At 60.3% G+C, this 56736-nt stretch carries 55 protein-coding genes, 1 tRNA gene and 1 pseudogene (2 of these 57 cut by a window edge); 36 read left to right on the top strand and 21 right to left on the bottom strand.

Features of this window, described 5'->3' with window-relative positions; all coding sequences use genetic code 11:
- From GTP58_RS30095 to GTP58_RS30075, 5 genes and pseudogenes are all read left to right on the top strand, one after another.
- A protein-coding gene (locus GTP58_RS30095; protein WP_161080599.1) for a cobalamin-binding protein crosses the window boundary here: on the top strand, nt 1-528 show its 3' portion. It extends 345 nt beyond the left edge of the window; 528 of the gene's 873 nt are visible here — the last part of the coding sequence; the start codon falls outside the window, past its left edge; its stop codon occupies nt 526-528.
- An 84-nt stretch (nt 529-612) separates the two neighbouring features.
- Entirely contained in the window at nt 613-1269 is a 657-nt protein-coding gene (locus GTP58_RS30090) for a thiol:disulfide interchange protein DsbA/DsbL (RefSeq protein WP_161080598.1), read from the top strand.
- Nucleotides 1270-1291: 22 nt separating this feature from the next.
- Nucleotides 1292-1624, top strand: coding sequence for a hypothetical protein (locus GTP58_RS30085; RefSeq protein WP_072787169.1), 333 nt, complete (start codon nt 1292-1294; stop codon nt 1622-1624).
- The gene (locus tag GTP58_RS30080) at nt 1621-2367 is read left to right on the top strand and encodes an SDR family oxidoreductase (protein ID WP_161080597.1); all 747 of its coding nucleotides are present in this window, start codon (nt 1621-1623) and stop codon (nt 2365-2367) included. The genes GTP58_RS30085 and GTP58_RS30080 overlap by 4 nt, the downstream gene beginning before the upstream one ends.
- A gap of 100 nt (nt 2368-2467) precedes the next feature.
- Nucleotides 2468-2918, top strand: a pseudogene (locus tag GTP58_RS30075) (ester cyclase).
- Here GTP58_RS30075 and GTP58_RS30070 read toward each other — a convergent pair.
- From GTP58_RS30070 to GTP58_RS30040, 7 genes are all read right to left on the bottom strand, one after another.
- Nucleotides 2911-3840, bottom strand: a complete 930-nt coding sequence (locus GTP58_RS30070; RefSeq protein WP_229215805.1) for a LysR family transcriptional regulator — start codon at nt 3838-3840, stop codon at nt 2911-2913. The pseudogene GTP58_RS30075 and the gene GTP58_RS30070 sit on opposite strands and share 8 nt — an antisense overlap.
- 8 nt (nt 3841-3848) lie before the next feature.
- Nucleotides 3849-4709, bottom strand: a complete 861-nt coding sequence (locus GTP58_RS30065; protein WP_161080596.1) for an efflux RND transporter periplasmic adaptor subunit — start codon at nt 4707-4709, stop codon at nt 3849-3851.
- 24 nt (nt 4710-4733) lie between these two features.
- Nucleotides 4734-4934 carry a DUF1656 domain-containing protein gene (locus GTP58_RS30060; protein ID WP_161080595.1) on the bottom strand — a complete coding sequence of 67 codons (201 nt, stop codon included), beginning with the start codon at nt 4932-4934 and terminating at the stop codon, nt 4734-4736.
- A complete protein-coding gene (locus tag GTP58_RS30055) occupies nt 4924-7053 on the bottom strand; it encodes an FUSC family protein (protein WP_161080594.1) in 2130 nt (709 codons plus the stop codon). The genes GTP58_RS30060 and GTP58_RS30055 overlap by 11 nt, the downstream gene beginning before the upstream one ends.
- 10 nt (nt 7054-7063) lie before the next feature.
- Nucleotides 7064-7447 carry a MarR family winged helix-turn-helix transcriptional regulator gene (locus tag GTP58_RS30050; protein ID WP_371851471.1) on the bottom strand — a complete coding sequence of 128 codons (384 nt, stop codon included), beginning with the start codon at nt 7445-7447 and terminating at the stop codon, nt 7064-7066.
- A 163-nt stretch (nt 7448-7610) separates the two neighbouring features.
- The gene (locus GTP58_RS30045) at nt 7611-9041 is read right to left on the bottom strand and encodes an efflux transporter outer membrane subunit (protein ID WP_373924799.1); all 1431 of its coding nucleotides are present in this window, start codon (nt 9039-9041) and stop codon (nt 7611-7613) included.
- A gap of 8 nt (nt 9042-9049) precedes the next feature.
- The gene (locus GTP58_RS30040; RefSeq protein ID WP_161080593.1) at nt 9050-9343 is read right to left on the bottom strand and encodes a DUF4148 domain-containing protein; all 294 of its coding nucleotides are present in this window, start codon (nt 9341-9343) and stop codon (nt 9050-9052) included.
- Nucleotides 9344-9504: 161 nt separating this feature from the next.
- Here GTP58_RS30040 and GTP58_RS30035 point away from each other — a divergent pair, with 161 nt between their 5' ends.
- Entirely contained in the window at nt 9505-9861 is a 357-nt protein-coding gene (locus GTP58_RS30035; protein ID WP_072787159.1) for a hypothetical protein, read from the top strand.
- Here the strand turns inward: GTP58_RS30035 and GTP58_RS30030 are convergent.
- Nucleotides 9858-10760, bottom strand: coding sequence for a LysR family transcriptional regulator (locus tag GTP58_RS30030; RefSeq protein WP_161080684.1), 903 nt, complete (start codon nt 10758-10760; stop codon nt 9858-9860). The genes GTP58_RS30035 and GTP58_RS30030 overlap by 4 nt on opposite strands.
- Before the next feature lie 31 nt (nt 10761-10791).
- A complete protein-coding gene (gene mgrA / locus GTP58_RS30025; protein ID WP_072787157.1) occupies nt 10792-11832 on the bottom strand; it encodes an L-glyceraldehyde 3-phosphate reductase in 1041 nt (346 codons plus the stop codon).
- 71 nt (nt 11833-11903) lie between these two features.
- Here mgrA and GTP58_RS30020 point away from each other — a divergent pair, with 71 nt between their 5' ends.
- Entirely contained in the window at nt 11904-12653 is a 750-nt protein-coding gene (locus tag GTP58_RS30020; protein ID WP_161080592.1) for a hypothetical protein, read from the top strand.
- Between the two features lie 74 nt (nt 12654-12727).
- Here GTP58_RS30020 and sodB read toward each other — a convergent pair whose 3' ends face one another.
- Complete coding sequence (gene sodB / locus GTP58_RS30015) at nt 12728-13306, bottom strand: superoxide dismutase [Fe] (protein ID WP_072787155.1); 579 nt, start codon at nt 13304-13306, stop codon at nt 12728-12730.
- 110 nt (nt 13307-13416) lie between these two features.
- On the bottom strand, nt 13417-14397 hold the full coding sequence (locus GTP58_RS30010; RefSeq protein ID WP_072787154.1) for a LacI family DNA-binding transcriptional regulator: 981 nt from the start codon (nt 14395-14397) through the stop codon (nt 13417-13419).
- A 260-nt stretch (nt 14398-14657) separates the two neighbouring features.
- Between GTP58_RS30010 and glk the strand changes: the two genes are divergently transcribed.
- Nucleotides 14658-15650 (top strand): glucokinase, encoded by a 993-nt coding sequence (gene glk / locus GTP58_RS30005; protein ID WP_072787153.1) that lies wholly within the window; start codon nt 14658-14660, stop codon nt 15648-15650.
- Here the strand turns inward: glk and GTP58_RS30000 are convergent.
- Together GTP58_RS30000 and xseA are read right to left on the bottom strand one after the other, a co-directional pair.
- The gene (locus GTP58_RS30000) at nt 15647-16546 is read right to left on the bottom strand and encodes a hypothetical protein (RefSeq protein WP_161080591.1); all 900 of its coding nucleotides are present in this window, start codon (nt 16544-16546) and stop codon (nt 15647-15649) included. The genes glk and GTP58_RS30000 overlap by 4 nt on opposite strands.
- A 4-nt stretch (nt 16547-16550) precedes the next feature.
- Nucleotides 16551-17909 carry an exodeoxyribonuclease VII large subunit gene (gene xseA, locus GTP58_RS29995; RefSeq protein ID WP_161080590.1) on the bottom strand — a complete coding sequence of 453 codons (1359 nt, stop codon included), beginning with the start codon at nt 17907-17909 and terminating at the stop codon, nt 16551-16553.
- Nucleotides 17910-19007: 1098 nt separating this feature from the next.
- Between xseA and GTP58_RS29990 the strand changes: the two genes are divergently transcribed.
- The 9 genes from GTP58_RS29990 (at nt 19008) to GTP58_RS29950 (ending at nt 26746) form a co-directional block, all read left to right on the top strand.
- Nucleotides 19008-19613: a MotA/TolQ/ExbB proton channel family protein gene (locus GTP58_RS29990; RefSeq protein WP_072787150.1), complete on the top strand. Its 606-nt coding sequence runs from the start codon at nt 19008-19010 to the stop codon at nt 19611-19613.
- A 9-nt stretch (nt 19614-19622) separates the two neighbouring features.
- The gene (locus tag GTP58_RS29985) at nt 19623-20057 is read left to right on the top strand and encodes a biopolymer transporter ExbD (RefSeq protein WP_161080589.1); all 435 of its coding nucleotides are present in this window, start codon (nt 19623-19625) and stop codon (nt 20055-20057) included.
- Nucleotides 20044-21144, top strand: coding sequence for a tetraacyldisaccharide 4'-kinase (gene lpxK, locus GTP58_RS29980; protein WP_161080588.1), 1101 nt, complete (start codon nt 20044-20046; stop codon nt 21142-21144). Before GTP58_RS29985 ends, lpxK begins: the two co-directional genes overlap by 14 nt.
- Nucleotides 21125-21301 (top strand): Trm112 family protein, encoded by a 177-nt coding sequence (locus GTP58_RS29975; RefSeq protein WP_008446346.1) that lies wholly within the window; start codon nt 21125-21127, stop codon nt 21299-21301. Before lpxK ends, GTP58_RS29975 begins: the two co-directional genes overlap by 20 nt.
- A gap of 3 nt (nt 21302-21304) precedes the next feature.
- Nucleotides 21305-22051: a 3-deoxy-manno-octulosonate cytidylyltransferase gene (kdsB, locus tag GTP58_RS29970; RefSeq protein WP_161080587.1), complete on the top strand. Its 747-nt coding sequence runs from the start codon at nt 21305-21307 to the stop codon at nt 22049-22051.
- A gap of 188 nt (nt 22052-22239) precedes the next feature.
- Entirely contained in the window at nt 22240-22896 is a 657-nt protein-coding gene (gene adk / locus GTP58_RS29965) for an adenylate kinase (RefSeq protein ID WP_161080586.1), read from the top strand.
- Between the two features lie 155 nt (nt 22897-23051).
- On the top strand, nt 23052-25100 hold the full coding sequence (locus tag GTP58_RS29960; protein WP_161080585.1) for a sodium-translocating pyrophosphatase: 2049 nt from the start codon (nt 23052-23054) through the stop codon (nt 25098-25100).
- A 158-nt stretch (nt 25101-25258) separates the two neighbouring features.
- Nucleotides 25259-26236, top strand: coding sequence for a hypothetical protein (locus GTP58_RS29955; RefSeq protein WP_202413915.1), 978 nt, complete (start codon nt 25259-25261; stop codon nt 26234-26236).
- 72 nt (nt 26237-26308) lie between these two features.
- On the top strand, nt 26309-26746 hold the full coding sequence (locus tag GTP58_RS29950) for a hypothetical protein (protein ID WP_161080584.1): 438 nt from the start codon (nt 26309-26311) through the stop codon (nt 26744-26746).
- A 7-nt stretch (nt 26747-26753) separates the two neighbouring features.
- On the opposite strand, the gene GTP58_RS29945 is transcribed toward GTP58_RS29950, so the two are convergent.
- Nucleotides 26754-27203 carry an OsmC family protein gene (locus GTP58_RS29945; protein ID WP_161080583.1) on the bottom strand — a complete coding sequence of 150 codons (450 nt, stop codon included), beginning with the start codon at nt 27201-27203 and terminating at the stop codon, nt 26754-26756.
- A gap of 65 nt (nt 27204-27268) precedes the next feature.
- Between GTP58_RS29945 and GTP58_RS29940 the strand changes: the two genes are divergently transcribed.
- From GTP58_RS29940 to GTP58_RS29865, 16 genes are all read left to right on the top strand, one after another.
- Entirely contained in the window at nt 27269-27889 is a 621-nt protein-coding gene (locus GTP58_RS29940) for a GntR family transcriptional regulator (RefSeq protein WP_161080582.1), read from the top strand.
- An 11-nt stretch (nt 27890-27900) separates the two neighbouring features.
- Entirely contained in the window at nt 27901-28587 is a 687-nt protein-coding gene (locus GTP58_RS29935) for a YjjG family noncanonical pyrimidine nucleotidase (RefSeq protein ID WP_161080581.1), read from the top strand.
- Nucleotides 28588-28630: 43 nt separating this feature from the next.
- Nucleotides 28631-29389 (top strand): 3-hydroxyacyl-CoA dehydrogenase, encoded by a 759-nt coding sequence (locus tag GTP58_RS29930; RefSeq protein ID WP_161080580.1) that lies wholly within the window; start codon nt 28631-28633, stop codon nt 29387-29389.
- Nucleotides 29390-29481: 92 nt separating this feature from the next.
- Entirely contained in the window at nt 29482-31260 is a 1779-nt protein-coding gene (ggt, locus tag GTP58_RS29925) for a gamma-glutamyltransferase (protein ID WP_161080579.1), read from the top strand.
- 51 nt (nt 31261-31311) lie between these two features.
- Nucleotides 31312-32487: a patatin-like phospholipase family protein gene (locus GTP58_RS29920; protein ID WP_161080578.1), complete on the top strand. Its 1176-nt coding sequence runs from the start codon at nt 31312-31314 to the stop codon at nt 32485-32487.
- Between the two features lie 3 nt (nt 32488-32490).
- Nucleotides 32491-37419, top strand: coding sequence for a two-component regulator propeller domain-containing protein (locus GTP58_RS29915; RefSeq protein ID WP_161080577.1), 4929 nt, complete (start codon nt 32491-32493; stop codon nt 37417-37419).
- A 113-nt stretch (nt 37420-37532) separates the two neighbouring features.
- Complete coding sequence (locus GTP58_RS29910; RefSeq protein WP_161080576.1) at nt 37533-38246, top strand: response regulator; 714 nt, start codon at nt 37533-37535, stop codon at nt 38244-38246.
- Nucleotides 38247-38328: 82 nt separating this feature from the next.
- Nucleotides 38329-39945, top strand: coding sequence for an AMP-binding protein (locus GTP58_RS29905; protein ID WP_161080575.1), 1617 nt, complete (start codon nt 38329-38331; stop codon nt 39943-39945).
- A 1-nt stretch (nt 39946) separates the two neighbouring features.
- Nucleotides 39947-42253, top strand: a complete 2307-nt coding sequence (locus GTP58_RS29900; RefSeq protein ID WP_161080574.1) for a bifunctional salicylyl-CoA 5-hydroxylase/oxidoreductase — start codon at nt 39947-39949, stop codon at nt 42251-42253.
- Nucleotides 42253-42735 (top strand): MarR family winged helix-turn-helix transcriptional regulator, encoded by a 483-nt coding sequence (locus GTP58_RS29895; RefSeq protein WP_161080573.1) that lies wholly within the window; start codon nt 42253-42255, stop codon nt 42733-42735. The genes GTP58_RS29900 and GTP58_RS29895 overlap by 1 nt, the downstream gene beginning before the upstream one ends.
- The gene (locus tag GTP58_RS29890) at nt 42732-43586 is read left to right on the top strand and encodes an enoyl-CoA hydratase family protein (RefSeq protein ID WP_161080572.1); all 855 of its coding nucleotides are present in this window, start codon (nt 42732-42734) and stop codon (nt 43584-43586) included. Before GTP58_RS29895 ends, GTP58_RS29890 begins: the two co-directional genes overlap by 4 nt.
- Nucleotides 43586-44722: an acyl-CoA dehydrogenase family protein gene (locus GTP58_RS29885; protein ID WP_161080571.1), complete on the top strand. Its 1137-nt coding sequence runs from the start codon at nt 43586-43588 to the stop codon at nt 44720-44722. The genes GTP58_RS29890 and GTP58_RS29885 overlap by 1 nt, the downstream gene beginning before the upstream one ends.
- The gene (locus GTP58_RS29880; RefSeq protein ID WP_161080682.1) at nt 44722-45114 is read left to right on the top strand and encodes a RidA family protein; all 393 of its coding nucleotides are present in this window, start codon (nt 44722-44724) and stop codon (nt 45112-45114) included. Before GTP58_RS29885 ends, GTP58_RS29880 begins: the two co-directional genes overlap by 1 nt.
- A 145-nt stretch (nt 45115-45259) precedes the next feature.
- On the top strand, nt 45260-46669 hold the full coding sequence (locus GTP58_RS29875) for an MBOAT family protein (protein ID WP_229215804.1): 1410 nt from the start codon (nt 45260-45262) through the stop codon (nt 46667-46669).
- A gap of 5 nt (nt 46670-46674) precedes the next feature.
- A complete protein-coding gene (locus tag GTP58_RS29870) occupies nt 46675-47694 on the top strand; it encodes a hypothetical protein (protein ID WP_161080569.1) in 1020 nt (339 codons plus the stop codon).
- Between the two features lie 150 nt (nt 47695-47844).
- Nucleotides 47845-48720, top strand: coding sequence for a bifunctional 2-polyprenyl-6-hydroxyphenol methylase/3-demethylubiquinol 3-O-methyltransferase UbiG (locus GTP58_RS29865; protein WP_161080568.1), 876 nt, complete (start codon nt 47845-47847; stop codon nt 48718-48720).
- Nucleotides 48721-48839: 119 nt separating this feature from the next.
- On the opposite strand, the gene GTP58_RS29860 is transcribed toward GTP58_RS29865, so the two are convergent.
- The gene (locus GTP58_RS29860) at nt 48840-50294 is read right to left on the bottom strand and encodes a hypothetical protein (protein WP_161080567.1); all 1455 of its coding nucleotides are present in this window, start codon (nt 50292-50294) and stop codon (nt 48840-48842) included.
- A gap of 576 nt (nt 50295-50870) precedes the next feature.
- Between GTP58_RS29860 and GTP58_RS29855 the strand changes: the two genes are divergently transcribed.
- Both GTP58_RS29855 and GTP58_RS31990 read left to right on the top strand, forming a co-directional pair.
- On the top strand, nt 50871-51770 hold the full coding sequence (locus GTP58_RS29855) for an ATP-binding protein (protein WP_161080566.1): 900 nt from the start codon (nt 50871-50873) through the stop codon (nt 51768-51770).
- Nucleotides 51761-52057, top strand: a complete 297-nt coding sequence (locus tag GTP58_RS31990; protein ID WP_161080565.1) for an STAS-like domain-containing protein — start codon at nt 51761-51763, stop codon at nt 52055-52057. The genes GTP58_RS29855 and GTP58_RS31990 overlap by 10 nt, the downstream gene beginning before the upstream one ends.
- A 49-nt stretch (nt 52058-52106) precedes the next feature.
- Here GTP58_RS31990 and GTP58_RS29845 read toward each other — a convergent pair whose 3' ends face one another.
- Both GTP58_RS29845 and GTP58_RS29840 read right to left on the bottom strand, forming a co-directional pair.
- Complete coding sequence (locus GTP58_RS29845; RefSeq protein WP_161080564.1) at nt 52107-52367, bottom strand: hypothetical protein; 261 nt, start codon at nt 52365-52367, stop codon at nt 52107-52109.
- Nucleotides 52364-52777: a hypothetical protein gene (locus GTP58_RS29840; protein WP_229215803.1), complete on the bottom strand. Its 414-nt coding sequence runs from the start codon at nt 52775-52777 to the stop codon at nt 52364-52366. The genes GTP58_RS29845 and GTP58_RS29840 overlap by 4 nt, the downstream gene beginning before the upstream one ends.
- Before the next feature lie 157 nt (nt 52778-52934).
- Between GTP58_RS29840 and GTP58_RS29835 the strand changes: the two genes are divergently transcribed.
- Nucleotides 52935-53690 (top strand): hypothetical protein, encoded by a 756-nt coding sequence (locus tag GTP58_RS29835; protein ID WP_161080563.1) that lies wholly within the window; start codon nt 52935-52937, stop codon nt 53688-53690.
- A 229-nt stretch (nt 53691-53919) separates the two neighbouring features.
- Here GTP58_RS29835 and GTP58_RS29830 read toward each other — a convergent pair whose 3' ends face one another.
- From GTP58_RS29830 to GTP58_RS29815, 4 genes are all read right to left on the bottom strand, one after another.
- Nucleotides 53920-54684, bottom strand: a complete 765-nt coding sequence (locus tag GTP58_RS29830; RefSeq protein WP_161080562.1) for a hypothetical protein — start codon at nt 54682-54684, stop codon at nt 53920-53922.
- Between the two features lie 49 nt (nt 54685-54733).
- Complete coding sequence (locus GTP58_RS29825; RefSeq protein WP_161080561.1) at nt 54734-55735, bottom strand: site-specific integrase; 1002 nt, start codon at nt 55733-55735, stop codon at nt 54734-54736.
- A 167-nt stretch (nt 55736-55902) separates the two neighbouring features.
- Nucleotides 55903-55977 (bottom strand) — tRNA-Arg (locus GTP58_RS29820).
- 91 nt (nt 55978-56068) lie between these two features.
- Nucleotides 56069-56736, bottom strand: partial view of a hypothetical protein gene (locus GTP58_RS29815; protein WP_161080560.1) — the end only. It continues 916 nt past the right edge of the window; the window shows 668 of its 1584 coding nt (coding positions 917-1584); its start codon lies beyond the right edge, outside the window; its stop codon occupies nt 56069-56071.

The following is a 56736-nucleotide window of genomic DNA, read 5'->3' as shown; positions in this document are numbered from 1 at the left end:
GGCATCCCCATCTTTTACAGCGAGCCGAAAAAGCTGGAGGACGTGGCCACCAGCCTGACGCGCCTGGGCCAGCTGCTGGGTACCGACGCCACCGCGCAAGCGGCGGCAAGCGACTACCGCCAGAAGATCGGCAAGCTGACCGCAACCTATGCCCAGCGTTCGCCGGTCAAGGTGTTCTATCAGATATGGGAAAAGCCGCTGTTCACGCTCAACGGTGAACACGTCGTCAGCGACGCGCTGCGCGTGTGCGGCGGCCGCAACATCTTCGCCAGCCTGAAAGTGACAGCGCCCTCGGTCAGCACCGAGGCCGTGTTGCAGGAAAACCCGGAAGTCATCCTGGGTGGCGAGCAGCACGACAACCAGGCCGGCATCAATATCTGGAAGCCGTACAAAGGCCTGCTCGCGGTGCAGCGCAACAATCTGTTCATGCTGGACAGCGAACAGCTGGTGCGCGCCACGCCGCGCATCGCCGACGGCATCGCCGTGCTGTGTGAAAAACTGGAGACAGCCCGGCGGCATCGGCCTTAAGTTGGGCTTAACACCTAGGCCCTAAGGTGAAAATAGTGGTAATCTCCCCGCGTTTGCCACTTTCACCTCACTTGAAGGATAGATATGCGTCTCCTGAGCTTCCTGCGCCCACTGATTGCCACCGTTGCCTTTATGGCTGCCGCTGCTGGCGCCGCCGACTTCAAGGATGGCCTGGACTACAACACCGTCAACGCGCCGCGTCCGGACACCGGCAAAAAGGTCGAGGTGCTGGAATTCTTCATGTATCACTGCCCGCACTGCAATGCGCTGGACCCGTCGCTGTCCGACTGGGTGAAAAAGAATAGCGACAAGATCGTCTTCAAGCGCATGCACATGGGCGACGACCCGCAGGCCAAGGCGTTCTACACGCTGGAAGCGATGAACCTGATGAACAGCGCCATGCATGAAAAAATCTTCCATGCGATTCACAAGGAACGCAACCGCCTGAATACCGACCAGGCCTTGCTGGACTTCCTGGTGAAAAATGGCGTGGACAAGGCCAAGTACCTGGAGGCGTTCAACTCGTTTGGCGTGCAGACCAAGCTGAAACGCGCGCAGCAAGTGGCCGCGCAGTATAAACTGGATAGTGTGCCTGCTCTGGTGATCGATGGTCACTACACGACGTCACCGGCGGTGGCAGGCCATGGCCTGACCGACCCGGACGCTGCCCATGTCGCCATGTTCAAAGTGGTGGACAGCCTGGTGGCGAAGTCGCTGCAGGAACGCGCCGGCAAGAAGTAATCAAGGAAGGACGGGTAAGCTAATGAAATTCCCACGAAATGAACGGGAAGAGGCCGAAGGCCAGGTGATGAAGATTTACAAGGAATCTTCGCCTGCGCTGGAGACCCTGTTTGAATGGGCCTATGTTAATCACGTGGCGTGGAGCCTGGTGATTGTGTTCATGGGCCTGATTTTCTGGCTGTGCGTGGCGCTGGTGAATGCTGAAAACCAGCGTAATGCGCTGATGACCAAGCAGTGTGTGGATCAGGTGTTCAAGACCGAGCTGGATAAAAAGTGCCTGCGCTCGGTGCAGTCGCGTGAGCACTGGTGGCAGCACCTGACGTATGCGATGAGCCACATCAGTCCCGAGAAATGAAACAGGTCATCCTGGTGACCGGCAGCGGCCGGGGCATAGGCGCTGCCACCGCGCTGCTGGCCAGCCGGCGCGGTTACGCGGTCTGCATCAACTACCACAGCAACGCTGCGGCGGCGGAACGCCTGCGCGCGCAGATCGTGGCGGAAGGCGGCGAGGCGATTGCGATACAGGCCGATGTCGGCGTCGAGGCCGACGTGTTGCGCCTGTTCAGCACCATCGACGAGGAACTGGGGCCGCTGACGGCACTGGTGAATAATGTCGGGGTGCTGGAACAGCAGGGCAAGCTGGCGGATATGTCGGCTGAGCGGCTGCAGCGGGTCTTCAATACCAATATCCTGAGCTACTTCCTGTGCAGCCGCGAGGCGGTGCGCCGCATGTCCAAGGCGCGCGGCGGGCAGGGCGGCGGCATTGTCAACGTGTCGTCAGGCGCTGCGCGCCATGGCGGCGGCAACGTGTATATCGACTACGCGGCCTCCAAGGGCGCGGTGGACGTGATGACGCTGGGGCTGTCGAAAGAAGTCGGCCCGGAAGGGATACGCGTGAATTGCGTGCGGCCGGGGATTATCTATACCGAGATTCATGCCAGCGGCGGAGATCCCGGCCGTGTCGACAAGCTGGCGTCCACCGTGCCGCTGGGCCGTGGTGGCCAGCCGGAAGAAATCGCCGAAACCATCCTCTGGCTGCTGAGCGAGCAGGCTTCCTACGTCAGCGGCGCCATCATCGACGCCGCCGGCGCGCGCTGATCTTCAATCCTTCATTGAAAGTGCTTCAAGGGCTGGCCGCATTCTCATGCGGCGGGCCGGCGCGCACAATGGCTGCATCCACTCTTTGAAAGGAAGCGCCATGAAAGCCCTGATCGTTGCTGGTCTGTTGTCCGCAAGCGTCGCCCACGCCGACCCGGTGGTTGACGCCGCCCGTACCTACGCCGCCTTCTGGAATACCGGCGACCCGGCATTGGCGCAAAAAGCGCTGGCCCCGGACTTCATCGACCGTACCGCTGCCAGCGGGCCGCGAGCAGGGCGTCAACGGCCCGCTGCAAGCGTCCCGATTCTTCCGCACCGCCGTGCCGGACCTGAAAGCGGAAGCCACCCATATCGTGCCGAACGGCGACCAGGTGTCCGTGCGCCTGCATTTCACCGGTCACTTCACTGGCAAGTTCGGCGATGTGCAAGGCGCTGGCCAGGCCATCGACTTCCAGGCGTTCGACCTGTATCACGTGGTGGATGGCCGCATTACCGAGAACTGGCACCTGGAAGACAACCTCACGCTGCTGCAGCAAATGGGCATTAAGTAAGGTCGGCGAAACGCTCCAGCAAAAACGCTATCAGGGCCGAGATGCGCGGCGGCTGATAGCGGTTGCGGTGGTAGAGAAGATTGAGTGGCGCGCTGTCGGTGAAGTATTCATCGAGTACCGTCACCAGCCGTCCGCAGCGCAGGTCCTCGGAAATATCGAGAATGGATTTATAAGCGTAGCCTTGGCCGGCGATGGCCCACTTGCGGATGATCTCACCGTCATTGCTCTGTTGCGTGCGCCGTACGCGTACCGTGCGGCGTTCATCCGCTTCATCGTTGCTGCAGTAGCGCCATTCCTGCATCGGCCCCAGCGCCGTCACCAGCACCAGGGTCGGCAAGCAGGTCAGGTCTTCGGGCGTGGCCGGTCCGCCGGCCTGCGCGATCAGTGCAGGTGCGGCGCACACCACGCGGCGGCTGGGCGCCAGCACGCGCGCGATCATCTCGCTGTCCGCCAGCTGGCCATAGCGCAGCGCGATGTCGATATCATCCTGCACCATATTCGAGGTGTTGTCGCTCAGCGTCAGCGCGTACTGGATTTCCGGATGACGCGCGCGGAATTCATCCAGCATCGGCATCAGCACATTGCGCCCCAGGTCCGATGGCGCGGAGACTTTCACCACGCCGCGTACACTGTCCGTACCCGCGTGCAGGCTGGCTTCCGCTTCCGCCATCAGCGCCATTGCCTGCTCGCTGAAGTGGCGGTACAAACGGCCTTCCTCGGTCAGCCGCAACTGGCGCGTGGTGCGCTCAAACAGCTTGACCTGCAAGGATGCTTCGAGCCGCTGCATGCTGGCGCTGGCCGCCGCTGGCGACATGCCTTGCTTGCGGCCGGCGGCCGAAAAGCTGCCCAGCTGGGCGGCGTCGAGGAACAGACGGATCACCGAGAATCGGTCAGAGCCGTTTTGCAGGTCAGGTGTGCTCATAAGCGCCATTATCCATGAATGACGACGGTGCAGGTGGTTCCCGCCACCAGCTCCAGATTGCCGGGTTTTTGATCAATGTGAATGCGTACCGGCACGCGCTGCGCCAGGCGTACCCAGTTGAAGGTGGGGTTGACGTCGGCCAGCAATTCACGCCCCAGGTTGGCATCGCGGTCGGTGATGCCACGTGCGATGCTTTCGATGTGGCCCTGCAGCTGCGCTTGGCCGCTCATCAGGTGGACCTCCACTTTGTCGTTCACTTTCAGCAGCGGCAGCTTGGTCTCTTCAAAGTAGCCGACCACGTAGAACGACTCGCTGTTGATCAGCGCCAGCTTGGCAGCGCCGACTGCCGCAAAATCACCCGCATGCACGTTCAGATTGGTGACGTAGCCGGTGACAGGTGCCCGCACCACGGTACGCTCCAGATTCAGCTCCGCCAGGTTGCGCGCGGCCAGCGCGGCCTGGTACTGCGCCGATGCGGTGCCGGCTGCGGCTTCCGCCGTTTCCTTGCTCTCGGCCGAAACGATGGCGTTATCCAGGCCCGCGCGGCGCCTGGCTTCCTGCGTGCGGCGGCCTTTCTCCACCTGCTGCGACGCCAGCATGGCCCTGGCCTGCGCGAGGGCGTTCTCGTAGCGCGCCTTGTCGACCACGAACAGCACATCGCCTTTTTGCACCAGCTGGTTATCGTGCACCATGACTTCGGTCACTGTGCCTGCGACGTCGGCGCTGATCGTGACGACGTCTGCCTTGACCCGGCCATCGCGGGTCCAGGCGGATTCCATGTAGTGGTCCCAGGCGGAGCGGCCCATCCACAGGGCAGCCGCCAGCAACAACATGGTCAGGCAAAAGCGGAAAATTTTAGATGCGCTCACAGAAGCTCTCACAGAAAGTTGGAATTATTTGTACAGCGTGACCAGCAGGGCGCTGAAGATGCAGACGAACGTGCAAAGCCGCACCAGCGCCGGGTGCCAGCTGCGGCGGTACACGCCGATGTAGCTCAGTGCCGCATCCAGCACTAGCTGCAGCAGCACGGCGACCAGAAACACCGGCAGTACGCCGGGCAGCAGCACGCCAAAAAAATCAAGCTCACGCGGCATAAAGTTCTCCTGATTGCTGGTCCAGCAAGGACGTGTAAATGGAATGTAGATCGGTCAACGCGGTATGCAGGCGCGCGCGGCGTTCGGGCTGCGCATCGGGCAGGGCGGCACGCACGGCGGTACCGGCGTCGAGGATGGCTTGCAGCGCCGTCTCGCCACCGGTGCGGGAGGGCGCGTGCAGGTAGGCGGACAGTTCGCGCAGCACCGCTTGCAGGCTATCGCGCGCCGCGCCCGCGTGCGAAGCGGCGATCAGTTGGCGCAGCTCGATGACGGCGTGTCCCAGCTCCAGCAAGGTCAGACCCTGGCGTACCACCGCGCGCGTTTCGGCACTGGGCGCCGGCCCCGCCGCTGCATTGAGTTGACTCAGCAAGTCGCGCACGCGGTTGTCAAAGCGGCGTTTCAGGCGATGCAGGCGCGCGCTGCATGCCTGCTGCGCTTCGCGCCACAGCGCGGCAGCGACGTGGCCGCGATGGCCCATCGTGTGCTCCGGTAGCACCACCTTGAACATCAGGTAGGCTACCACCACACCCATGCTCAGCGACAGCTCGCTGCTGATGAAGGCCTCGACGTCGTAGCGCATCAGATTGGTCGGCACCACCAGTGTGGCCGAGAACATGCCGATACCGATGCCGACACCGCCCCAGCGCGGGCCGCTGCTCAGGTAAGCGCCAAACGCGAACAGCGGCAGCGCGGCCAGCACCAGCGGATAGAAATTGTCGGCTTTGGCCACCATGAAGAATTCAGTGATGAAAGCCAGCGGCATGGCCAGCAAAAAGCCTTGTAGCACCTGCTGCACCAGCGCCGTCGGACGCGGCGAGGAGGAGGCCAGCGCGCAGAAAATCGTCGCCATCAGGATGGCGTTGATGGTGGCGGGCCACGCCAGCCAGTACCACATGCCGGCCGTCAGCAGTAACGTCAGTGCGGCGCGGAAGCCGCTGGCGAAGATGATGGCGGGCGGGGTCTTGGGTGAATACGCGCCGGGATCGCTGACCTGCTGGCGTTTCTGCTGCGCCAGGCCGTGATACAAGGCGGCGAAATCGGCGAGGTTGCCGGCGAAGCGTTCCAGCAGCTCAACCGCGGTATCAAAATCGATTTGCTGCGCGCGCTCCACGGCCGGGCCTTGCGCAAGCTGCGTGCGTGCGGCGGCGATGTCGTCCGCCAGCGCATTGCGCATCTGCGCCAGGCGCGCTGCTGTCAGTTCTTCGCCCAGCGCTTGCGCCATGTGGGCATACATCGGTTCCACCAGTGCCAGCACCGGACCTTCGCCCGCTGAGCGCAATCGGTGGCTGAGCCGATGCAGCGTGTAGAAGGTAGTCAGCGCCGTCATGAACGCTGCATTGAAGGCATGCAGCTGGCGCGTGTGCGAACGCGAATGGCCGGCTTCAAAGAAGGCGGCGGCGCGGCCGGACTCCAGCGCCGCGATATCGGCCGCGAACTTCAGGTGGTTCAGTTCCGCTTCCGCCGGCGTAATGCGGTGTTCCAGCACGCCACGGCAGAAGCCAATGAAGCCGGCGTAGCGTGCCTGCACGGTACGCATCACGGCGCGCGAATGGCGGCGCGGGAAGAATACATCATGGACGACGGCGGAGCAGATGATGCCCAGGCCCACCTCCGTCACCCGCGTGACCGCCAGCGTGAACACGGACGACGGCGCGTCCACTGCCGGCACGGCAATCATCACCGCCGTGTACCCGGCCAGCACGAAGCTGTACGACTGCTGGTTGCGGTGCATGGCCGCGCCGCCCGTGCACAAGGCCACCCACAGCGCCAGGCCAAGAAACAGCACGGTCGGCGTTTGCGGGAACAGGCCCACCAGCGCCAGCGCGGCGGAGCAGCCGACCAGCGTGCCCAGAAAACGGTAGAACGCCTTTTCCAGCACCATGCCGCTGCTGGGCATCGCCAGGATAATGGTGGTGGCTAAAGCGGTGTAGGGAGCGTCGAGGCCGAGGCGGAAAGCCAGCCACAGGGCGGAGAAGGAGGCCAGCATGGCCTTGGCGACAAAGATCCAGCGTTCGCCTTCGGTATGCAGCCAGTCGGCGCTCTGCGCCTTGATCCAGCTGAACTCTCTCCGCGCCGCGCTGTGGTCCGGGGAAGGAGAGGCGGCGGGAGTTGCGTTCATGTGCTCAGGTCTAAGTGATGGCTTCTAAATTATCAAGCTGCCGTTTCAGCAGTGATTCCAATAGTTTTACTTCTTCGGCGGTGTAACCGTCGTAGGCGCGGGTGGTCTTGTTCCAGACTTCCGGCAGCACCTTCTCGGCCAGTGCGCGGCCTTCGTCCGTCAGCGAGATCATCACGCAGCGACGGTCGCCGGGGCGGTTGCCGCGCGTGATGAGGCCCTGCGATTCCAGGTCATTGCACACGCGCGTCAGGTTGGCCGGTTTTTCCATGCAGGCCTCGCCCAGCGTGGACGCGGTCGAAGTCTCATTGTCCGAGCCGTACAGCACCGCCAGCACCATGTAGCTGGCATCCACCAGTTCATACTTGCGCAGCGCGGAGTTGGTTAAATCTTTCATCCGTTTCTGGATGTGATAAGTCATACGCACCAGGCGCATCAACTCCTCTGGGAATTCCGGTATTCGGCCATGGATGTTTTTTAGGCGTTTTTTAGTCGCTTCAAAACTACTCATTGCCACTCCTCTGATATTTTTGGAAAGGATTGATTGTACTATCTAAGTATCAATGTAAATCCAGTTTTATGCCCCCACCAAGCGCTGACATCAATAATGCGTAGTTATCCAGTTGTTTGCTCGCCACTTGCGCCATCTGCTGCTGTTCGTTCAATAAGGTCAGCTGGGCGTTGATGACGTTCAGCGTGTCGGTCAGCCCCGATTGATAGGCGCGTTCCGCCAGTTGCTGCTGGCGTTGCGCCGAGGCCAGCGCGCGCTGCGCCAGCTGGTCCTGCTGTTTGACCGACGCGATTTTCACGACTGCGTTTGCAACCTCGGACATCGCCTGTATCACTGCGGCGTTGTACTGCTCCACCGCACCATCGTAGATGGCCGTCTGGTTGTCCAGTTGACTGCGCAGTCGCCCGCCTTCAAACACGGGCAGGCTGATGGCCGGAGTGATGCCGCGCATCTGCGAGCCGGATTCCAGGAAATGCCCGAAGCCCAGCGACTGCACGCCAACGAAGGCCGCCAGGTTGAGATTCGGGTAGAAGTCCTTTTTGGCCCCGGCGATGCGCGAACCTGCCGCTTCCACACGCCAGCGCTGCGCGGCGATGTCGGGCCGGCGGCCGACCAGTTCCGCCGGCAGGTTGGCCGGCACCGCGTCACTGCGGCCTGCCGCAAGGGTTAGCATCGGCCGGGTGATCGTGTCGCCGTCACCCGGTCCTTTGCCAATCAGGGCTGCCAGCTGGTTGCGCAGCAGGGCGATCGATTCGCCGATCTGCTCATGCTCGCGCCGTCCGGCCGGTAGCGTTGTTTCGATATTCGTGACCTCCAGATCAGTCGCCAGGCCAGCGGCCTTGCGGCGGCGCGTGATGTCGAGGATGCGCTGGCGCTGCGCCAGGTTGTCGGCCACGCTGTCCTGCAGCGTGTACTCCAGCGACAGCTGGATGTAGGTGCGGACGATGGACGTCGCCAGCGTCAGCCGCGCCATCTGCGATTCGGCGGCCGCCATGTGCACTTCATCCAGCGCTGCCGCCAGCGCATCGCGGTTGCGGCCCCACAAATCCAGATCGTAGGAACCGGATAGCGTGGCGGTGTTCTTCCACGCGTAGTTCCCGGCGAGCGGTGCGGGGATCGTGCTGTGCGCCGAATACAGCTCACGGTCGGCGCTGGCCGAAGCATCCACGCGCGGCTGCGTCGCGGCTTGCGCCACGCCAGCCAGTGCTTCGGCCTGACGTACGCGGGCCAGCGTCGCGCGCAGCGACGGGTTGTCGCGCAACGCGGTACTGACCAGCTGATTCAGCTGCTCATCGTGCAAAGCTTCCCACCAGCGTTCGTCGGGCCAGGCGATATTGGCGCTGGCAGCGGCGATGGCCTGGCCCGGATTCAGTCCGGCAGGCTTGAGCTGCACGGCCTGTGGCTTGACATTGCCCATGTCCGCGCAGCCGGCCAGTACGGCCAATGCCAGTGCGGGAATGACGAGGTGAGACAGCTTCACAGCGATGCTTACTTGGCGATGTGCTTGCGGGTCTGGGCGACGTCCATGTCCGCTTCGGTTTCGATCAGCGTGCCGTTCTTGCGGGCTTCGAAGAATTCCGCCTGCACTTCAGCGCGGGTTTTGCCGGCGGGTTTTTCCGCTTTGGCAGAAACCAGTGCGCTGTTGGCGACCGCAGTCTGGGCGGCGCTGGTGGTGGCTGGCGCGGTCTGCGCGAAAGCGTTGGTCACGGTGGTGGCGGTAGCGGCGATCGCAAACGCCACGGTAGCGGCAGCGGTCAGCAGGTGCTTGGTAGTGGTGCTCATGATGATCTCCTTGGTTGATGGAGTAACTATATGAGTGAATATTACATTTGTAAAGTAAAAAATTCCTATGAGCACGATAGCCATAAGCGAAATGCCGCACCGACGCTGTGGCGGTGCAATGATTGAATGAACTTTTACTAAGTTTTGATAAGGAGAGCACCATGGCTGACAGCACTCTGGACCCGGACAACATCCCGGCAGGCACCGACCGCATCCTGGGTAAAGGTCACGGCACGCGCGCACTGGGACCCAGCGATAACTCGGACAGTGGCAGCGACGTCACCGGTGAACCTGATAGCGAACTGGATAGCGATACCGATGCCCAGGGCACCGGCGAGCGCGCCAGCGTCGGCATGGAGAACATTGAAAGCGATATCGGCTTCGACCACGTCGAAACCATACCAGTGGTGGATGGCGAATTCCGCGAGCAGGTACCCGCCGACGACGAAACCGCCGAACATGATGTGCCGCCGCAGCTGCGCAGCCAGGAACGGCGCGACTGGTCGCGGACCAGCTAACTGGCGGCTGTCATCACGTCGCTGAGCCAGTCGACGAACACGCGCACGCGCGGCGACAGCTGGCGCTGATGCGGGTAGACCACCGATACCGCCATCGGTTTCGGCTGGTAGGCGCTGAGCACTTCGCGGAACACGCCGCTGCGCAGCAGATGTTCGACATGATAGCGGGGCAGCTGCACCAGCCCCAGATCATTGGCGCAGCAGGCCGCATAAGCTTCGGCGCTGCTGACCGACACGCTGCCCGGCAGCGTAATGCTGCGCTGTTCGCCGTTGACGGTAAATTCCAGGGGGAAGAACTTGCCGGTGCTGGACGAGAAAAAGTTCACCGCGCGGTGCTGCTGCGTGTGCAGGTCTTCCACAGTCTGTGGCGTACCTTGCCGGTCGAGATAGACGGCGGTGGCGCACGTCACCTGCTGTAGCGTCGCGACGCGCCGGCCCACCATGCTGGAGTCACGCAGCTCGCCCGCGCGCAGCACGCAATCAACGCCATCGCGCACCAGATCCACATAGCGGTCGCCCACGCCGATTTCCAGTTCGATGTCGGGGTAGCGGGCGAAGAATTCCTTCAACCGCGGCAGCACGTAATGCTGGGCCAGCGTGCCTTGCAAATCCACGCGCAGCTTGCCGCGTGGTGCGGCGCCGCTGTTGCCGAAGCCCGCCTCGGTTTCCTCCACGTCCGCCAGAATCCGCACGCAGCGCTGATAGTAGGCCTGTCCATCAAGCGTGGGACTGACATGGCGCGTGGTCCGCTGCAGCAGGCGCACGCCAAGCCGCGCTTCCAGCTGCTTGATGGTGTAGGTCGCCGTGGCGGCGGGGATTTGCATGTCTTCCGCCGCCTTGCTGAAGCTTTGCAGCTCAACAATGCGGGTGAAGACACGCATGGCGTTGAATCGATCCATCATGAAGATTTATTGCATGGTGTTGGCCGTATCAGCGGTGTTCCGAAGAGCCGGCCCACAGATTGATCGCGCCTTCCTGGGCCTGCGCGTCAATGTGCGCCAGTTCCTCTGCGGTGAAGGAGAGGTTCTTCAACGCGGCGACGTTCTCGCGGATCTGCGCGGCGTTGCTGGCGCCGATCAGCGTGGACGTGATGCGTTCATCGCGCAGCACCCAGGCCAGCGCCATTTGCGCCAGCGTCTGGCCACGGCGTTTGGCGATTTCATTCAGGCCGCGCACGCGCTCCAGATTGGCCTCGCTCAGATGCGATTGCTGGAGCGAGCCGCCGCCAGGGCGATTGATGCGGGCGTCGGCAGGCACGCCGTTCAGGTACTTGTCGCTCAGGATGCCCTGTGCGAGCGCGGTGAAGGTGATGCAGCCAATGCCTTCCTGGCCCAGCGTGTCGAGCAGGCCGTCGGTTTCGATCCAGCGGTTCAGCATATTGTAGGAAGGCTGATGGATCAGGCACGGCACCTTCCACTCTTTCAGCAGGCGCGCAGCTTCCGCAGTTTTCTCTGCCGAGTAGGACGACACGCCCACGTACAAGGCCTTGCCTTGCTGGACCGCGTGCGCCAGGGCGCCCATGGTTTCTTCCAGCGGCGTGTCCGGATCGAAGCGGTGCGAGTAGAAGATATCGACGTAGTCGAGGCCCATGCGTTGCAGGGATTGATCCAGGCTGGCCAGCACATATTTGCGGGAGCCGCCGCCCTGGCCGTACGGGCCGGGCCACATATCCCAGCCGGCTTTGGTGGAGATGATGAGCTCATCGCGGTAAGGCTTGAAGTCCTGCCTGAAGTGGTGGCCGAAGTTGGATTCTGCCGAGCCGTATGGCGGGCCGTAGTTGTTGGCCAGGTCGAAGTGGGTGATGCCCAGATCGAACGCGGTGCGCAGCATCTCGCGTTGCGAAGCGAGGTTGTTGGTGTCGCCGAAGTTATGCCACATCCCCAGTGACATCAACGGCAGCTTCAGGCCACTACGGCCGCAGGTACGGTACTGCATCTCGTCATAGCGATGCGGGGACGCGAGGTAACTCATTGTAAAAGTCTCCATGGTGGAATCGGGCCGGCTCATTATAATCGTCCAATCATAATTCCACAGGAGACGGTATGCGTTTGGTATTGCTGTTGGTGGCGATCGCCACCAGTGCTGCGGCCCGCGCGGATGGCGCGGCCGATCTGAAGGCGGCGCTTGAACGTTTGCAGGAGCCAGGGCCATTGAAGGCCACGCTGGAGGCGAGCGTATGGCGGCGCGAAGGCGAGGGCAAGGATGTGGAAGAAATCAACGGCCAGGCCAGCGTCAGCATCGACGATAGCGCACGTGGCATGCAGCTGACCTACAGCCGGGAGATGCTGGCCAGGCTGGATGCGGAAGCCGTCGCGCAAGCGCGCAATCCAAATGCCAAAACGCCCACCATGAGCGCGGCCAAAGACTTTGCGCCGACCGAGCTGCGGCCGATGATTTCAGCGGCGGCAATGCTGGCGCAGCGTCTGGAAAAGGCGGCGTTCAAATCGGAGAAACAGGACAGCTACCAGGGCAAGGCCGCGCGCATGCTGACCTATGCGCAGGGTATGGACGTCATCAGCGACCGTCAGCGTAAATACGTCAAGGATTTTGAGGGCAATATCTACGTCTGGATCGGCCCGGACGGTACGCCGCTGGGCAGCCGCATCGTACAGAGCTACTCTGGCCGCGCGTTTCTGGTGGTCAGCTTCAACGGCAAAAACGAAGAAAGCAGTAGCTACACGGTTGCCGGCAAACGTCTGATTACCAGCCGCTTCGAAAGCCGTGGCAGCAGCACTGGCGCTGGCGAGAAAGGGGAGTTCAAAACCACCAAAACGCTACAGCTGATGCCTTGAGGTCGGCCCACCAGTCTACGATGGCGAAAAAAAACCCGCCGAAGCGGGCTTTTGACTCAGGCTGCCGGGATCGCTCAGGCGAAGTTGGCGGCAGCGAAGTCCCAGTTGGCGAGCTTGAAGAAAGTCTCGACGAACTTAGGACGCGCGTTGCGGTAGTCGATGTAGTAAGCGTGTTCCCACAGGTCGATGGTGATCAGCGCTTTGGCGTCGGTGGTCAGCGGGGTGGCGGCGTTGGAGGTGTTGACGATGTCCAGCGAACCGTCAGCCTTTTTCACCAGCCAGGTCCAGCTCGAACCGAAGTTGCCGACGGCCGATTTGGTGAATTCTTCTTTGAACTTGTCGAACGAACCCCACTTGGCGTTGATGGCATCAGCCAGTGCGCCGTCTGGTGCGCCTTTGCCGTTCGGGGTCAGGCTGTTCCAGAAGAAGGTGTGGTTCCAGATTTGTGCCGAGTTGTTGAAAATGCCGCCCGACGATTTCTTGATGATTTCTTCCAGCGACAGGTTTTCGAACTCGGTACCTTTGATCAGGTTGTTCAGGTTGGTGACATACGTTTGGTGGTGCTTACCGTAGTGGTATTCCAGCGTTTCTTGCGAGATGGCCGGCGCCAGGGCGTCGATTGCATATGGCAGAGGTGGCAGAGTATGTTCCATTGTTCTTCCTTAGGTTTAGTGGTTGTTTCAACCGGGTGATTTTATCGAAACGACCACCATTGTAAAGCGGTTAGGCCGTCCTCGCAGAAAACACCCGGGTTTCGTGTGGATTAGCGCACCCTGCGCGTGGTTTCGCGGACGATGAGTTCCAGCGGCGGTACGGCGCCGCGCGCTTCCTCACCGTTAATGATGCGCAGCAAGGCCTGGGTGGCGATGCGGCCGATGTCGTACAGCGGCTGGCGTATCGTGGTCAGTGGCGGCGTTGTGTACGAGGAGCCCGGCAGATCGTCGAAACCGACCAGCGAAATATCATCCGGCACACGGATGCCCTTGCGGTACAAGGCCAGCCGCGCGCCATACGCACTGAGGTCATTGGCCGCAAACACCGCCGTGAACTGCTGGTGCGTATCGAACAAGCGGTTCATGGCCAGCATGCCGCTCGACTCGTGATAGTTACCCTCGACGATCAGGTGGTCGTCAATTGGGATGCCTGCTTCCTGCAAGGCGCGCTGGTAGCCGGCCAGGCGTTCGGCCGCGTCGCTGTTGTTGGCGGGGCCGGAGATAAAGGCGATCTGCTTGTGGCCCAGCTCAATCAGGTGGTGCACGGCCAGATAGGCGCCGTGTTCATTGTCCATCTTGAAGCCCAGCGCGCTGCGGGTTTGCAGCGCGCGGCCGGTGGACACGATGGGACGCTGGCCGGAAAAACTCAGCACCGTCTCATCCGACATGCGGCCCGACAGCAGGATGATGCCATCGACCTTGCGCGCCAGCAGCAGGCGGATACGGTCGGCTTCCTCTTCCGCGTTCCAGTGGCCGCTGACGATTACCGACGCATAGCCCGTGCCCTTGAGGCCATCGTCCACGCCGCGCAGCGTTTCGTCAAAGAAAGGGGAAGAGATATCCTGCACCACGATGCCGATGGTCATGGAGCGGCCTTTTTTCAGGCCCTGCGCCATCTGGTTGGGCGCGAAATTCATTTTTTCGATGGCCGCCAGCACCGCCTGGCGCTTGTCGTCCGACACCTTGGCCGTGCCGTTCAGGATACGCGATACCGTACTCGGGGACACTCCCGCCTGGCGTGCAACATCCATCAGCGTCGATGGGCCGGAGGAGTGGGGAGTGTCTGCCAACGTATTTCCTTATCGGTGTAGTTATGAAAACCTTTTCGCCGGAAGGTTACCATATTTTTCGCCTCTCTCCGCCAATTTGGAGAGTGACAGCAGATTGACTTTCTGCGGGCGGCAGTATTTAATGAAAAAGGCATTTGAAAACGTTTTCAAGAAATGCTGTGACATATAATCAAGACGCCAAATCAGAACGTCCAAACACAAGAGACAGAACGGAAAGAGACATGAAACGCGATTCTTTTTCGCACCTCGCCAACGGCCCGCGCATCCTGGCTGACATCGGCGGCAGCAGTGCCAGTTTTGGCCTGGAGACCGCGCCCAATCAAATCGAAGCCATCTGGCTGACCGAGTGCGCTGCCTATCCCACGCTGGGCGCGGCCATGGTGGCCTATTTGTCGCAGGCGGAGACGGTGGCGGCGGGCGGCTACCAGGCACGCTTTGCCGGCATCGCCATCGCCAACCCGATTGATGGCGACTGGGTGACCATGACCAACCATCACTGGTCGTTTTCGATTGAAGCCGTGTGCTCGCAGTTCAGTCTCAAATCGCTGGTGGTGGTGAACGACTTCACCGCGCTGGCGAGCGCCTTGCCGTATCTGGCGCCCGAACAAAAACACCAGATCGGCGCGGGGGTGGCGCGCGCTGGCGCGACCATTGGCCTGGTGGGCGCGGATGCCGGGCTGGGCGTTTCCGGCCTGGTGCCGGCCGGTGATCGCTGGATCGCCATTGACAGCGAAGGCGGTCACGCCACGTTTGCGCCGATGAACGAGCGCGAAATCGACATCCTGCGCTATGCGCGCCGCTACCACGAGCATGTGTCGAGCGAGCGGCTGGTGTCGGGCATCGGCTTGTCGCTGGTGTACCGGGCGCTGTGCGAACGCGCGCGCGTCGAGCCGCAAAATCTGAGTACCGGCGACATCATGGACCGTGGCCTGCACCGTCTCGATCCCGTGTGCGAAGAGACGCTGCTGGCTTTCTGCGAAATGCTGGGCACCGTGGCGGGCAATGTGGCGCTGACGCTGGGCGCCAAAGGCGGCATCTACATCGGCGGCCGCATCGTGCTGAAGATGAGCGACTTTTTCGAACGCTCCGGCTTCCGCGCGCGCTTTGAACAGAAGGGCCGCTTCTCCGACTACCTGGCCCACATTCCGACTTACGTCATCACTGAAAAAAATCTGGTCCTGAGCGGCATGTCCGCGATGCTTGCTGCCGCCTAGTTCAGCTTCAAGGAGTTGGCGATACGGCCGATCAGCGGGTCGTACACGCTCTTCGCTGCCGGTTCATATTCCAGGCTGAATTTGGCGCAGCTGGTGTTGTTGAACGTCTGTTTGGCATAGAAAATCCGGCTGCCCCTGATGCCGGATATCACCGCGAACGATTTGGTCATCCGGCTGTAGGTGATAGTCAGGCTGCCTTTTTTCTCATTCTGCTTATAGCCGTCAACAAAGCTGGCGAGCGCACGGGCGCCGTCTTCGCAATAGCTGCCGGATGCAGTGAAGCTGGCGTCGTTTCCGGGCGCGGTGAAGATCTGGCCATCGCCCGCATCGGGAACGCCTTGTCCCACAAAGGACGCTGGATAGCTGACCGCGTAGCCGTATTTGCTGTTGTCGTAGCGGAGCAGGCCGGATGGCGCCGCAGCCTGCGCCTTGCTCATCACGCCATGCTTCCACTGCCATTCTTCGGTGCGCGATTTCTGGCCCACGATAGCAGGGCTCTCCAGCATGATCGATACGCCGTCCTGGGTGAGCTTCGCATCCAGGAAGTCCATGCACTCGCCGAAGCCCTCGGACAAGCTGGCGGTGGTCTCGGAACTGATCTGGACCAGTGCAAATTCATGGCGGCAGTGCAGGCCTGGCACGTTCTTGTCGACGATGACGTAAGCGGGGCCGCTGTCAGACGAGGCCACGCGGTACAGGTTGACGGCATCGGCTTCGACCTTGCCCAGCGTTTTCCCGCCCAATGTCAGCGTGTAGACATCCAGCGACGCGCCTTGCGATGGCGAGGCTGTCAGCACGCCGTAGGGCGTTTTGATCTGCTCGTCCGGCATGCTGTACGCCGCAGCGTTGGCCGCGGCGAGAGCAAGTGTCAGTGTCAGTACAAAGGCTTTCATCATTTTCTTATAACGTCGGTTGTACGCTGTCGATGCCCACTTCGGCGCTGCCTTCGGCCAGGCGCACGTTGATGCTGCTGCGCGGTTGCAGCTGTGCTGGCGTGCGCAAAATCGCGCCCTTGCTGTCGGTGACGATGGCGTAGCCGCGCTCCAGTGTGCGCTGGGGATTGAGCAGTTCCAGCTGCGAGGACAGTGCGGCCAGGGCGTCGCGTTTCTGGTGCAACTGGCGTGCCATGCTGGTGGTGGCGCGGTGCTGCAAGCTGGCCAGCACCGAGCGCGACGCGCTGACGTCCGGCTTGCGTGCGCTCAGGCGGCCGCTCAAACGGTCCAGCTGATGGCGCGCTTGCGCCAATGGCGCGCGGTTGGCGTGCGTCATGGTGGTGGCGAAGGCGCGCAGCTTGTGGCGCTGCTGCCCGATTTGCGCCGTGGGATTCAGCAGGCGGCGCGAATGCATGTCCAGCGTTTGCTCGGCATCGTTGAGTGCGCGGCGCATGGCGCGGCGCAGGTCGATGACGTCGGCGCGCAGCGATGCCATCCAGTCGGCGCGTGGCGTGACGGCCAGTTCAGCTGCCGCCGTTGGCGTGGCCGCGCGCAGGTCGGACGCAAAATCGCAGATCGTGAAGTCGGTCTCGTGGCCGACGCCTGAAATCACCGGCATGCGGCAGTTGGCTACGGCATACGCGACTTCCTCATCATTGAACGACCACAGGTCCTCGATGCTGCCGCCGCCACGGCAAACGATCAGCACATCGCACTCGCCGCGCAGCGATGCCGTGTCGATGGCCGCCGCAATTTTCTGCGCCGCCAGCTGGCCCTGGACCGGCGTCGGGTAGAGGATCACCTGCACGTGCGGCGCGCGGCGCTGCAAGGCGGTCAGCACGTCGCGCAGTGCGGCGGCTTGTGGACTGGTGACGATGCCCACGGTGCGCGCAAACATCGGCAAGGCGCGCTTGCGGTCGGGATGGAACAGGCCTGCCGCGTCCAGCTTTTCCTTGAGCCGCTGGAAGGCTTCAAACAGCGAGCCTACGCCGGCGCGGCGGATCGCTTCCACATTGATCTGGTAGTCGCCGCGTGCGCCATACAGCGTGACCAGCGCGCGCACCTCGACCTTGTCGCCCTCGCGTGGCACGAAGCCCGCGTACTGCGCACGGCCGCGGAACATCACGGCGCGCACCTGGGCGCCGTCGTCCTTGAGCGTGAAGTACCAGTGGCCAGACGCCGCCCGCGTGAAGTTGGACACCTCGCCAGATATCCACTGCAATGGGAAGGTGCGCTCCAGCAGCCGCGCGACCGCCTGATTGAGGGCGCTGACGGTAATCACCGGGGCGGCGGCGGGGGCGGTGTCGTGAGGGTCGTCGAAGTTCATAGATTTCAAAAATGGAAACTATCCACACTATGTGCGTTTGGTCACACAGCGGTCACAGAGCAGCTAAAGCGGTAAGTATTATAGGTAAATCTATGATTTTAAAAGGTAAACATTTCTGCTGTATTTGCGTGCAAAGACGAAAAGTCCTTATGGATCAAGCACTTTGCCCGCACTGGCCCCGGTTACGCACAAAGTTATCCACAAAAGATGTGTGGAACTTTGGTGAGCGATAGCTGTTTTCTTGTTGGTATTTTCGCCATGCCTAAAATTTACGCAGAGAAAGTATATTGTGACAAATCAATGACTTAAGTCGGGTAGGACATTGTTTCGCACACTTTTATCCACAGAATTTGTGCAAAACTCTGCGCTGGGCGGTTTATGGCCATGGGTGGTGAATATCCGGGCCGGCTGATCCAGTGACATTTTTCCACCGGACGCATGACCTGAAATCAGCTGCTTTATTTTTACGCATGGCAATTAAAATATTACAAATCAATGACTTGGGTTTGTAACTTGCGCCTTGCTAACAATCTTATCCACACAAAATGTGCAGAAGTGGGCGATAGCTGGAGCTTATCGGTCGCATTCCTGCACTGGACGGTGGATAAGCGGGGTTCTGCACGCAGAAGGGGCGAAAAATACAGTGGTGCCAGATTTTTACTCAAGGCAAAAAAATCCTTATAAATCAATGTGCTTGCATGTTGTGGAAGCGCTTGCTAACACGCTTATCCACATTAAATGTGTAGAAGTCCACATTCATACCAGTGACAGAAGCCGGGTGTTTTGGCCTGCGACTGGTGCGCTTTTTTTACGCAGGAAAAAAATCTCCTTATAAATCAACGGCTTTACCAGAAGCAGTGTTCCTTGCTAACAACGTTGTCCACAGAATATGGGCATAACTGGGGGATGGGGAAATGCGCTTGCGCAAATTTTGAGCTGATACAGTATTCTTTTGTAGATCAAGGACTTAGGCATAAAGCACTGGCCTTGCTCACATTATTGTCCACAGAAAATGTTGAGAACTCCACCAGACACTTGCCGACGGCCGTCCAACACGATACATTGCGCCATTCGGTTGTTTATCACTAGGAGTTCGTTTTGCTCGCCATATTCCAAGCTGCAGGTTGGCCTATCTGGCTGTTGTTGATTGCTTCCATCGTCGCAACGGCCCTGATTGTCGAACGCCTCATGTATCTGCGCCGCAGCAAGATCATCCCGAAAAAGCTGCTGGACGAAGTGGTGCAGGTCTACCGCAACAACCACATCACGCCTGACATCATCGACAAGCTGGAAAAGAGTTCGCCGCTGGGCATCGTGCTGTCAGCCGCGCTGCGCAATGTGGATGCGCCGCGCGATGTGATGAAAGAATCGATTGAAGAAGCGGGCAGCGGCGTGGCGCACACGCTGGAGCGCTTCCTGACCACGCTGGGCACCATTGCCACGCTGGCGCCACTGATGGGTCTGTTTGGCACGGTGGTCGGCATGATCGAGATTTTTGGTTCGCAGAATGCGGCGGGTTCCAATCCGGCCGCGCTGGCGCACGGTATTTCGGTGGCCTTGTATAACACCGGCTTTGGCCTGGCGATCGCGATGCCGACGCTGGTCTTTTACCGCCACTTCCGCGCGCTGGTGGACAGCTTCATCATCGACATGGAGCAGCAGGCGGTGAAGTTTGTGGATATCGTCCACAGCAAGCGCAAGTAAGGACGCGCCATGAATTTCCGCAAAGGCCAGCGCCGCGAGGACCCGGAGATCAACCTGATCCCGTTCATCGACGTGCTGCTGGTGATCCTGATTTTCCTGATGGTCAGCACCACCTACAGCAAGTTCACCGAATTGCAGATCACGCTGCCGACTGCCGACGCGCAGAAAGCCACCGACAAGCCGTTCGAACTGAATGTGACGGTGGACGCCAAGGGCAACTACACCATCAACGGCGAGCCGGTATCGTTCCGCGATGTGAACGGCTTTGCGCAGGCCATGCGCGAGGCGGCCGGCAAGGGCGGCGAGGCTGGCAAGTCGCCGGTGGTGATCGTCAACGCGGATCAGTTCGCGATGCATCAAATGGTCATCAATGTGATGGAGGCCGCGCGCATCGCCGGCTACGAGAAACTTACTTTCGCGGCGCAGACAGGTGGCACAAAATAATTCGTCGGCGCTGGAATCCACGCTGACACGCAACTGGCTGCGCCGCGGCCCGCTGGCGTGCGCCTTGTGGCCCGTCTCCCTGTTGTTCCGCTTGTTGAGTGGCGCGCGTGCGGCCCTGTTCCGCGCGGGCGTGCTCAAGTCGTCGCGCCTGCCGGTGCCGGTGGTGGTGGTGGGGAATATCTACATCGGCGGCACGGGCAAGACGCCGCTGACCATCTGGCTGGTGCAGGCGCTGCAGGCGGCGGGCATGCGGCCGGGGGTGATTTCGCGTGGGTTTGGCAGTTCGGCGGAGGGCGCGCGTGCAGTGACGGCGACCTCCACGCCGGCGCAGGTGGGCGATGAGCCGTTGCTCATCAGGCAGCGCACCGGTGCGCCGGTGATGGTGGGCCGTGACCGTGCTGTGACTGGGCGCGCGCTGCTGGCCGCGCATCCCGAGGTGAATATTCTGCTCACCGACGATGGCCTGCAGCACTACAAGCTGCAGCGCGATGTGGAGATCATCCTGTTCGACGGCCGGGGTGCGGGCAATGGCTGGCTGCTGCCGGCCGGGCCGCTGCGCGAGCCGGTGTCGCGCCGACGCGATTTTACGGTTATTAATGCGCCGCAGCTGACGCCTGAGCTGGTGCGCGCAGTTACCCCGGTAACGGCGGGGTCTGACCCCCTACGGGGTCAGACCCCAGATCTGCGGACGGTGGCGGTCCAGATGACGCTGGTGGGGGAGTACGCCGAGCAGCTCCGCGACCGAACCCAGCGCAAGGCGCTGGCGGAACTCGCCGCCCAGCCCGCGCTGCGCATCGCCGCCGCCGCCGGCATCGGCAATCCGGCGCGCTTCTTTGGCATGCTGAAAGCCGCAGGCCTGCGCATTATTGAGCTGCCTTTGCCCGATCATCACGACTTCCAGGACCGGCCGTTTGCCGCCCTGGAGGCCGACCTAATCTTGATGACGGAGAAGGATGCAGTAAAATGTGCGCAAATTGAAGAACTCAGCGACGACCCGCGACTATGGGTCGTCCCGGTAACAGCGTGCATCGACCGCGCGCTGGCCGACCAAATTGTGGAGAAATGTCGTGGACGCTCGATTGCTTGATATCCTGGTATGCCCGGTCTGCAAAGGCCCTCTGGAGTACGATAAAAAGGCGCAGGAGATGATTTGCAAAGGCGACCGCCTGGCCTATCCTATCCGCGACGGCATTCCGATCATGTGGGCCGACGAGGCGCGCACGCTGCAGGACAAGGCGGAATAAGCAGTGTCCTTCATCGTCGTCATTCCGGCCCGCCTGGCCTCGACCCGGCTGCCGAACAAACCGCTGGCCGACCTGGGCGGCAAACCGATGGTGGTGCGCGTGGCTGAACGCGCGCAGCAGTCGGGCGCTGCCCGCATCATTGTCGCCACCGATCACGAAGACATCCGCGCCGCCTGCGAGCAGCATGGCGTGGAAGTGTGCATGACCCGTGCGGACCACCCGTCCGGCACCGACCGCATCGCTGAAGTGGTACGCACGCTGAACCTGCCGGCGGACGCCGTCATCGTCAACCTGCAAGGCGACGAGCCGCTCATCGATCCGGCCCTGCTGCAGGCAGCCGCCGCGCGGATTGGCAAGGATGTACCGATGTCCACTTGCGCCCATCCGCTGCACACGGCGGCCGATGCGTTCAACCCCAACGTGGTGAAAGTGGTATTGGACAAGGCTGGCCGCGCCCTGTACTTCTCGCGCGCCACCATCCCGTGGAACCGCGACGCGTTTGCGCAGTCCAAAGAGCATCTGCCTGCTGGCCATGTGCCGCTGCGTCACATCGGACTGTACGCCTACCGCAACGACTTCCTGCGAGCCTATCCGGCGCTGGAAGTATCGCCGCTGGAATCGATCGAAGCGCTGGAGCAGCTGCGCGTGCTGTGGCATGGCTACCCGATTGCCGTGCATGTGACCGATTCGGCCCCGGCCGCTGGCGTGGATACGCCGGAGGACCTGGAGCGCGTACGCCAGCATTATTAAAATAATTTATACCGATTCGCGCCGCGAATCGTCAGTTCTCCGTCAGTTACCACTGATATAAAGCCTGTAACTGTGCGATATTCATACGGAATATCGCTGGCAAATTGGCGTAAAGACTAAGTTTTGTGGTAAGTTTCGTACGATCTGACACTAACCAACCATACCCATATCTGTTTTTAGGAAACTTCATGCGTCTCATTCTTTTAGGAGCACCAGGGGCCGGCAAGGGCACCCAGGCTAATTTCATCAAAGAAAAATATAACATCCCGCAAATTTCCACTGGTGATATGCTGCGCGCCGCCATCAAGGCTGGCACGGAACTGGGCCTGGCCGCCAAGAAGGTCATGGATGAAGGTGGTTTGGTATCGGATGACATCATCATCGGTCTGGTCAAGGACCGCCTGACCCAGCCTGACTGCGCCCACGGCTATCTGTTCGACGGCTTCCCACGCACCATCGCGCAAGCTGACGCCATGAAAGACAGCGGCGTCGCCGTGGACTACGTGCTGGAAATCGCCGTGCCGGATGAATCGATCATTGAACGTATCGACGGCCGCCGCTGCCACCCGGCATCGGGCCGCGTGTACCACGTCAAGTTCAATCCGCCAAAAGAAGAAGGCAAGGACGACGTCACCGGCGAACCGCTGGTGCAGCGCGACGACGACAAGGCAGACGTCGTGAAGAAGCGCCTGGACGTGTACCACAACCAAACCGAAGTGCTGCTGGGCTACTACAACACCTGGGCACAATCGGGCCAGCCTGGCGCACCCAAGTACCGCCGCATCGAAGGCGTCGGTCCTGTTGACGAAATTCGCGACGCAGCGTTTGCCGCATTGAGCAAATAAGCGTTACAGTAGAGCGGACCGATGGTCCGCTTTTTTTTCGCCGGATGCCATCCCAGTTTTTCAGTTTTGCAGTTCGCAGTTAGCGGCCCGCTGTCACAAGCGGCGGTGCGCTGAAGTGTGGTTTGTAGGCTCGATCAACATAATAAGGGGACACTATGGCAGACAGCTTATGGTTGGCAGTGGCATGCGGCGTCATCGCCGTGATTTACGGACTCTGGTCGCGCAGCTGGATTTTGCGACAGGACGCGGGCAATCCGCGGATGCAGGAAATCGCACTGGCGATTCAACAGGGCGCCGCAGCCTACCTCGCGCGCCAGTACCGCACCATCGCGATTGTCGGCGTGGTGCTGCTTATCCTGATTGGTGTGTTGCTTGACCTGAGTACCGCGATCGGCTTCCTGATTGGCGCGGTGCTGTCGGGCGCGTGCGGCTTTATCGGCATGAACGTCTCGGTGCGCGCCAATGTACGCACGGCGCAGGCGGCCAGCAAAGGCATGAACGAAGCGCTCGACGTCGCCTTCAAGGGCGGCGCCATCACCGGCATGCTGGTGGTCGGCCTGGGCTTGCTGGGCGTGGTGCTGTTCTATATGTTCCTGGTGGCCGGCGTCGGTCCGGGCATGAATTTGCACAAGGTGATCGAGCCTTTGATCGGCCTGGCGTTTGGCGCGTCGCTGATCTCGATTTTTGCGCGGCTGGGCGGCGGCATCTTTACCAAGGGGGCGGACGTCGGCGCGGACCTGGTCGGCAAGGTGGAGGCGGGCATTCCGGAAGATGATCCGCGCAACCCGGCCGTGATCGCCGATAACGTTGGCGACAACGTCGGTGACTGCGCCGGCATGGCGGCCGACCTGTTTGAAACCTATGTGGTGACCTTGATCGCTACCATGCTGCTGGGCGCGCTGCTGATGGGGGCTATGGGCACGACGGCGGTGGTGTATCCGCTGTTGCTGGGCGCAGTCTCCATCATCGCGTCGATCATCGGCTGCTCGATGGTCAAGGCCAAGCCGGGCAAGAAGATCATGTCGGCGCTGTACACCGGCCTGTGGTGGGCGGCCGGGCTGTCGCTGATCGGCTTTGCCATCGTCACCTGGCAGCTGTGGAGCGACGACGCCATGCGGATGAAGATGATGGGCTGCACCGTGGTGGGCATCGTGCTGACCGGGCTGATGGTCTACATCACCGAATACTATACCGGCACCGACTTCCCCCCCGTGAAGCACATCGCCGAAGCATCGACCACCGGCCATGGCACCAACATCATTGCCGGCCTGGGCGTCTCGATGAAGTCCACCGCATGGCCAGTGCTGGCCGTGTGCGCGGCGATCCTGGTTTCCTACCAGCTGGGCCAATTGTACGGCGTGGCGATTGCCGCGACCTCGATGCTGTCGATGGCGGGCATCGTGGTGGCGCTGGACGCCTACGGTCCGATCACCGACAACGCCGGCGGCATCGCCGAGATGTCGGGCATGCCGGATTCGGTGCGTGCGATTACCGACCCGCTGGATGCAGTCGGCAATACCACCAAGGCTGTCACCAAAGGCTATGCGATCGGTTCGGCCGGCCTGGCGGCGCTGGTGCTGTTTGCCGACTACACGCACGCGCTGGAATCGGCCGGCCGCAGCATTGCGTTTGATTTGTCCAACCCGATGGTGATTGTCGGCCTGATTATCGGCGGCCTGATTCCTTATCTGTTTGGCGCGATGGCGATGGAAGCGGTGGGCCGCGCGGCCGGTGCGGTGGTGGTGGAGGTGCGCCGCCAGTTCCGCGACATCAAGGGCATCATGGAAGGCACGGGCAAGCCGGAGTACGACAAGGCGGTCGATATGCTGACCGCGTCGGCGATCAAGGAAATGATCGTGCCGTCGTTGCTGCCGGTGGTGGTGCCGATTCTGGTCGGCATGCTGCTCGGTTCGGCCGCGCTGGGCGGTATGCTGATGGGCACCATCGTCACCGGCCTGTTCGTGGCAATATCGATGACCACGGGCGGCGGCGCCTGGGACAATGCCAAGAAATACATCGAAGATGGCCACTACGGCGGCAAGGGTTCGGACGCCCATAAGGCGGCCGTCACCGGCGATACCGTGGGCGACCCGTACAAGGATACGGCCGGCCCGGCGGTCAACCCGCTGATTAAAATTATCAATATCGTCGCGCTGCTACTGGTGCCTTTGCTGCCGGCTTCGGGATGGCTGGCGGTCGGCTGATGGTCAGCTGATGGCCGGCTAGCATCGCGCGGATGCCGCCCCACACAACTGCCGTTACGCCTCGTTACAAGGAAATTGCAGTTGTGTGAGAATTGGTGAGAATCTTTTGCTGAGAAGGAGGATATTATCCCTAAGTAAACTTTAGCAAAGATTGTCTTATGAATATCAGCCTGTCCCCGCGTGCTGCATTGCGCCGCATCATTTCGCGTGTTACCGAATCTGTGGTGCAAGAGCGTGTAAAAGAATTATTGCTGGCGGAGAGGGCCAAACCACCAGCCAGCATCTTCCTGCCGCCCATCGACGTCTATCAGTCCGATCCCCAGCAGCCTTTCATGCCGTATTCGACCTGCTCGGCAGCTGACTTTTACCATCCGAGCTTTACCGCCATCGCACGCTCGATGGCGATTCCGCCGATGTTGCACCGCAAGTTCTGGGAGTGGGCATACATCGTGCACGCGGCGCAGAGCCGTGGTGTGGTAGCGCCAGGCAAGCGCGCGCTGGGTTTTGGCGTCGGCACCGAGCGTATGCCGGCGCTGTTTGCCAAGGGCGGCATGCATGTGACCGCCACCGATGCACCGCAAAGCGTGGACCAGGCGCAGGGCTGGAGCAGCAATGGCCAGTACAGCAGCGCGATCGACAGCATTCCTTACGGCGGCATCCTCGACCGTGAAACCTTCCATGAGCGCGTGCACTTTGAAGAGTGCGACATGAACGCGATTGGCGAGCAATTCCGCGATTACGATTTCTGCTGGTCGTCGTGTGCGCTGGAGCATCTGGGCAGCCTGCAACTGGGCCTGGATTTCGTCATCAACAGCGTGGAAAAAACGCTGAAAGTGGGCGGCATCGCCTGCCACACGACGGAATTCAACCTCAGCTCCAACGACGCCACGGTGGAAGACGGCCCGACGGTGCTGTACCGCCGCAAGGACTGGGAAGCACTGATCACCGAACTGCGCGCACGTGGCCACCACGTCGATGCGTTTGCCATCGCGCCGGACGCCCACTTCCTCGACGGCTACGTGGATACCGTGCCCTTTGCCAGCACCACGCCGCAAAACGGCCCGGCCCACCTGAAGCTGGAACTGTATGGCTATGCCTGCACCTCGGTGGGCATCATCGTGCAGCGGGGACGTTAAGCGTTACGAATTGTTTCCGTGGCTTCCCTGCTACCGTGCGTCTGCTATTAATACAGACAGGGAGGGAACGCCATGAACATCGCCAAATCCGCTGCTTTCACTGTCGTGTTTCTATTCGGAATGCTGGTGTGCGAGTTTGCCTGGGCAGACCCGGCGGCGGATTACGCCAAATTGCCGTTGTGCCAGCTGAATGCGGAAGGCACCGGCCTCGCGGTCGAACCTTGCCGTACGGCGCCGGCCAAATCGCCGATGCCGCGCCGCCCGGTGCCGCAAATCGTGCAGCGCATGCCCGACCTCAAGCGTGCACCGCCATTGGCAATGCCGGCTGCGCCACCTTCTCCTTCCATGCAAAGCCTGCTGGACCGGCCGCACGCGCCAGTGCCCGTGACCGGTTGCGATACCGCCGGCTGCATCGGCGCCAATGGCGTGCGCTATAACAATGCTGGCGGCGGCGTGGTGTCGCCGTCAGGCAAGGTGTGCAACCGCTCCGGCGCAATGATCCAGTGCTGACGCCGGATCAGGCCGTCAGGATCACGGGTTCGCAGCGAATCGGGAAATTCACTGAATTGGCGATATAGCAGTTCTCATGTGCGGCGTGGTGCAGTTGCGCCGCCGTATCGGCGCTGCCTGCCGAAATCGTCACACGCGGGCGCAGCACGATGGACTCGAAGCGGTCGTCCTTCATCGTGCCTTGCGCATGGTCTTCGTAAGTGGTGACGACAATCCCGGCATCCGCGCACAGATGCAGATACCACAGCTTGTGGCAGGCGGCAGCGGAGGCCACCAGTAACTCTTCCGGATTCCAGCGCGCAGCGTCGCCGCGAAATGCGGGGTCGGACGAGCCGGGAATCGACGGCTTGCCTGCTGCGCTGATCGTGTGCGCGCGTTCATATTCCCGGTAGCCGGACGTGCCGCTGCCGCTGTTGCCGGTCCATTCCACTGTGAGCTGATACTGGTGCGATGCCATGGCGTTCTCCTTGGTTGGGACGCAAAGTGTACTGCGATTTGGTATTTTGGTATACCATTTGCGTCATGAATACTTCAGACACCATTGCCGCCGCCCTGCGCGGCCTGATCGCCAGCGGCGAATTGCCCGACGGCGCCCGCCTGGTCGAGCGCGAACTGGCCGAGCGTTTTGCCGTCAGCCGGATTCCCATGCGCGAGGCGATCCAGAAGCTGGAAGCGGAAGGGCTCGTCGAACTGTTCCGCAACCGCGGCGCTATCGTGCGCGCGCTGAGCGCAGCGGATATCGAGGAAATCTACAGCCTGCGCATGCTGCTTGAAGGCGACGCCATCCAGCGCGCCGTCGAGCGCATGGATGCAGAAACGCTGGCGCGCGCCGAACTGGTGCATCGCCTGCTGGGCGAGGCGGCCGGCACGCAAAAGCAGGGCGAGCTGAATCGCGAATTCCACGCGCTGCTGTATTCGCCGTGCGGCAATCAGCGCCAGCTCAAAGCCATCCGCGAGCTGCGCGGGCAGGTGGAGCGCTACGAACGCCTGCAAAACACGCTGCTGGCCGATACACCGGCGTTCCAGCACGAGCATGCGGACATCCTGCAAGCCTGCCAGGCGGGCGATGCCGAACGCGCGCGCGCCATGACGGTAGAGCATCTGGCATCGGCGCGCCGCATCGTGTTGCTGGCGATCCGTTAAACTGTCGGGCTATGAAACATAAACTCTTTCTTTTCGATCTCGACGACACGCTGCTGGACTTCAGAGCCTCTGAGCAGCTGTCATTTGTCCGCACCATGCAGCAGCTGGGCCACACCGGCAGCACGGAAGCGCTGTTCCCGCAGTACCAGGCCATCAACCTCGGCTTGTGGCGGGAGTTTGAACTGGGCACGGTCAGCAAGGACTTCCTCAAGGTCGAGCGCTTTCGCAAGACCTTTGCCGCCAGCGCGCTGGCGCTGGATGCGGAAGCGGCCAGCCAGCTGTACCTGGAATCGCTGTCCGAGACCGTGGTGCTCATCGAGGGCGCCGCGCAGCTGTGCGCGCAGCTGGCGGCGGTGGGCGAGGTGGGCATTATCACCAATGGCGTGGAAGCGATCCAGCACCGCCGCATCGCCAGCTCGGGGCTGGGCAGCTACATTTCCTTCATCGCCACCTCGGAAGCGTGCGGCTACGCCAAGCCGGACAGCCGCTTCTTCGACTACACCACACGCATGGCGCGCGCCTTCGCCAGGCACGAAACGATCATCGTCGGCGACCGCCTGGACGCTGACATCCTTGGCGCCAACCGCTTCGGCATCGACAGCTGCTGGTTCAATCCCGGCCGCCTGCTGAATGAATCCGAAGCCCGGCCGACGTACGAAGTCGCCCATCTGGATGCGATTCTGCCTACCTTGTTATAATGCTGACGTTTACGTAAACGTCAAATAGAAAACAGGAGACAATATGCAGATCAAGGATCACGTATTCATCATTACCGGCGGCGCTTCGGGCCTGGGCGCGGCCACCGCGCGCATGATCGTCGCGCAGGGCGGCAAGGTTGTGCTGGCCGACGTGCAGGCGGAAGCCGGCCAGGCGCTGGCGGCCGAGCTGAAAGGCGTCTTCGTCAAATGCGACGTCACCACCGAAGCCGATGGCAAAGCCGTGGTCGATGCGGCGCTGGCGCAAGGTACGCTGCGCGGCATCATCAACTGCGCCGGCGTGGCGCCCGCCGCCAAGACCGTCGGCAAGGAAGGCCCGCATGCACTGGACCTGTTCCAGCGCGTGGTCGGCATCAACCTGGTCGGCACCTTCAATATGTGCCGCCTGGCGGCGGACGCCATGGGCAAGAACGCGCCGCTGGAAACCGGCGAGCGTGGCGTCATCATCAACACCGCTTCGGTGGCAGCGTTTGATGGCCAGATCGGCCAGGCGGCATATGCCGCTTCCAAAGCTGGCGTGGCCGGCCTGACGCTGCCGATGGCGCGCGACCTGTCGCGCAATGCCATCCGCGTCATGACCATCGCGCCGGGCATCTTTGAAACCCCTATGCTGATGGGCATGCCGCAGGAAGTGCAGGACGCACTGGGCGCCATGGTGCCGTTCCCGTCGCGCCTGGGCAAGCCGGACGAATACGCGCAACTGGCCAAAGCCATTATCGAAAATGCCATGCTGAACGGCGAAACCATCCGTCTGGATGGCGCGATCCGCATGCAGCCTAAGTAATCACACGTAAAACGGGATAAACGATTTCGTGTAGGATGCCAGAGTGATCGGGCGCGCGGCGCAGGCCGCGCGCCTTTTTATTTGGAGAGTTCATGTATCGTTTGAAGACCCTTGCGCTGAGCATCGCGCTGCTGGGCGCACTGCACGCGCCATCCTACGCACAACGCGCCACGCCAGATATGGCGCCGGAAATCGCTACCGGCTACGCTGAAAAAGCCGGCAAGTCCTCGCAAAAATTCATGGTGGCCGCCGCCAATCCGCTGGCCACGCAGGCCGGTTATCAGATGCTCAAGCAGGGCGGCAGCGCGGTGGATGCCGCCATCGCCGTGCAGATGGTGCTGACGCTGGTGGAGCCGCAATCGTCCGGCATCGGCGGCGGTTCCTTCCTGATGTATGCCGACGGCAAACGTGTGCAGTCCTATGACGGCCGTGAAACCGCGCCCGCCGCTGCGGACGAACACCTGTTCCAGGACAAGGATGGCAAACCGGTGTCGCGTGAAGTGGGCGTGGTCGGCGGCCGCTCGACCGGTGCACCCGGCGTGCTGCGCATGCTGGAGCTGGCGCACAAGCAGCACGGCAAGCTGCCGTGGAAAGCGCTGTTCCAGCCGGCGATCAAGCTGGCCGAAAACGGCTTTGCCGTCAGCCCGCGGTTGAATGCGCTGATCTCTTACGATAAATTCCTGGCGCGCGATCCGGTGGCGCGTGCCTACTTCTTCGATGCGGACGGCAAGCCACGTCCGGTCGGCTACCTCCTCAAGAACCCGGAGCTGGCGCGCACGCTGCATGAAATTGCCGATGGTGGCGCGGATGCGTTCTACAAAGGCCGCATCGCCAGGGACATCGCCGCGAAAGTGGCGTCGCATCCGACCAATCCGGGCAAGCTCACGGCGGCCGACATCGCCGGTTATCAGGCCAAGGAACGCGATCCAATTTGCAGCGACTACAAGAAGTGGACCGTGTGCGGCGCGCCGCCGCCATCGTCCGGCGGCATCGCCATCGCGCAGATGCTGGGCATTTTGGAGAACAAGGACATTAGCCCGTACAAGCCGGTCAACGGTCAGCTGACGGCGGACGGCATCCATCTGTTCACCGAAGCGGGCCGCCTGGCGTATGCGGACCGCAACCGCTACGTGGCCGATACCGACTTCGTGCCGCTGCCAGGCAAGGGCGTCGCCGCCATGCTGGACAAGGGCTACCTGAAACAGCGGGCAGCGCTGATCGGCGACAAATCCATGGGCCGCGCCAAATACGGCACGCCGGATACGATGCAGGTCGCCTGGGGCGCCGACAACGCCATCGACAAGCCATCCACCTCGCACCTGGTGGCGGTGGATGCGTTTGGCGGCGGCCTGTCGATGACCACCTCGGTGGAAGACGCCTTTGGCGCGCGCCAGATGGTCGATGGCTTCATGCTGAATAATCAACTAACCGATTTCTCCTTTGACTCGCAAGACGAAAATGGTCCGGTCGCCAACCGCGTCCAGCCGGGCAAGCGTCCGCGCAGCGCCATGTCGCCGACGCTGGTGTTCGACAAGGGCACGCACAAGCTGGTGATGGCGACCGGTTCGCCGGGCGGTTCGGCCATCATCAACTACGTGGCCAAGGTGCTGGTCGGTACGCTGGACTGGGGCCTGGACGTGCAGCAGGCCATCAGCCTGCCGAATATCGGCAGCCGCAATGGCCCGACCGAGCTGGAAGCAGGGCGCGTCAGCCGCGCCGTGGTCGAGCAGCTCAAGGCGCGCGGCCACGATATCCGCGAATACGACCAGAATTCCGGCCTGCAGGGCATCCAGCGCCGCGCCGTCAACGGCAAGGAAGAATGGTTCGGCGGCGCCGATCCACGCCGGGAAGGTGTCGTTTTGGGCGACTAATTAGAGGCCTTATGTCTCCCCAAACGGCATAGACCCTGCTAATCTTGCAAGATGGGAACACAAAAGAAAACAGGCTTGATCCTGACCGGGGGCGGCGCGCGCGCGGCCTACCAGGTTGGTGTGCTACAGGCGATATCGGAGATTTTATGGGAGGAGGGCTGGCCGCCAGCCCGCAATCCGTTTGACATCATCTGCGGTACCTCGGCGGGTGCGATCAACGCCGTGGCGCTGGCTTGTCGCGCCGACAATTTTGGCGAAGGTGTACAAAAGCTGCTGGATGTGTGGGAGCACATCGAAGTGGAGCAAGTCTACCGCGCCGATTCGCTGGGCGTGATCCGCTCCGGCGCGCGCTGGCTGTCGCTGCTGTCGTTTGGCTGGCTGCTGCGCAAATGGCGTGCCGCGCCGCCGCGCTCCCTGCTGGACAACACGCCGCTGGTCGGTCTGCTGCACCGCATGCTGGATCTGCCGCGTCTTGACTCGGTGCTGTCCGAAGGCTTGCTGCATGCGCTGGCCGTGACGGCGTCGTCCTACACCGCCGGCAACCACCTGACGTTCTACCAGACCGCTGCCGACATCGCGCCGTGGATACGCACGCAGCGCGTGGCGCTGCAGGACCAGATCGGCGTCGAGCACTTGCTGGCGTCGTCGGCGATTCCGTTTATTTTCCCTGCCACGCCGCTGTACATGGGCGGCCACCGCGAATACTGCGGCGATGGCTCAATGCGCCAGCTGGCGCCGATCTCGCCGGCCATCCACCTGGGCGCCAGCAAGGTGCTGGTGGTCGGCGCCGGCCGCCTGACCGAACCGCCGCGCAGCGCCGCCGAGAAAAACGCCGCGCGCTATCCCAGTCTGGCGCAGATTGCCGGCCATGCGATGTCGTCGATCTTCCTCGACAGTCTGGCGGTGGACATCGAACGGCTGGAGCGCGTGAACAAGACCTTGTCCATGCTGCCGCCCGAGTATCTGGAAAAAACCCCGCTCAAGCCAGTGCAGCTGCTGGTGATTGCGCCGTCCGAGCGGCTGGACGATATCGCCACCCGCCACATCGCCAGCCTGCCGGCGCCGATACGCGCCATGCTGTCCGGTATCGGCGCGACCGAAACACGCGGCGCCGCGCTGGCGTCCTACCTGTTGTTCGAATCCACGTATACTTGCGAGTTAATTCGCCTCGGCCAGCGTGATACGCATGCGCGCAAGAGCGATGTCCTGGCCTTCTTTGAATCCTGATTGATGTCTTGTTTGAACCGTCTTTGCCGCCGACTGCTGTTGCCGGCCATGCTGCTGTGGGAATCCGCTGCGCTGGCTGGCGCGCCGCCGCGCACCTTGCGCTTCGAGCAGCTCAGCGTCGAGCATGGGCTGGCGCAGGAAACCGTGCTAGCCATCGCGCAGGACAAGCAGGGCTTCATCTGGCTCGGCACGCAGGCCGGCCTGACGCGGTTTGACGGCTATCGCACTGTCACGTACAAGAGCGCAATCTCCGAGCCACGCAGCCTGGCCGACAACTGGGTGCGCGTGCTGCACCTGGACCGCTCCGGCCAGCTGTGGGTGGGCACGGACGGTGGACTGGACCGCTACGACGCCGCCACCAAGACCTTCACGCATTTTCTGCCGCATGAATCGGCGCAGCGCGGCAACGGCAACCGCCACGTGCGCGCGATTGCGGATGATGGCCTGGGCGGCCTGTGGGTCGCCACGGCCGACGGCCTGCATCACTTTGACCCCAACAGCAAACGCTTCAACAGCTGGCACCACGATCCGGCCGATGCCGGCAGCCTGGCCAGCGACCATGTGACGTCGCTGGCGCGCGATGCGGGGGGGCGCTTGTGGGTCGGCACCGCGTCCGGGCTGGACATGCTGCCAGCCGGCGCCACGCGCTTCCAGCATTACACCATCGACGCCAGCGGCGACAGCAAATTCAACTCCGTCAACGCGCTGCAGGTGGATGATGCGCAGACGCTGTGGGTGGGCACGCAGGGCGGGCTGGAACAATGGCGTTTGCTGGGCGCGGAGCCGCAGCGCCGCCGTCTCGGCGCGCGCGAGGGACTCAAGCCCGGCACCAGCATCACGGCCCTGTACGAGGACGCGGAAAACAATGTGTGGGCCGGTTCGCTGGCGGATGGCCTGTTCCGCTGGCTGCCGTCGGAAGGACGCCTGGTGCAGTATCGCCATCAGGTCAGCGATACGCACAGCGTGGCGGACAACCAGATCTCCGCACTGTTCCGCGACCGCGTGGGCACGTTCTGGGTCGGCACCTGGAATGATGGCGCCAGCCGTGTCGATATGGGCAGCGGTGGCTTCGCGCGCATCGTGCGCCAGGCCGACCAGCCCAATTCGCTGTCCGATAACAAGATACGCTCCATCCTGCCGGACGGTCACGGCAAACTGTGGCTGGGCAGCAGCGGCGGCCTGAATCTGTACGACGCCGTCACTGGCGAAAGCAAGGTATGGCGCCACAATCCGCAAAACCCCAACAGCATCAGCGATGACCAGATCACCACGCTGTGGCGCGAGAAGAATGGCAACCTGTGGATCGGTGGGCAGGCTGGCATCAATCATCTCAACCTGAATTCGGGCGCCATCCGTTCGATTTCGTTTGTGCGCGGCGACCCGGCCAGCGACACCATCCGCAATATCGTCGGCGACCGTAACGGCGTGCTGTGGGTGGCGTCGCGCGGCGGCCTGCATCGCCTCGACCCGGTCACGATGGAGACGCGCACCTTCCGTCACGATCCCTCGGATTCCGACAGCCTGTCCGACAACGTGGTGCGGCCGATCCTGGAAGACCGCCGCGGCCAGCTGTGGATAGGCACCTTCAACGGCCTCGATCTGCTGGACCGCAAGACCGGCAAGTTCCGCCACTTCCGCCGCGACGCTGTCAACCAGAACAGCCTCAGTCACGACGAGGTGCACTGCCTGTACGAAGATGCACTCGGCACCATCTGGGTCGGCACGGCGGCGGGCCTGAACAAGATGGAAATGGCAGCCGATGGCAGCGTGAAGTTCCGCCGCTATCTGCGCAAGGACGGCATTGCCGATGATGCGATTGCGTCCATCCTGCCGGACGACGCGGGCAATCTTTGGCTGAGCACCAACAGCGGCCTGTCGCGCCTGAATATCGAGACAGGCCTGGTGCGCAACTACAGCGGCGCCGACGGCACCATCGAGGGCGCTTACTTCGATGGCGCGGCATTGCGCACGCCGGACGGCATCTTGTACTTTGGCGGCTTCAATGGCATCACGGCCTTTGCGCCGTCCGAGGTGCGCGAGAACAGCGTCGCGCCGACCGTGGCGATTACTGACTTCCAGATCTTCAACAAGTCGCTCAAGCCCGGGCAGGGCGAGCATGGCGATGTGCTCAGGACGGCGATTGAACATACCGCCGCCCTGACGCTGCTGGAAGGCGACTCGGTATTCTCGCTGGAGTTCGCGGCCCTGCACTACGCGGCGCCGCAGCGCAACCGCTTCGCCTATCAGCTGCAAGGCTTCGATGAGGACTGGGTGGTCACCGATTCCACCAAGCGCTTTGCCACCTACACCAATCTGGACCCGGGCAAATATGTATTCCGCGTGAAGGCCGCCAACAAGGACGGCATCTGGAACGATAACGCGGCCACGCTGGAAATCACCATCAAGCCGCCGTTCTGGAAGACCTGGTGGTTCCGCTCCGTGCTGGCGCTGATTGCCGCAGGCGGCGCTTACGCCGTCTATCACGCACGCGTGCGGGCCTTGCGCCATCAGCAGCTGCGCCTCGAGCACCTGGTCGGCTCGCGCACGGCGGAAGTCGAGTACAAGAACCAGCAGCTGCAGCATCAGAAGCATGAACTGGAACGCCGCCGACTGGAAGCCGAAGCGCAGCGCGCTGAAGCCGAGCAGCGCCGCATCGACACCGAACGCCAGAAGGAAGAAGTGGAGCAGGCCCACCGCAACATCTCCGTGCTGAGTGAACTGGGCCGCGAGATGAGCGCGTCGCTGGACATGGAAACCACCATGCAGACGCTGTATCGCCACGTGAATCATCTGATGAGTGCGCAGATCTTCGGTATCGGCTTCGTGCTGGAAGACGAGGGCGTGATCGATTTCCCGTTTGCGATTGAAGGCGGCGTGCGTACCTACCCGTACCAGCGCCGGCTGGATCTGCCGGATCAATTGGCGGTGTGGTGCCTCACGCACCGCAAGCCTATCTTCATCAATGACTTCCTCAAGGAATACCGCGACTACATGAGCGAGTCCGGCCTGGAATCGCTGGTGCCTTGCGAGCGCGAAGACGGCATGCCGGTCGCCACCGCGCATTCGATGATGTACACGCCGCTCATCATCGGCGACAAGGTGGTGGGGCTGCTGTGCGTGCAGAGCACGGAGCGCAATGCCTATCAGCGCATCCACATGGATATGCTGCAAACGCTGGCGGCCCATGCCGCCGCAGGCCTGGAGAATGCGCGCGCCTACCAGGAGCTGGAAGAGACGCTGCAGACGCTGCGCCAGACGCGCGACCAGTTGATGGCGCAGGAACGCCAGGTGCGGCACCACACCGAGGAACTGGCGCGCACCAACCGCGCCTTGCAGGACAACGAGGAACGCCTGCGCTACGCCAAGCAGAAGGCGGAGGATGCGACGCGCCAGAAATCCGAGTTCCTGGCCAACATGAGTCACGAGATGCGGACGCCGCTGGCCGGCGTGATCGGCATGCTGGGCTTTGCGTTGCGCGATCCGCAGCTGGCGGCCAGCACGCGCGAGCAGATCATGCGCGGCCAGGCCAATGCGCAGTCGCTGCTGTCCATCATCAACGACCTGCTGGACTTCTCCAAGATCGAGGCCGGCAAGCTGACCATCGAGAATATCGACTTCTCGCTGTCCGGCGCGGTGGAGAACGTAGTTGGCCTGTTTGAAGAACAGGCTGCGGCGCACAGCGTTGGTTTCAGCCTGGAGTTCAGCGACGACCTGCCGCAGTTTGTGGTCGGCGATCCTACTCGCTTGCGTCAGGTGCTGGTCAACCTGGTCGGCAATGCGTTCAAGTTTACCCTGCATGGTTCGGTGCGGATGCGCGTGGAGCGCGCGCCGGACGACGGCACCGAGAACCGCATCCGCTTCAGCGTCTCCGATACCGGCATCGGCATTGAGGCGGACGCCATCCCGCGCCTGTTCCAGCAGTTCGAACAGGCCGACGCATCGACCACGCGCCGTTACGGCGGCACGGGCCTGGGCCTGGCGATCTGCCGCCAGCTGGTGGAACTGATGGGCGGCAGCATCAATGCCGTGAGCACGCCGGGCGAGGGCAGCACCTTCATGTTCGAGTTGCCGCTGCCGAATGGCGTGGCGCCGCCGGTGGTGCCGCACGTGCCGCGTGAACCGCACAGCCATCAATTGAAGGTGCTGTGCGCGGAGGACTTCCCGACCAACCAGATCATCATTCGAATGATGCTGGAAGACCTGGGCCACAAGGTGGACATTGCCGCCAATGGCGCGCTGGCCGTCAAGGCGTGTTCGCTGACGCGCTATGACCTGATCCTGATGGATGGCCGCATGCCGGAGATGGACGGCGCCAGCGCCACGCGCCTGATCCGTTCCGGCGGCCCGGATGTCGCGCCGGTACGTGACCAGGAACTCATGATCATCGCGCTGACCGCCAACGCCAGCGAGGAGGACCGCAGCCGCTATCTGGCGTCCGGCATGGACGACTTCCTGACCAAGCCGATCGACGAAGACAAACTACACTTCCAGTTAAGCCGCGCAATTGAGCGTCAGTTGCAACGCGGCTTCCAGCTGCCGCGCATGCAGCCGCGCCGCAATCCGGCCATCGGCACGCCGGAGCTGGATTCGATGTTTGGCGTGGCGCCCGCAGCGCTGGAGACCTCGCGCCTCGCGCAGCACAGCGGCGGCCCTAGCGATCTGAAAGCCCGCTTGCGGCAGGCGTTCAATCAGGATGCGCCATTGCGGCTGGCGGACCTGGAGCACGCGCTGGCGCAGCGCGACCGCGAGGCGGCGGGCCGTCTGCTGCATGGCCTGAAGGGCAGTGCGGGTTATCTGGAAGAGCAGGAACTGCAGGCGCTATGCGGTGATCTGGAGATGGAAGCGGACCACGGCAACTGGCCGCAGGTGGAATCGGCCATGCCGCATTTGCGCCGTTTGCTGGAGCAGGCGCAGGCAACTAGCACGCTGTAAGCTGCAATCTTTCTCGTCCAAGACGTTGCAAGAAGTGGTTATTGATGTAATATCATCGCATAGTGCCGTATCGCGGTAGCGTTGGCGTAGTCGTTAATGGCACAAGGAGCCACATGAAAGTTTTGGTAGTGGACGATGATGTCGTCTCGCGTATGGTGCTGATGCACCTGATCGATAGCTGCGGCAGTTTTGACATCGTTGAGGCGGAAGATGGCGCCGATGCCTGGCAGCAGCTGGAAGACGGTCTACGTCCCGCCATTTGCTTTTGCGATCTGCGCATGCCACGCCTGTCCGGCATGGAGCTGCTGCAGCGCGTGAAGGGGCACCCGGAAATCAACACCATGCCATTTGTGCTGGTCACCTCGGCCAATGACAAGGACACGGTGCTGGAAGCCACCAAGTCCGGCGCTGCCGGTTACATCGTCAAACCATTCCAGGCCGAGCAGGTGCGCGTGCACCTGGTGAACTTCCTCGATCAGGCCGCGAATGGCTACGACCATCACGCTGAAACCCCCACCGATACGCTGCGCCGCCTGGGCATCAATGCCGAGCGCCTGCTGGTCTACCTGAGCGGTTTCCAGAATCAGCTGACCGCCGCTGCCGGCGATCTGCAAACCATGCTGGCCAACGGCGAGCAGCAGGAGGCGCAAGTGCGTATCGACCGTCTGCACGCGGGCTGCGTCACGCTCGGCCTGCACGGCGCGGCGGCAGCGCTGAAAGGCATCGGCCCTGGCCAGCTGTCCAACGACGTGGTGCAAGCCGTGCTGTCGGACGTGGTACGCGCAGTGATCCACCAATCAGGACTGGTACGCCAGGAATCTGTTTAAACGCTTGATGTCGGGATAGTTTAAGTTTAAAGTATCTGCGCAATGCAGCGGATATCTTTTGACTTCCAACTTCAGGGCGAACATGAATCCATCTCTCGTAGCCAGCGCCTATACCGACCATTTCGCACGCGAGCATCTGCCGCCGCCGGAATTGTGGCCGGAACTCCATTTCGACCTGCCTGAACTACAGTATCCACCGCGCCTGAATTGCGTGACCGAGCTGCTGTCTTCTGCTGCGACGGATGGCGGCCGCACCGCGCTGTGTGGCGCGCAGGGCGACTGGACGTACGCGCAGTTGCGGGAGCGGGTCGATCGCATCGCCCATGTGCTGCGCGGGCCGCTGCAGCTGGAAGCCGGTAACCGCGTACTGCTGCGCGGCGCGAACACGCCCATGATGGCGGCCTGCATTCTGGCGGTGATGAAAGCAGGGCTGATCGCCGTGCCGACCATGCCGCTGCTGCGTGCGCGCGAGCTGGGGAAAATTGCCGACAAGGCGCAGGTCAACGCCGTATTGTGCGCCGATAGCCTGCGCGCCGAGCTGGAAGCCGCAACCTTGCCTGAAGCGGCGCGCGCCAGAACGCTCTTTTTCGGCGCCGACGGCGAGGATGCGCTGGAAGCGCTGATGGCCACGCAGCCGCCGGCATTCGATGCGGTGGACACGGCGGCCGACGATGTATGCCTGATCAGCTTCACCTCCGGCACCACCGGCATCCCCAAGGGCACCATGCATTTCCATCGCGATGTGATGGTGATTTGCGATTGCTTCCCGCGTTCGATCCTGCAATCCCGGCCTGGCGATATTTTCATTGGCACGCCACCGCTGGCCTTTACCTTCGGCCTTGGCGGCTTGCTGCTGTTTCCACTGCGGGTAGGCGGCACTGCGGTGCTGCTGGAAAAACTGACGCCGGAGACGCTGCTGAAAGCGATTGAAACCTATCGTGCGACCGTGTGCTTTACGGCGCCCACCTTTTATCGCCAGATGGCGGTGCTGGCGCCCCAGTTTGACCTTGCCAGTTTGCAGAAGAGCGTGTCCGCAGGCGAGGCGCTGCCGCTGGCGACGCGCGAGAGCTGGCGCCAGGCGACCGGGCTACGCATGATAGACGGTATTGGCGCGACCGAGCTGCTGCACATCTTTATCTCGGCATCGGGCGAGCAGATACGGCCCGGCGCTACGGGCAAGCCAGTGCCGGGCTACCAGGCCTGCATCCTGGATTTCGACGGCAACCCGGTGGGGCCGGGCGTTATCGGACGGCTGGCGGTGAAAGGTCCGACCGGCTGCCGCTATCTGGCCGATGACCGTCAGCACGACTATGTGCTCAACGGCTGGAACCTGACCGGTGATGCGTACGAGATGGATGCCGATGGCTATTTCTATTATCGCTCGCGCACCGACGACATGATTATCTCGGCGGGCTATAACATCGCCGGGCCGGAAGTGGAGGACGTACTGCTGCGTCATCCCGCAGTGGCGGAGTGCGGTGTGATTGGCCGGCCGGATGAGGAACGCGGGCAGATCGTGGAGGCGCATGTGGTGCTGCGCGCCGGGTTTGCGGCATCGCCGGAACTGGTGGTGCAGTTACAGGATTTCGTGAAAGAACAGATCGCGCCGTACAAATATCCCCGTGCGGTGAAATTCCTCAAGGCCTTGCCGCGCACCGAAACCGGCAAGCTGCAACGCTTCAAATTGCGTGACGAATGATATGAATATTCTCTGTATAGGCGGTGGTCCCGCAGGCTTGTATTTCGCGCTGCTCATGAAAAAGCAGAACCCGGCGCACCAGATTACGGTGGTAGAGCGCAATCGTCCTTACGATACCTTCGGCTGGGGCGTGGTGTTCTCCGACCAGACGCTGGGCAATCTGGCGGAAGCGGATGCACCGACCGCGCAGGCGATCGAATCGTCCTTCAACCACTGGGACGATATCGATGTGTTCTTCAAGGGCGAAAAGGTGACGTCGGGCGGGCATGGTTTCTGCGGCATCGGGCGCAAGCACCTGCTGAACATTCTGCAGCACCGCTGCGAGGCGCTGGGCGTATCGCTGGTGTTTGAAACCGACGTAACAGATGACCGGGAACTGGCGGCACGTTATGGCGCTGACCTGGTGATTGCGTCCGATGGCCTGAATAGCCGTATCCGCACGCGCTATGCGGACAGCTATCAGCCGCAGATTGAGCCGCGCCATTGCCGCTTTGTCTGGCTGGGGACGCACAAGAAATTCGATGCGTTCACGTTCGCTTTCAAACAGACGGAACACGGCTGGTTCCAGGCCCACATTTACCAGTACGATGCCGGCACCTCGACCTTCATCATTGAAACGCCGGAATCGGTGTGGCGTGACTCCGGGCTGGAGGATATGAGCCAGGAGCAGTCGATCGCGTTCTGCGAGCGGCTGTTTGCGGAACAGCTGGATGGGCACAAGCTGATGTCCAATGCGTCGCATCTGCGTGGCTCGGCCATGTGGATCAAGTTCCCGCGCATCGTATGTGACAAGTGGGTGCACTGGAACGGCGCCGTGCCGGTGGTGCTGATGGGCGATGCGGCGCATAGCGCGCATTACTCCATCGGTTCCGGCACCAAGCTGGCGCTGGAAGATGCGATCGAGCTGGCGCGCTGCTTTGGCGCCCACGATACCGCGGCCGCTGCGCTGGCCGGATATGAGGCTGTACGTTCGGTGGAAGTGCTCAAGCTGCAAAATGCAGCCCGCAACTCGATGGAATGGTTCGAAAACGTCGAACGCTACACCGCGATGGAAGCGCCGCAGTTTGCCTACTCCATGCTGACGCGCAGCCAGCGCCTGTCGCATGAGAACCTGCGCCTGCGCGATTCCTCTTACGTGGGGGGCTATGAGCGCTGGTTTGCCCAGCGCGGCGCCACGTTGGCGGGCCTGCCTGCACCGGCAGCAGTTACGCCCCCCATGTTCACGCCATTCAAGGTGCGTGGCCTGACGTTGAAGAACCGCATTCTGGTGTCGCCGATGGCGCAGTACAGCGCGGTGGACGGCGTGGCGGGCGACTACCATCTGGCCCACCTGGGTGCGCGGGCGCTGGGCGGCGCCGCGCTGGTGTTCGCCGAAATGACCTGCGTCTCCGCCGATGCGCGCATCACGCCGTATTGCCCGGGCATGTACACGCCGGAACACACGCAGGCATGGAAGCGCATTGTCGATTTCGTTCATCAGCACACCGATGCGGCGATCGCGCTGCAACTGGGGCATGCTGGCGCCAAAGGCTCCACGCGCGCCATGTGGGACGGCATCGACAAGCCGCTGGACAAGGACAACTGGCCGCTGGTATCCGCCTCGCCGCAGCAGTATCTGCAAGGCATATCGCAAACCGCGCGCGAGATGACGGCAGCGGACATGGACCGCGTGCAAGCTGATTTTGTACGCGCCACGCTGGCGGCAAACGACGCGGGATTCGACTGGCTGGAACTGCATTGCGCGCACGGCTATCTGCTGTCGTCGTTCATCTCGCCGCTGACCAATCAGCGTACCGACGACTACGGCGGCAGTCTTGAAAACCGCTGCCGTTTTCCGCTGCGCGTGTTCACAGCCATACGTGCGGCGTGGCCGTCGCACAAGCCGATGAGCGTCCGCATCTCCGCGCACGACTGGGTGGACGGCGGCATCACGCCCGACGATGCGGTGCATATCGCCAGGCTGTTCAAGGCCGTGGGCGCCGACATGATCGATTGCTCGTCGGGGCAGGTGAGCAAGCTTGAGAAGCCGGTGTATGGCCGCATGTTCCAGACGCCGTTTGCGGACCGTATCCGCAACGAGGCTGGCATCGGCGCCATCGCGGTCGGTTCGATTTACGAAGCGGACCACGCCAACAGCATCATTGCCGCCGGCCGCGCGGACCTGTGCGCGGTGGGGCGCCCGCACCTGGCCAATCCGGCGTGGACGCTCACGGAGGCGGCGCGCATCGGCTACACGGCCATGCCGTGGCCTAAACAATACCTGCCTGGCAAACAGCAAATGGAACGCAATCTGGTACGAGGAATGTAATGGAAGATGAAGAACAACTGGACCTGGCCAGCCGCCTGACGCAGGATCACCACCAGTCGCTGAAACTGTGGCTGCGCATGTTGTCCTGCACGGTGATGATCGAGAACGAAATCCGCAGCCGTCTGCGCACCACCTTTGGCATCACGCTGCCGCGCTTTGACCTGATGGCGCAGCTGGAGCGGCACCCGCAAGGGCTGCGCATGGGCGAGCTGTCGAAGCGCATGATGGTCACGGGCGGGAATATCACCGGCATCACCGATCAGCTGGAGCAGGAAAAGCTGGTGGTGCGCGTGCCCGATCCCAAGGACGGCCGCGCCTACAGCGTCAAGCTCACTCCGGCCGGCCGCAAGGCCTTTGCCAGCATGGCGGCGGTGCACGAAGGCTGGATCGAGGAGCTGCTGCAAGGCGTCTCCGGCAACGACAAGACGCAACTGATCGACATGCTGTCGGACATGAAGCAGACATTAAGGACTACCCCATGAAATACCTACCAGGCCAGGCGCAGCAACTGCCCGGCAACCGCACCTCGCTGGCCGGCTATCAGGCCAATCACTTTTTGTTTGAAGTGCAGGAGGGCGTGGCCACGCTGACGCTGGACCGCCCGGAGCGCAAGAACCCGCTGACGTTTGAATCCTATGCCGAGCTGCGCGACCTGTTCCGGGAGCTGGTGTATGCGGATGACGTGAAAGCGGTAGTCATCATCGGCGCGGGCGAGAATTTCTGCTCGGGCGGTGATGTGCACGACATCATTGGCCCGCTGACCAAGCTGGATATGCCCGGCCTGCTGGCGTTCACGCGCATGACGGGGGACCTGGTGAAGGCCATGCGTGCGTGTCCGCAGCCGATCATCGCGGCGGTGGATGGCGTGTGCGCGGGTGCGGGCGCGATCCTGGCGCTGGCGTCGGACATCCGCCTCGGCACCGCGCGCAGCAAGACCGCTTTCCTGTTCACGCGGGTTGGCCTGGCTGGCGCCGACATGGGCGCGTGCTCGCTGCTGCCGCGCGTGATCGGACAGGGGCGTGCCGCAGAGCTGCTGTACACGGGGCGTTCGATGTCCGGCGCGGAGGCGGAGCGCTGGGGCTTCTTCAACAGCGTGCAGGAGCCGGAGGCCTTGCTGGCCGCTGCGCGCAGCTTCGCGCAAAACCTGGCGGACGGTCCGAGCTTCGCTCACGGCATGACCAAGAAGATGCTGCAGCAGGAGTGGAATATGGGCGTGGATGAAGCCATCGAGGCGGAGGCGCAGGCACAGGCCATCTGCATGATGACCAATGATTTTCACCGTGCCTATCACGCTTTCGTGGCCAAACAAAAACCGGAATTCGAGGGCGACTGATGAGCGATAAACATTATCTGGAGTGGCCGTTCTTTGAAGCGCGTCACGCCACGCTGGAAAAAGAGCTCGATGCCTGGGCTGCGCAGCATGTCGCGCACGCGCATGGCGATGACGTCGATGCAGCTTGCCGCCAGCTGGTGCGCCAGCTGGGCGAGGGCGGTTGGCTCAGGCATGCGGTCGGCAATACCATCGACACGCGCGCGATTTGCCTGATCCGCGAAACGCTGGCCCGCCACAACGGCCTGGCGGATTTTGCGTTTGCCATGCAGGGCCTGGGTTCCGGCGCCATCAGCCTGTTCGGCAGTGCCGAAAACCGCGACGCGTATCTGCCGCGCGTGGCGCGTGGCGATGCGATTGCCGCGTTTGCGTTGTCCGAGCCGCAGGCTGGTTCAGACGTCGCCGCCATGCAGTGCGCCGCCGTGCGCGATGGCGACGACTATGTGCTCAACGGCGAGAAGACCTGGATCTCCAACGGAGGCATCGCCGACTTCTATGTGGTGTTCGCCCGTACTGGCGAGCAGCCGGGCGCGCGCGGCATCAGCGCTTTCATCGTGGATGCCGGCACGCCGGGGTTCGGGATTGCGGAGCGCATCAACGTCATCGCTCCGCATCCGTTGGCGCGGCTGACGTTCAATAACTGCCGCATCCCGGCCAGCAAGCGGCTGGGCGAGGCAGGGCAGGGCTTCAAGGTGGCGATGGCCACGCTGGACGTGTTCCGCACCTCGGTAGCCGCAGCGGCGCTGGGTTTCGCGCGCCGCGCGCTGGACGAGGCCATGCAGCGCGCCACCCAGCGCCAGATGTTTGGCCAGGTGCTGGCCGATTTCCAGCTCACACAGGCCAAGCTGGCCGAGATGGCGACCGGCATCGATACCTCGGCGTTGCTGACTTACCGCGCGGCCTGGCAGCGCGACCAGGGCCGCAAGGTCACCAAGGAAGCGGCCATGGCCAAGATGCACGCCACCGAAACGGCGCAGCAGGTGATCGACGCGGCACTGCAGATGTTTGGCGGCCTTGGTGTGGTCAGCGGCCAGCCGGTGGAAAGCCTGTACCGCGAAATCCGCGCGCTGCGCATTTACGAGGGCGCGACCGAAGTGCAGCAACTGATTATCGCGCGTGAACTGTTGAAGGAGGCATGATGGAGATACTACAACCGCCAGGCTGGGCGCGTCCGCGCGGCTACTCGAACGGCATCGCCGCCAGCGGCCGCATGGTGTTCGTCAGCGGCATGATAGGCTGGGATGGCGATGGGGTGTTCCACACCGACGATTTTGCCGGCCAGGTGAGGCAGGCGCTGCTCAATGTCGTCGCCGTGCTGGCCGAAGCCGGGGCCAGGCCTGAGCACATCGTCCGCATGACGTGGTATGTGACTGATAAAAACGCCTACGTGGCGGCTTACAAGGAAATCGGCCGCGCTTACCGCGACATCATCGGTGAGCATTATCCGGCCATGACGGCGGTGCAAGTGGCGGCGCTGGTGGAAGACCGTGCGCTGGTGGAAATTGAAGTGACGGCGCTGCTTCCTGAATAAAAGCTGCGTCAGGCCAATTGTGCATATGTTAATATCCCCGGCTCGACCCCCTTAAGACCTCTTATCGACCGGATGTGGCCAAGTGTTATTTAATACTTTTGCATTTTTCTGTATTTTCCTGCCCTTGGCGCTGTTGCTGTACTTTTTGGCATACCGTATTTCCATACGGGCGTCGATCTTTGCATTATTCCTGGCCTCGGTCGGGTTTTATTGCTACTGGGATATTTCGTTTTTCCCCATTCTGGCCTTCTCGATCTGCGTTAACTTTGCCGTCGGACGCAATATTGTGCAGCACATCGAGCGCGGCCAGAAAGGGCCGGCGAAACGCTGGCTGGTCGCTGGCTTGGTCTTCAACTTAACGCTGCTGACCTTCTTCAAGTACGCTGATTTCCTGCTGCAAAACATCGGCATGGTGACCAGCACGCAGATCGCGCCGCTGGGTATTTCTTTGCCGATTGGCATTTCCTTCTTCACCTTCACGCAGATCGCCTACCTGGTCGACTGCCATGTCGGCAAGGTGCGCGAATACAAGCCGGAGAGCTACGGCTTGTTTGTCACCTATTTCCCGCATCTGATTGCCGGTCCTATCCTGCATCACAAGGAAATGATGCCGCAGTTCGAGCGGCCAGAGTCGCACGTGTTCAGCATGGGCCGGTTGAACCTGGGCCTGGTGTTCTTCCTGATCGGCCTGTTCAAGAAAGTCATCCTGGCGGATGGCGTGGCGCGCTTTGTCGCGCCAGTGTTTGACGCCAACTACGCTGACTTCACGATGCTGGAAGCCTGGGCAGGGGCCCTGGCTTACACCTTCCAGCTGTATTTTGACTTTTCAGCATACTGCGACATGGCCTATGGCCTGTCCTACATGTTCGGCATCATCTTGCCGATCAACTTCAACTCGCCATACCAGTCGACCTCGATTATCGAATTCTGGCGGCGCTGGCACATCACGCTGTCGACTTTCCTGCGCGACTATTTGTATATTCCGCTGGGCGGCAACCGCCAGGGGCCGTCGCGCCGTTATGTCAACCTGATCACCACCATGCTGCTGGGGGGGCTCTGGCATGGCGCCAACTGGACCTTCATTATCTGGGGCGGCCTGCACGGCAGCTACTTGGTGTGTAACCACATCCTGCGCGCGCTGCTGGGGCAGCGCAGCAATCTGCTGGTCAAAGCCGGTGGCTGGCTGCTGACCTTCCTGGCCGTTGTGGTCGGCTGGGTATTTTTCCGCGCCAAATCCGTCGAAAGCGCCTGGTCGATTCTAAAAGCGATGGCGGGCCATGGCGCGGCGTGGGCTGCGCCGGGTAGCGAGCTGGGCATCAACCGGGTCATGGACATGGGCAGTTGCGCCATCTGGGTCGCGGTGTGCGCGGCGACCGCCTTCCTGCTGCCGAATGCCTACCGGGTGCTCGGCCTGGGCGAACAGTCCGGCAAGGAGCGCCGCCTTGGCGGCAGTGCCGGCATGCTGTTGCTGGGGGCGATGCTGGTGCTGATCTTGCTGCTGCTGATGATCAGCGAAACGCGCGGCGTGTCTGAATTTTTGTACTTTAATTTTTAATCGTCATGATCAAACGCACTCTGGCAGTGGTATTGGGCGCGGCCGTGACGCTGGTGCTGCTTGAATTCTTTTTTCAGGCGGCGCCGGTGTTTTCCGGCCTGCGTATCGAACAAAGCAATGACGCCCAGCCTTTTATTCGGGCGCTGCCGCATCAGCCCTATGTGTTTTCGCATAACTGGGCCATGATCAATGTGCAGCGCAGCGTCACCAATGCGCAGGGCTTCAGCAATTCCGAGGACTTCAAGCCAAACGCCAGGGCGCTGGTGATCGGCGACAGTTTTATTGAGGCCCATATGCTGGCCTATCCGCAAACGGTGCAGGGCGTACTGGCGCAGAGCGTGGGCGGCGGCGTGTATGCCGCTGCCGCCTCCGGCAACGGGCTGGCCGACTATCTGCAGGTGGCGCGCTATTATGTGCCGCGTTTGCAGCCGCGCAATCTGGTGGTGTTCTTGAAGGAATCCGACTTGGCAGGCATGCTGGCCCGGCCGGATCGCGGCCATAGCACGTTTGTGGTCGACGGCGGGCAGGTGCAGGTCGTGCATGAGCCGTATGTTGAGTCCCATCTCAAGCAGCAGCTGGCGCGTTCGGCCTTGCTGCGCTACGTGTATTACAACCTCAAGGCGCGTGAGCTGTTTGCCAAAACCGAAGTGGGGGCACTGTCGGTCAAGGCCAACCCTGCGGCGCAGGCGCAGGCGCAGCACCAGCGCCAGGCGGTACTGGATTACTACTTCCAGCAACTGCAGGCCTTGGCACGCACGCACGCTATGCGCGTGATTTTGCTGGTCGATGGCGACCGCAAGGCCATATATGCTGGCCACGACGGCGCCTGGAAAACCGAAAATCTGGACAGCGTGATTGCCCTGGCCCGGCGCTATGGTTTTGCGGTGGCGGATACGCGGCCGGTATTCCGCCAGCGCTGGCTGGCTGCGCATGAGCGCTTCGACTATCTGCCGGAAGACGGCCACTGGAATGCGCTGGCCCACCGGCTGGCGGCGCAGCAGGTGCTGCCACTGCTGGCACCCTGAGTTGTCAGACCTGTGGCAGGCGCGAGACATGATTTCAAAGACAATAGTGTTATTATTTTATAACTGAGCGCTATATCGGCAGTTCGTCAGCGGTTGAGGCGTCCAGGGGAAAGCACGACTTCACAATGCAATGCCCGACATGGAGGCAGCATGGCTGTAGAACTGGGCGTACCCAAGTTTCGCGAATGTTCAGGCGACAAGAAATATGTTGACTTGACTGAAACCGATTACGGCAACTCTTGCAACGACGTGCTGTATCAGAACCTGCTGACCCAGGCGGAGCGGCATCACATTGCCAGCCAAGGCGCCAAGGTGCTGGATTTTGGCTGCGGCAGAGGGCAATTTGTCGGTTATTTGCGCCAGCATGGATTGCGCGCATACGGCATCGAAGTAGATGCCAAACTGATACAGGCAGGCCAGGTGCTGAGTGCCTCGTTTCAGGATGAGCTGCCATTGTTATCGCTGGTCAGCGGCGAAGGCCACCTGCCGTTTCCCGACGGTTATTTCGACATGATCGTGGCCAATCAAGTGTTTGAACACGTGTCGCATCTGGAAGAAGTCGCTGCCGAGATAGGGCGCCTGCTGCGTCCTGGCGGCATATTGCTGACGTTGTATCCGGCCCGGTTCACCCTGGTGGAGCCGCATTATCATTTGTCGGTCGTGCATTGGCTGCCAAAAGGCAAATTGCAGCGCGCCTTGATCCACCTGCTGGTCCGGGCCGGTTTTGGGGTGCCGCCGCCGTCTGGCGTGTCGCGCCAGCTCATGGGAGACATCATCTCCGAGTATGCCGACCATGAAACCTTTTACCGTTCCAACCATGTGATTGCCGACATCTGCGCGCACCATGGCCTGCGGCTGGACTTTGATGAAATTCCGCAGGACATGCTCGATAAAAAGCTCAAACGCTTATCGGGTGTGCGGCGCCTGGTATTTTCGGCAACGGCGGGCACCTTGCCATTGGTGACGATGCGGAATTTGTTCAAGAGTTGTGCCGCAGTTGGCGTCAAGGAGCCGCGCTTGCACTGAAAGCCAGGCTGGTCCATGACTGGATTGCAATCGCTGTTACTCATTGGCTTTACCGAAGCAAGGCGGATCAATGATTTGCATATCAAGCGCAACTATGCGGCACTGTTGAACGCTCATGGTTATTTGAAAACGCGAACAGGGTTTTCTGATATGGTGGTGCCGTTTAGTTGTAAAAGCAGTGGGTGAAAATCACTTAACGTTACCGCATCAATAAAAACCGTGGCAGCGTCATGCTTTGAGTGGAAGGCGAGCAGATATAGGAAGGGCGCAATTTCGTCCCCCCCCGGTTTGCAATTGTTCGCCACATTTAGCGGGCGACTGGCGGGATGAATGTCTGGCGCTGAACCGCTGGGACTGGTCACCATAGTACTTGCAGGGTGAATTGACGCAAATCTATCAATACTATTCGTCATAGCAGTTTCCGTGGGATTGGTAAAACCGCCGGTGCTACTACTGCTACTACTACTACTACTACTACTACTACTACTACTACTACTACTACTACTACTACTACTGGTCGATACTATAGTTACGGGACGAGGGATTGGATTGATGCTATTAGCTTTCGTCGCAATCGGAGCTACAGGACGAGAGGTTGCAGCGTTGCTACTGCTACCAGTCGTGACTCTGGTTGCGGGATGAACGGTTTGATTGATGTTAACCCCCTTCGCCATTGGAGTCATAGGACGACGGGGGGCCGCGATGCTGCTGGTACTGGTGATTGTCGAAGTTGAGGGGCGACTGTTTGAAGCAGTTTTATGATCGGAAATTTCTGCTTGGCTAGAAGACGTTGGGTTGATAAAAGCCGAAGCACCCGACCGTATGATGTACGCCATTAGGCTGAAGTCGAGCATTCTGACCATGATAAAAACAGTCTGTGTGGGATCGACGTAATAACCGACTGTGCGGCTGCCGCTTTTCATACTATCAAATAATTCATCTGGGCTGTTATAGCAGACCGTGCTCTGAACAATGCATTCAGGACGGTGAAGAAATATTTTTCTCATGCTAGCGATCGGCTTCGTTACCATAAATTGCGGCACGTTTTCCCGGTTTAGTGCCGCATAGGCCTGGACCGCAAAGGAGTGCAGCAACAGAGAAATTCTGGGTGATATTTTGTCCGCAAAATGCTTTAGAGGACTAACCGTTCCTAACTTTTCCTTGGATGTTGTGTAACTCTCTGGTAATTTTTCAGCAATACTAAATGGGCTGGCAAATATTCCCATATGGGTTGTAAATGGCAGACCTGTGTGCCCGGTAACCGTCATACACATTTGAATATTGAGCGCCTTCCAATCGTCAGATGTGGAAATACTGCTGAGGTCGAAAGTAGCGTAGGCGATATATTGGATCGTCCTGTCATTAGGTGGAAGATCCAATGCGCGTTTAAAACCATTGATCGCCTCTTGCAGATCGGAAAGTTGTGTTTGCCCAGATGAATCAGCGCTTGGCCGCGCCAGAGTATTGACGTCGTTTAGGAATTTCATCCAGAACGCGTAATTCACAACAAGTGGTTCGAGCACGAGAAACAGGTCTTTCCCACTGCTGCTTTTAGTTTTGCAAACTACGCCCATGAAATCCCCCGCAATCAGAATCTGCCAGTGCGCAATATACGATCTATTTATATGATCGATTGGCTCTTTTGCAAAGGTATCATATTTTTAACTTTTAAAGTTAATTAAAACTAATATGACTTTTCGCCCCTGGGCCCAAAAACGGGAGTGTTACTGAGCTTGATGGCCATGGGCCCCGGTTATGATTTCTACCGCCTTGTAAAGCGGCTGCGCTCTATCCTGGTCGGAAGGCAAGCCCCAAGCGCTGTTTAATCTTGTCGATTTTCAGCTGACGATCACGCCGTTTGCCCCAAAGTTGTGCAGTCATGTCACGCAGCGCAATGGCGCTGATCCTCTGAAAACTAAGGGAGAATGGCGTTTAGCAGGGGGAAGTAAAAAGCGGGGCTGGTCCCCCCCGACTGGAATCGAGTATTCTTAATAATCAACATCTTGCACTTGATTGTCGTAATTTTGTCGTAATTGGAACGGGAAACATCGCTCGAACGAATTTGCATACCTGTGTCAAAAAAACGATCCAGTTGTTGCAGTTTGGCATCTGTGATAGTGTGATGTATTGTTTTAAATAACGATGATAATGTGGTCACAAAAATAAAGCACACGTTTTTGCTGCCGGTAAAGCTTAATCATGCAACCTTGTACCCGTTCGTCGAGGCAGTACTAAAGGGGTTGTCGAAACGACCAAACAGCATCCTGTTCGATTTTAGTCGCCTCGAGGGCCTGCAAGTTGGCGGTGTGACAGTCATTTGCAACTTGATGGAATTGATTTCTCGCATGGGGATCAAGGTATCGTTCTACGCAGCTGAATGGTGCAGGGCGGCTGAATTTGTGGAGCGGTCAGGTCTTCTAGCGCTTAGTAGCAAGGAACTTACGCCACCGCGAACGTGTAGAGCATTTTTGCCCATAAAATTAGTGGAGTACAACCGAAGCCATGGCTATGTTCACAATGAATTAGTCCCATGGTTAGCGGCTAATTTGCAATGTGATCCACGGGCCCTCGCTACTCTTCGTGTTTGCTTTGAGGAAGTCTTCAACAACATCCGTGACCATTCCTCAATCGAGGTGGGGTGTAGCGCTGCTCACTTTGATGCTTCCACTGGCAAAATAACCATTTGCGTATCCGATTTTGGAGTGGGAATTCCAGGCAGGGTAAGAATAAAATACGAGACCACGTCGGACCATGCTGCGATCGAGTTGGCGTGCAAAGAGGGGTTCACAACTCAAAGTACTCCCGGCAATATGGGCGCGGGTCTTCATATTTTGATCCGAAATGTTGTCGAGCGGAATTCCGGAAAAATTGTCATCACCTCCGGCAACGGGATCTATACTTGTGTACCATCTGGGGTGTCGGAGCAGGGTTCTAAAAGATCTGGGCGAAATGCTACGGCCACTTATCCGGGAACCCTGATTCGTGCCCAGCTTGATATTCGCGATTTTGTGCCTGACGTAGTCGAACACGAGGAGTTCATATGGGAATGATAAGAGTTCTAGATTTTGTTGATCGCTGTTATAACAGCGAAGACGGTCAGATCATTCATGATGTGATCGCCTCTAATCTCGAAGCGAGCGGGGATCTTGTGGTCTCGCTAGAGGGAGTAGACTCGGTCCCTTCCTCGTTTGTCAATGTTGCCTTTATCAGTCTTCTGGACCGATGGAATTTTGACGAGATAAAGCGAAGGGTCCGTTTCGCGAATACGACTTCACAGATAAATGAGATGATTCGTTCTCGATTCAGCTTTGAGGTAAAGCGAAGGGCAGCACACTGAAAATTTTGAATGAAACGGCGCTCCAAATGGAGCGCCGTTTTGTTTCTGCTCAATTTTTTTCCTGATGACTGTTCGTCCACGCTTTTACCTCCGTGGCTTTGTATAGCGGTTGTGCGCGGCCGGTTTTAGTCGGCAGGCGGATCGCCTTGGGGAAGCTCGGCAGGCACGCCATCCGTTCGCGGACGACCTGTGGGTCTCGCTTAAGGTAGGCGGCGATGGACGCAATATCCCAAAGGTCGATCGAAAGCGGGATGGCTGGCGGGGCGGTGAGCTTTTCCAGGATCTTCGTCAGTAATTTTTCGGTGCTCATCCTGCCTCCTGGGGAGTTGGTCTGTCAGCCAGCACAGCGTGCAGGCGTTCGACTTCTGCCGGGTTTTCGTCGCGCCACTGCTGCCAGCTATCATCCTCCAGCTTCCAGCGCAACCAGTCTGAATGATCTGGCTTTTTGGCGTAGGTGTCCTCGCCGCAATTGCAGGCGTCGCACAGTGGGCCGCGCGGCGCTTCTTCGGGATCTAGCGCCGGGTTAATGTAGCGTTGACGCAGATGGTCGCCGCAGAAATGCAGACCGCAGCCTTCGCCGGTATCGCTGTTGAATCCGCACAGGTGCGACACGCCCCGGTCGATTTCCTTGTCGCAGCCTAGGTGATCGCAATAGGCTGGCACGCCGTAGCCTATATCCCGCTGGTGATTTTCGTCGTAACCGATGCTCCAGCCCATCATGCACCGCCTTTCTCGTCCAGCTGCGCGACCTTAGCGGCGTCGATCAGTTTGCGCAAATTTGGGCCGCTACCATCGTATCCATAACCAAGGCATTCCAAATTGCATTATTTTCAGTTCTCAATTAGAGTAGAATTTTCAGTAACTTGACAGGTGATGTGTGCCGCAACATTACAATTCCGCTTCACGGTTACTTGCGATAATTAATGCGTTTCTTGCTCACGCGGATGGTGAAAGCGGAATGGACGCGTGGGGAGCGATTTTGGGAGTTGAAGAACCCGATGGCCATGTGAAACCGTTTAAAGTAGCCGAGCGTTTATGTGCGCTAAGCGATGAGCTTGATCGGCTGAAAAAGACTTTAGACGAACGCGGCACCTATGAAGCTGATCTTCACTTCCACCCAATCGCCATTGCGCGAAGGGCCTTCTCACCTGGGCTGCTACAAAATACGATCAAAGAGCCAAAGGCTTGGTTAGCAGGCGAAGTAAAGACGCAATTACGCTACATGGTTCCAGGTATTCCGTCCGATGAATCGGAATTTGACGCAGAAGATCTCGATGAACTCAAGGCACTGATAGCGGCACTGCAAAATTTAGTCAACCAATCCGAGCTGCCAGAGCGCTTGTTGCAAATGGTTAGGAAGCATATTGCGTTACTGCTTCGGGGATTGGAACTCTATCCAATTCACGGGCCATATGCTCTCAGACGTGCTTTGACACAGGTAACTGGTGAATTAGTGGTAAACCAACCTGCGATTCAAGAGTTCCAAGGTAGTCAAGAAGTCAATCTGATGGGTAAAATTTGCCAAAAGGCTCAAGAGATGACTGCTATAGTAAGTGCTGCCAGCGACTACATTACCGTGGCCACTCTCGCTTATCAAGCCGGAAAAGTCAATTTGTCAGTCGCGCACAGCTGATCGTGTCAGGAGCGCAGCCCGGGAGCCAGTTCGATTCCGTTAATTGGTATTCGGAAAAGTGGCAGGAAAATGGCAATGTTATCGTAAGTGGCTGATTTTTCGATGCATCGGTTTTCGGCAAGCGGAAACCAATTATGTCATCGATACTTTGCATGATGGAGTACTATATGCTTGCCTACGCGTCAGAGCCTCCTGCGATATAAGAATAAGTTGCAGTTAACTGAAAGGACTAATTAATCTTCTGGTCTCGAATCGTTTTCTCCATAATTTTGGATATTTCGTCTTGCAGTTGATGTAAGTTAGTTGTGAATGATTGATAGCTATTCATTAACGGCGTGTGCGTTGCATTTCTCACTTCGGTATATTTATCTACTGCCTCCCCATATTGGGATACTAGCTCTCCCATTTTGGCTACATCTTTTGTCTCTTTGGCAAAGTCAACGCTAATTTGTATTTTTTTCATCTCAGAGTTTGCAACTCTAAGTTCTGATACGCACTCTAATGCGGTTTTTAGAAATTCCTGATGGAGATTGAAAAAGCTAAGGCTAAATGGCTTTAACTCTGGAAAATAAAGCTCCGATAGCATCAATACTTGGAATACTGGGCTACCGGATGATTTAAATTCCTCATCCCCTGAAAAATGTAAACGTTCACTAATCCATTCTTGAGTTCTGTAAGTAGCTAAACTTAGATCCTCTAATTTGTTGCGACGAACAGTTTTATACTCCTTAACTGCCCACTCGCTGTGAGAGAGTGATAACTCAATATTTTTTGCGGTAGAAGTGGTCTCCGACAGCTGGCGTTTTATTTCAGAAAAATTTTCTGTAATAGCGCGAAATTTTCCGCGCTCGCTACCGTATGACTTTGCCCATGAAAAGAAAAGTGAAGTCACGAATGAGGTGAAAATAATTGCCACGTAAAATCGCCAATTTGTAAATTGTAACTCGATGATCGAATTGGCAAGTGTGGCGATAAATTTTTCGCTTAGCTCCATGTCGTTGTTCCGATGACTTGTTAGATAGTGTAGTGATTGCTTGAAAGCATTATCCCAACTTTTGTGCTAGATTTTCTGCTGTTTCGTTATAGTAGATTTGCAGCATTTTAAGATCTCTGTGGCCTACTGCTCGCGCGAGTTCAAGTACGTTTAGTTTGCTGGACAATCTAACAATGGCCTCGTGACGCGTGTCGTGGAAGGTCAACTCGTCGACAGCTGCAGCCGCACGAATCTTTCGGTAGTTGGCATCCAGCGAGGCTGTGGTTAGCCCGAATAGCGGATCACTGGATTCCCTGGTCGGCAAAAAGCTAAGCAGTTCCAGCGCTCTTTTGGAAAGAGGTACGTGTCTGCGTGTGCCGTTCTTCGTGTCAAGTAGGGTGGCGACAGTGCCGTTGATTGTCGCTGTGGTCAACCCGCAGAGTTCGCCTGCCCGCATCGCAGTTTCGATGGCAAAGAGGAAGGCTACGCCAACGCACTGCCTCACCTTCGTCACCTTCAATTCATCGAAGCCGCTCGCTAGCGTAATTCGGTCGATTTCGTCTTGAGAAATCCTGCGGTTGCGCGATTCGGGATCTTTTAGGCGGCGCACATCGGTCGTTGGACTCGTGGCGATCCACTTCCACTCACGCCGGGCAACTGTGTACACGTTTGAGATCAGGCTAAAGTCGCGGTTGATGGTCGAGGTTTCGACCTTGTCGACGTTCAGCCGATGATCTCGCCATCGCCCCCAAAGATCCGAAGACATATCTTGCAGCAGAATAGATTTGATGGACTTGCCGTTGATCTGCTGCTCACCGATGAATTTAAGGCGGTTTTGCTCCCACTTCGTCTTCTTCTTATGTAAAGATACTTCGGCGCCGTACCGATCGAATGCGTCACCTACCGTTTTGCTGAGATCAATCCCAGTGCTTTGTTGCCGTCGGATCTGTGTCTCTAACTCAGCCGCCCAACTGGCGGCCTCAGCTTTAGTGGAAAATCGCCGCGCCTCTCGCGTTCCAAGAATCGCTATCTGAGCTTGCCATCCGCCAGTGGTTTTTCTGATGCTCGCCATGCCTGCCTACCCCGTCGTAATTCTGTCGTAAATTTGTCGTAAATCGTAGCAGAAAACAATGGTTTTTTAGTGGTGTTTTGCTGGTTTTGATAAAACCGGAGAAAGGCTGTAACCCTCTAAAAACCCAAGGAAAATGGCGCTAAGTAGGGTTAAGTGAAAGAGGTTAGTGGTCCCCCCGACTGGAATCGAACCAGTATCCCACGCTTAGGAGGCATGTGCACTATCCATTGTGCTACGGGGAGGACGCGGTGTCGGCCGCGTTGGCCGGGACGGGGGCAATTATAGCCGAGGCCCAGGCTGCGTTGCGGCCAGATTGCACAAGTTTTTTTGTGCTCAGCGTGGCCGCCGCACCATCACATCCACTACCCGCAAGCCGTCGGCCTCGCCAACGGTGTGCATGCGCAGCCAGCGCGGGTCGCCTTGCGGCTGCAGGCTGCCGGCCGCTTCTTCGGCGTAGTGCTCGGGCGTCAGCGCCGTAATGCGGCGCCATTCGATGTGGTGGCCGTAGCCGGCCGCGCTGTTTTGCGCCGGCCGCAGCAGGCCTGCCGCGTCGGCCACGATGGGGCCGGCCGGGCGCGCGCAGCGGATGTCCGACACCACCGGATTGGCGGCGTGGGCCTGCCATGGGCCTTGCAGCCGGTCGGCATAGTACAGATGCAGTTCTTCACCGCGTTCCGCGCCTTCCTCGACCACGCTGACCCACATCCACCAGCGGCCGTCGTCCAGCTGGCGCAGCGTGGCGTCCACGGCGTTGACGCCTTCCAGCAGCACGCTGTCGAGTTCCCACTGGCCCGGGAAGCCGGTGCAGCGGTGCAGCTCGACCCGGCGCGTAGCCGAGGTCTCGGGCACCATATAGAGCTGGTCCTGCTGCCGTATCATGAAGGGATAGCTCAGGTGGTACGGGGTTTCCATCACCGGCAGCGGCGTGCCGTAGCTGCCGTCGGCATGCACTTCGAGTGCCAGCAGGCGGCCGCGTGGCGCGGCAAACGGCAGTTCTTCAA

It is taken from the genome of Duganella sp. CY15W (genome assembly GCF_009857555.1).
GTDB classification, from domain to species: domain Bacteria; phylum Pseudomonadota; class Gammaproteobacteria; order Burkholderiales; family Burkholderiaceae_D; genus Rugamonas; species Rugamonas sacchari.
This window is presented reverse-complemented; position numbering and strand designations above follow the sequence as displayed.

Bases quoted from the DNA above. Each gene is read 5' to 3' on its own strand.
- glk (WP_072787153.1), top strand. From the start codon at position 14,658: ATGAAACGCGATTCTTTTTCGCACCTCGCCAACGGCCCGCGCATCCTG.
- xseA (WP_161080590.1), bottom strand. From the start codon at position 17,909: ATGAACTTCGACGACCCTCACGACACCGCCCCCGCCGCCGCCCCGGTG.
- GTP58_RS29940 (WP_161080582.1), top strand. From the start codon at position 27,269: ATGAATACTTCAGACACCATTGCCGCCGCCCTGCGCGGCCTGATCGCC.
- GTP58_RS30080 (WP_161080597.1), top strand. From the start codon at position 1,621: ATGAAACAGGTCATCCTGGTGACCGGCAGCGGCCGGGGCATAGGCGCT.
- GTP58_RS29960 (WP_161080585.1), top strand. From the start codon at position 23,052: ATGGCAGACAGCTTATGGTTGGCAGTGGCATGCGGCGTCATCGCCGTG.
- GTP58_RS29985 (WP_161080589.1), top strand. From the start codon at position 19,623: ATGAATTTCCGCAAAGGCCAGCGCCGCGAGGACCCGGAGATCAACCTG.
- GTP58_RS29935 (WP_161080581.1), top strand. From the start codon at position 27,901: ATGAAACATAAACTCTTTCTTTTCGATCTCGACGACACGCTGCTGGAC.
- adk (WP_161080586.1), top strand. From the start codon at position 22,240: ATGCGTCTCATTCTTTTAGGAGCACCAGGGGCCGGCAAGGGCACCCAG.
- GTP58_RS29900 (WP_161080574.1), top strand. From the start codon at position 39,947: ATGAATATTCTCTGTATAGGCGGTGGTCCCGCAGGCTTGTATTTCGCG.
- GTP58_RS31990 (WP_161080565.1), top strand. From the start codon at position 51,761: ATGGGAATGATAAGAGTTCTAGATTTTGTTGATCGCTGTTATAACAGC.
- GTP58_RS29880 (WP_161080682.1), top strand. From the start codon at position 44,722: ATGGAGATACTACAACCGCCAGGCTGGGCGCGTCCGCGCGGCTACTCG.
- ggt (WP_161080579.1), top strand. From the start codon at position 29,482: ATGTATCGTTTGAAGACCCTTGCGCTGAGCATCGCGCTGCTGGGCGCA.
- GTP58_RS29845 (WP_161080564.1), bottom strand. From the start codon at position 52,367: ATGAGCACCGAAAAATTACTGACGAAGATCCTGGAAAAGCTCACCGCC.
- sodB (WP_072787155.1), bottom strand. From the start codon at position 13,306: ATGGAACATACTCTGCCACCTCTGCCATATGCAATCGACGCCCTGGCG.
- GTP58_RS30055 (WP_161080594.1), bottom strand. From the start codon at position 7,053: ATGAACGCAACTCCCGCCGCCTCTCCTTCCCCGGACCACAGCGCGGCG.
- GTP58_RS29860 (WP_161080567.1), bottom strand. From the start codon at position 50,294: ATGGGCGTAGTTTGCAAAACTAAAAGCAGCAGTGGGAAAGACCTGTTT.
- GTP58_RS29870 (WP_161080569.1), top strand. From the start codon at position 46,675: ATGATCAAACGCACTCTGGCAGTGGTATTGGGCGCGGCCGTGACGCTG.
- GTP58_RS30020 (WP_161080592.1), top strand. From the start codon at position 11,904: ATGCGTTTGGTATTGCTGTTGGTGGCGATCGCCACCAGTGCTGCGGCC.
- GTP58_RS30035 (WP_072787159.1), top strand. From the start codon at position 9,505: ATGGCTGACAGCACTCTGGACCCGGACAACATCCCGGCAGGCACCGAC.
- GTP58_RS29915 (WP_161080577.1), top strand. From the start codon at position 32,491: ATGTCTTGTTTGAACCGTCTTTGCCGCCGACTGCTGTTGCCGGCCATG.
- GTP58_RS30010 (WP_072787154.1), bottom strand. From the start codon at position 14,397: ATGGATGTTGCACGCCAGGCGGGAGTGTCCCCGAGTACGGTATCGCGT.
- GTP58_RS29905 (WP_161080575.1), top strand. From the start codon at position 38,329: ATGAATCCATCTCTCGTAGCCAGCGCCTATACCGACCATTTCGCACGC.
- GTP58_RS29950 (WP_161080584.1), top strand. From the start codon at position 26,309: ATGAACATCGCCAAATCCGCTGCTTTCACTGTCGTGTTTCTATTCGGA.
- GTP58_RS29830 (WP_161080562.1), bottom strand. From the start codon at position 54,684: ATGGAGCTAAGCGAAAAATTTATCGCCACACTTGCCAATTCGATCATC.
- GTP58_RS30050 (WP_371851471.1), bottom strand. From the start codon at position 7,447: ATGAAAGATTTAACCAACTCCGCGCTGCGCAAGTATGAACTGGTGGAT.
- GTP58_RS30060 (WP_161080595.1), bottom strand. From the start codon at position 4,934: ATGCCGCGTGAGCTTGATTTTTTTGGCGTGCTGCTGCCCGGCGTACTG.
- GTP58_RS29840 (WP_229215803.1), bottom strand. From the start codon at position 52,777: ATGATGGGCTGGAGCATCGGTTACGACGAAAATCACCAGCGGGATATA.
- GTP58_RS29885 (WP_161080571.1), top strand. From the start codon at position 43,586: ATGAGCGATAAACATTATCTGGAGTGGCCGTTCTTTGAAGCGCGTCAC.
- GTP58_RS29865 (WP_161080568.1), top strand. From the start codon at position 47,845: ATGGCTGTAGAACTGGGCGTACCCAAGTTTCGCGAATGTTCAGGCGAC.
- mgrA (WP_072787157.1), bottom strand. From the start codon at position 11,832: ATGAGTTACCTCGCGTCCCCGCATCGCTATGACGAGATGCAGTACCGT.
- GTP58_RS29930 (WP_161080580.1), top strand. From the start codon at position 28,631: ATGCAGATCAAGGATCACGTATTCATCATTACCGGCGGCGCTTCGGGC.
- GTP58_RS29895 (WP_161080573.1), top strand. From the start codon at position 42,253: ATGGAAGATGAAGAACAACTGGACCTGGCCAGCCGCCTGACGCAGGAT.
- GTP58_RS29910 (WP_161080576.1), top strand. From the start codon at position 37,533: ATGAAAGTTTTGGTAGTGGACGATGATGTCGTCTCGCGTATGGTGCTG.
- GTP58_RS30070 (WP_229215805.1), bottom strand. From the start codon at position 3,840: ATGAGCACACCTGACCTGCAAAACGGCTCTGACCGATTCTCGGTGATC.
- GTP58_RS30040 (WP_161080593.1), bottom strand. From the start codon at position 9,343: ATGAGCACCACTACCAAGCACCTGCTGACCGCTGCCGCTACCGTGGCG.
- GTP58_RS30090 (WP_161080598.1), top strand. From the start codon at position 613: ATGCGTCTCCTGAGCTTCCTGCGCCCACTGATTGCCACCGTTGCCTTT.
- GTP58_RS30085 (WP_072787169.1), top strand. From the start codon at position 1,292: ATGAAATTCCCACGAAATGAACGGGAAGAGGCCGAAGGCCAGGTGATG.
- GTP58_RS29890 (WP_161080572.1), top strand. From the start codon at position 42,732: ATGAAATACCTACCAGGCCAGGCGCAGCAACTGCCCGGCAACCGCACC.
- GTP58_RS29825 (WP_161080561.1), bottom strand. From the start codon at position 55,735: ATGGCGAGCATCAGAAAAACCACTGGCGGATGGCAAGCTCAGATAGCG.
- GTP58_RS29920 (WP_161080578.1), top strand. From the start codon at position 31,312: ATGGGAACACAAAAGAAAACAGGCTTGATCCTGACCGGGGGCGGCGCG.
- GTP58_RS30000 (WP_161080591.1), bottom strand. From the start codon at position 16,546: ATGATGAAAGCCTTTGTACTGACACTGACACTTGCTCTCGCCGCGGCC.
- GTP58_RS29945 (WP_161080583.1), bottom strand. From the start codon at position 27,203: ATGGCATCGCACCAGTATCAGCTCACAGTGGAATGGACCGGCAACAGC.
- GTP58_RS30030 (WP_161080684.1), bottom strand. From the start codon at position 10,760: ATGGATCGATTCAACGCCATGCGTGTCTTCACCCGCATTGTTGAGCTG.
- GTP58_RS29955 (WP_202413915.1), top strand. From the start codon at position 25,259: ATGAATATCAGCCTGTCCCCGCGTGCTGCATTGCGCCGCATCATTTCG.